This is a genomic window from Arthrobacter sp. zg-Y179, from assembly GCF_020907345.1.
GTDB lineage: Bacteria > Actinomycetota > Actinomycetes > Actinomycetales > Micrococcaceae > Arthrobacter_B > Arthrobacter_B jinronghuae.
In genome coordinates this window covers 283,719-337,883 of sequence record NZ_JAJJOB010000005.1, presented here as the reverse complement: position 1 = coordinate 337,883, position 54,165 = coordinate 283,719, and the positions used below count along the sequence as shown (strand labels likewise).

Here is a 54,165-nt window from a genome sequence, read left to right as displayed (position 1 = left end):
CTGCCAGCGGCCCGATCCACCTCGGAAGGACCATGTCTTAGCCGAATCCAACATGCCGGAAAGCTCGTCCCTGATCTTCTTGGGGTGAATTGTCAGAGGGCTTCGCTCTTGGACCAGAATGCCTAAGTTGTGACTATTCAACTCATTTATCGTCGCGGTTTCGCGGTAGTTTAACCACAACTGGTAAAGAAAAATCGCGATTAGAGAAGTAATAACGCACAAAGCCGAGAGAATATGTGCTTCTAGATAGCTCGAACCGAAAACACCAGCTAGTCCCAAGCCCCCTATAACTATGACGACCACGACCGACGCAATAGTCTCAGGAGGGCCACGGAAGTGTTTTTTTACCCAATCGAAAAAAAGCTTTCGTTTGGCACTAATCTCCACGGACTCCCCCATCGCACTAATAAAATGGGTAGTCTATCATTTCTCGCGATGAAAGGTTTGCGGAGCAACGTGAAGGGTTTGTTGCCGAGCTACATATGCTGGCTAGGGGTGCGAGAGTGGCGTCAGCAAGGCTGCCGGCCGTCGCCGTCGTCGCTGCTGGCCGGAGTCAGTCCCGCTCGTTGAGCTTCTTCAATAGGTCGGTAAGGTTCCGGAGCTCGGTCCGAGTCCAGCTCCCAAGCCGGTCCCGCAGGAGGGCCCGCTTCGCAGAATGTGCATTCTCGAAGCGGACCCGACCTTCCTGGGTAAGGGCCAGCAGCTGGACCCGCCCGTCGGAAGGGTTCGCCCGGCGGACCACCAGACCAAGGGTTTCCAGCTGGGACACCGTCCGGCTGAGCAGGGCCTTGTCCACCTGAAGGGCTTCGGCCACGCTGCCCTGCGGACATTCGCCGCCGCGGTAGAGGGTCATCAGCACCGTGAACCCCAGCGGCTGCAGGCCCGGATGGACCGCCGCGGCGGCGTCCTTGAACGTCCCCCGCGCGGCGGCAAGCATCATCGAAAACTCGTGTTCCACTTCCAGGACGGCGGACTCGAAGGTGATGCTGTCAGCGTCCCCGGCTGCCGACGTCGTCACCCTATGCGTTGTTCTTTCCGGGCGGAACATCCTTTCCGGCCGGAACATCCTTTCCGGGCGTCACATCCGGAGCCTAGCCGGCGCGCAGGACTCCGCCGGGGCAGGCCGTGATCCCGGGCTGCGGCTGAAGGAACTGGCGGAGCGGCTGCGCATTGCCCCCCGCTCGGCCACGGAGGTGGTGGACCAGCTGACCGCCAAGGGGCTGGTGGAGCGCCGGGCGCATCCCTCAGACCGTCGGGCTACCCTGCTCACGCTCACCGAAGCGGGGGAGCGGCTGCGGAAAACCGTGCTGGCGGACCGGAAGCGCGAGGCAGACGAGTTCTTTTCCGTTCTGGAACCGGGGGACCGGGCGGAGTTGGCGCGGATTCTGGGGGAACTCGGCGGTAGCGGGGACGGACTGAAAGGCTAACGATGAGTCTTCGATTTAGAAGCTCACACCGACGCCAACTCCGACACCGCCGCCACCACCACGCACTTTGGCCGGATTCTCGGTGAACCATCCGGCCCACCATGCATCGATACGGTCAATGCGAACCCGAATGGCGTGCACTTCGTAGTGCGACATCCCCGGAGGATGGACCTGTGCCGGGCACAGTGAGATCGTGTCGAGGTCCCGCGAGTTTCTCACTGCCGCCAGGAACGGCTCCAGTGCGATCTGGGACTGTTTCTGCGCTATGGATTCCTTCTCTGCCTGACTGGTCCTCCAATTACCGACGCTCCGCGCGATATCACTCGCATAAGACTGCGTAGTCGCCTCGCTAAACTTCGTGGACGATACAGGTGTTCCCAAATACAGGGTGGAACCGCAGACCAGAACGATGCGTTCCAGTTTGGCGCCTTCTTCTGCGGCCCTGGCAATGGCCCGCAGCTCAAAATCAATAGGTGTCGGTGTCATGGCTGCGACGATAGCAGTGCTCTGGAGTCGGACTAGGTGGGCCAGCTCGCGGAGTTCCTCGTGTCCCAGACTTTCAAAACGGCAGTTCTACGTCGAGACAGATTGCTTGTGAGGACTTCGCTTGGATATCCATGCGGAGAAACTAAGCAGCCTGATTTTCTCCTGTGGCGGTCGTTCTGTTAGATTTCGAACGGGGAATTTCACGCGTTGCTGCGTGCCTTCCTTGGCAGCAATTTGCTGGTGATTGAACAAAGTCTCGATATATAAGGTCTCTACTTCATGTGTAAAACGAGCGGTAAGCCCCTCGCCCGGGCTGGTTTCGCAGCTCCGGCTCGGCCCGCACTCAGTTCCTCGCCGCCCCCGAAAGATCCTGCCCGCGTCTTGTAGGGCATCGGCGCAGGACCGCGAGCGTACACAGCAGCGTGCTGCAGCCGCCCCGCGGGATGCCGGCGGCTTCTTTGATCTCCGCTGAGCCGCGCCGCCCATCAGCAACGTTGGCAGCGGGCTAGTCCGCTGCCAAGCCCTCAGCTCGGCCTCGAATAAACCAACCGAAAGCAGGTGCAGGATGAATGCGCAGGCAGTAATCCAGCGCAACAATATCCGGGTGCTTGGACGTCCAGATGGCCCTGTGCTGCTGCTGGTGCAGGGCTTTGGATGTGACCAGGTGATCTGGGATCGGATCCTGCCGTTCTTTACGGACACCTACAAAGTGGTGCTGTTCGATCATGTAGGAACCGGCGGTGCCGATCCGGAGGCATACAACGCCGCTAAATATGCTGCCCTGGAAGGTTATCTGAAGGATCTGACCGAGATTCTGGAGGTCCTGGAGCTGCAGGACGCCACCGTCGTCGGGCACAGCATCGGCGGCACTATGGCGCTGGCCGCCGCGGCCCGCACCCAGCGGATTACGCGTCTCGTTTTGCTCTGCACCTCGCCCCGCTTCATCAATGACGAAGGGTATATCGGCGGGTTCCGAGCGGAGGATATTGAGGGTGTCCTGAACGCCGTGGAGGCCAACTATCCCCTGTGGGCAAGGGCGATGGCCCCGGAGATCGCGGGCGATGATCCTGACTCCGTGGTCAGTGTGGAGCTGGCGGACAAGATGTGCCGCCTGCACCCCGAGTATGTACGGACCTTCCTGCGGATGTCCTTTGCGGCGGATGTCCGGCAGGTGCTCCCCCACGTGTCTGTCCCGGCCCTGATCCTGCAGTCGAAGGCTGACCCGCTGACCCCGGAACCGGCGTCGCTGTTCCTGCACAACCATCTTCCCGACAGTACCCGCGTGGAACTCGAAGCCCGCGGGAACATGCCGCACCTCAGCGCGCCCCGGGAGACGGCGGCGGCCATTCTCGAGTACCTGTTGGTGACTGCCCGTGCCTAGCTCCGCCGGTAAGGACATGGCTGCCGCCGCCGGGGGCGCCGACTACGAGGAACACTTCCATTCGGCTGCCTCCGGATACCTCGTCCTCACCACGGACGGAACGATCCTGGATGTCAACCAGACTCTGGCCTCATGGACCGGGCGCGCCAGGGAAGGGCTGCTCGGAGGGAACATCATTGACCTGATGCCCGTGGGGGGCCGGGTGCTATTCGCTTCCTATGCAGTTCCTCAGCTGGCCGTGGCGGGATGCTTCAACGAAATGGCAGCGGAGCTGGTGTCCGCGGACGGGGAACTGATTCCGGTTCTCCTCTCCGGCGTGCGCTCGGAGGAAAAAGACGCCCGAGACGGCGCCGGCGTGGACCGGATCGCCGTCTTTAACGCCTCCGAACGCAGGCTCTACGAGCGCGAGCTGGTGGCTGCCCTGCGCAAAGCCGAGGCGGCTGAAGCAGCGCGGGCCGCAGCGGAAGAGGAAACCCGGGAAAAGCAGAAGGCGCTGGAGGAGAAAGACCGCGTCCTGCAGGTGAACCTGGCGGAGAGCAGGGAGCGCGAAGCCTTACTGGAAACGGTGCTGAACACGATCGACGTCGGCCTGCTTGTGGTGGATGCGCAGGGCAGGCCCATGCTGACAAACGCCCACCTCCGGTCCGCCTGGAACAGAGTCCAAGGGGATGTCGCCCCGAGCGGGGAACGGCCGATTTTTGGTCCGGACCGAGTCACGCCCCTGTCCGACGCCGAGAGTCCGGTGAGACGGGCCGTCGCGGGCGAGTCCTTCTCGAACCGGTTGGTATGGTTCGGGTCCTTGGACTGTGGAAACCAGGTGGCCCTCAATGTCTCCGCCCGGCCCATCAGGACGGAAGGCGTGGTTTCCGGCTCGGTGATCGTCTACAGCGATGTCAGCCGGTTGGTCCATGCCGTCGCGGCCCAGGAGGAATTTGTGGCGAGCGTGTCCCACGAACTGCGGACGCCGCTGACTTCGATCATGGGTTACCTTGACCTCGCACTGGACGAGGAGGGGCTGTCCCCGGAGGTGACCTCAGCGCTGAATGTTGCGCTGCGCAACTCGGAACGGCTGTTGGCGCTGGTGTCCGATCTGCTGTCCGTAGCGTCCGGAGCCACCAAAATGGACCGCCGGCCGGTGGACCTGGCCGAAATCGTGCGGGCAGGCGTGGTGTCGGTATCCCCGAAGGCCGCTGCGGGACGGGCGGACCTGGTGTCGGAGATTCCGCCCTCGCTGACTGTTGACGCGGATCCGCAGCGCCTGGCCCAGGTCGTCGATAATCTACTGTCCAACGCCGTGAAGTACTCGCCTGACGGGGGAACAGTGACAATCCGCCTACGGCAGGACGAGCACGCGGTCCGCCTTTCCGTGGCAGACACCGGGATCGGAATGAGCGAGGCCGAACAGGAAAAGGTATTTACCAAGTTCTTCCGGTCCCGCCGTGCCGTCGCCTCGGCTGTGCCCGGGGTCGGCCTGGGCCTGGTGATCACCAAGAACATTGTGGAATCGCACGGGGGGAAGCTGAGCTTCGTCAGCAGTCCGGGGCAGGGAAGCGAGTTCACGGTGTCCCTGCCTCTGGCAGCGGAAACGGCGGCCGGAATCAGTCCCGCTCGTTGAGCTTCTTCAACAGGTCGGTAAGGTTCCGGAGCTCGGCCCGAGTCCAGCTCCCAAGCCGGTCCCGCAGGAGGGCCCGCTTCGCAGAATGTGCATTCTCGAAGCGGACCCGACCTTCCTGGGTAAGGGCCAGCAGCTGGACCCGCCCGTCGGAAGGGTTCGCCCGGCGGACCACCAGACCAAGGGTTTCCAGCTGGGACACCGTCCGGCTGAGCAGGGCCTTGTCCACCTGAAGGGCTTCGGCCACGCTGCCCTGCGGACATTCGCCGCCGCGGTAGAGGGTCATCAGCACCGTGAACCCCAGCGGCTGCAGGCCCGGATGGACCGCCGCGGCGGCGTCCTTGAACGTCCCCCGCGCGGCGGCAAGCATCATCGAAAACTCGCGTTCCACTTCCAGGACGGCGGACTCGAAGGTGATGCTGTCAGCGTCCCCGGCTGCCGACGTCGTCACCCTATGCGTTGTTCTTTCCGGCCGGAACATCCTTTCCGGGCGTCACATCCGGATCCTGCCCGGCGGCCTCTTCGGACACAGCGGCTACCGTCTCTGCCACAGTCGCGGAATCGGTCTCGGACTCCTTCGAGGAATCCTTCCCGGACGCCGCAGCGGCTTCTTCGGCCTGCATCTTCTCGTGCCGGGTCAGGCTGCCCAGCGGCAGGTTCGGCAGGAAAAGCACGGCCAGCAGGGTCAGGACGCCCAGCGGAGCGGCGATCATGAAGATGTGCGCCACCGAGGAGCCGTACACCGATTCCACAATGAGACGCACGGATTCGGGCAGGGAATTCACATCCGGGATGCTGCCCGAGGCCAAGGATGCGGCGACGGCCTTGCCTTCCTCGCCCAGCGCGCCGATGGCGGCCATCAGTTCGCCCTGCTTCTCGGCCAGCCGGTCGGTCACCTGGGTGGCCAGCACCGCGCCCAGCGCGGACACACCGACGGTGCCGCCGATAGTACGGAAGAAGTTGATGCTGGAGCTGGCGACGCCGAGATCCCGGGTGGAAACGTCGTTCTGCACCACGAGCACGAGGTTCTGCATCACCATGCCCACGCCGGCGCCGAGCAGGAACATGTACAGGGAGACGAGCCCGAAGTTCGTGTCATATTCGATGGTGCCCATGAGGACCAGGCCCGCCGTCAGCAGCACGGACCCGACCACCACGTAGGCCTTCCACTTGCCGCTCTTGGTGATCATCCTGCCCACGATCGTGGAGATGATCAGCAGGCCGGCCATCATCGGGATGGTCATCAACCCGGACATGGTCGCAGATGCGCCGCGGGCCAGCTGCATGTACTGGGACAGGAACACGGTGGTGCCGAACATGGCGACGCCGACGGCGAGGGACCCGACCACCGCGAAGGTGAAGGTCCGGTTGCGGAACAGGGTCAACGGGATCAGCGGCTCAGGGGCCTTCAGCTCCACGGCAACGAACGCGGCCAGGCCCAGCAGCGAACCGCCCACCATCCATGCGGTGGCAGCACTGGCCCAGCCGAAGTCGGTGCCGACCAGGGAAACCCAGATGAGCAGGCAGGACACGGACGCCGAAAGCAGCACGATGCCGGCATAGTCGATCTGCACCTTCCGCTTCTTCAGCGCGGGCAGGTGCAGGGTCTTCTGGATCATCACCAGGGCGACGGCGGCCAGCGGCACCGCGACGTAGAAGTTCCAGCGCCAGTTGACGGTGTCCGTGATGACACCGCCGATCAGCGGACCGCCCACCGTGGACAGGGCCATCACGGCGCCGAACAGGCCCATGTACCGGCCGCGTTCCCGCGGCGAGACAATGTCCGCCATGACAATCTGGGTCAGCGCACCGAGGCCGCCGGCGCCGATGCCCTGCACCACGCGCATGGCGATCAGCCAGTCGGTGTTATGCGCGAAACCTGCCGCGGCGCTGGCGACAATGAAGATGATCAGGGCCAGCTGGATCAGGACCTTGCGGTTGAGCAGGTCTGCGAGCTTGCCCCAGATCGGGGTCGAAACCGCGGTGGCCAGCAAGGTGGCGGTGACCACCCAGGTGAAGGCGGCCTGGTCGCCGTCGAGGTCCGAGATGATCACCGGCAGCGAGGTGCTTACCACCGTGTTCGCCAGCATTGAGACGAACATGCCCAGCAGCAGGCCGGTCAGGGCCTGGAGAACGGCGCGGTGCTTGCGCTTAGCTTCAGCCCGCACCTCGGCTCGGGTGGTGGGGACAGCGCCCTGCGGGGCAGGGGAAACGGACATGGGGTACTCCAAAAAGCCGAACGACGGTCAAAGGTTGATTTAAATCAACGGTACGTCCGGGGTTTTTGCCGTCCTGACCATATGCGCCTTCCGGTGACTGATCTCATGGGGAAAGGTGACGAGGTCCTCGTCCAGCTGCGGAATCGGAGCGTGCCACGGCGAACCCGGGCACAATGAAGGGTGGCTAAAATTCCGTTTTCCAAGGGGCACCGATGAGCAATACCGTGCATGGTTCGTCCACTTTTCCGCCGCACCACCCGGTTCCGGAGCCACGCTTCCGGGTGTCCCGGGACGCGCTGCGGGCCTCCCTCTGGTTCTGGCCCACCTGCGCGTCGCTCGCGGCGGTGCTGCTGACCCTGCTGCTGCTGCAGGTCCGCCCGGACGACGACGTCGCGTGGGCACGCTGGATCTGGCCCACCGGTGTCGACGCCGCGAGCAGCCTGCTGCAGACGGTGGCCACCAGCGTGATGACGGCTGCCACCGTGACCTTCTCGCTGACCGTGGTGGCACTGCAGCTGGCCTCGCAGCAGTTTTCGCCCCGGCTGCTGCGCGAGTTTGCCCGGGATGCCCGCACCCAGACTATTTTGGGTGTGCTGATGGGAACCTTCATGGTGTCCATCACCGGCCTGCACGGCATGGATGCGAACCGCCCCGTCCCCGTGCTGGTGGTGGGTCTGGTCTACATTCTGGGGATTGCCAGCGGCGTGGTGCTGCTGCTGTTCATCGGGCACATCACCCGGTCGCTGCGGGTGGACACCATGATGCTCAACGCGCATCAGGGCTGCCTGGCGGTCCTGCGCGAAACCTATCCCGCGTCTGATACCGGCGAGGTGCAGGACTTCCCTCGGCCCGGCGGCGGCACTCCCGTTCCGGTCGGACGCAGCGGCATCGTGCAGGCAGTGCACGCGAAGCCCCTGGTCCAAATGCTGCATGAACACGGTCTGACTATGCGGATGGAGGTGCAGCCGGGCGACCACCTCACCATCGGAACGCCGGTGGCCCGGGTCTGGAGCGACGACGGCGGCCCGGTCCCGCTGGGTGCCGTGCGCGAGTCCCTGGCGGGTGCACTGGAGATCGGCTACGAACGGACACCGGAGCAGGACGCCGCGCTGGGGCTGCGCCAGCTGACCGACATTGCGGTCAAGGCCATTTCCCCGAGCATCAATGATCCGATCACCGCCGCCCACGCGCTGGGCTACTGCGCGGATCTGTTGGTGGATATCTCGCACCGGCGGCTCGGCCCCGAGGGGCAGGAGGATAACGACGGCGTGCTTCGGCTGGTTACCGTGGGCCGCGACTACCGCTACTTCATGGACCTGGTCTGCGGCCCTGTCCGGCGCTTCGCCGATTCCGAACCGATTGTGCTCACCGCCGTGCAGCGTCTACTGCGTGACTGTGCGGCCAATGCCGTCAATGACGAGCAGCGCGGGGAGATCCGCCGGCAGTCCTCGCTGGTGCTCGAGAACACCTCGCGGAACCTTGCGGTGGCAGACGGGCAGGAGGTCCGCGACATGGCCCGCCGGGTGGAGGAAGCCCTCCTGGGCGACCTGGAGTCCGCCTTTGCGGACCGGGCGGGGGAGACCCGGTCGGTCTAGGGCAGCAGTTCCATGGCCAGGACGAAAATGCCCATGGCCAGTACGAAGAACCCGAAGCCCCGGCGCAGTGCGGCCTCCGGAATGCGTCCTACCAGCCGGGAGCCGATCAGTGACCCGACGACGGCCGCGGCGGTGACACTGCCCACCAGGGCCCAGTCCAGGGACACGGTGGTGAGGTAGCCGGCCAGCCCGGCGAAGGACTTCAGGGAAATGACCACCAGCGACGTTCCCACCGCCACGGGCATGGAAAGTCCGCCCAGCAGGGCCAGCGCCGGGACCACGAGGAAGCCGCCGCCGGCTCCCACCAGCCCGGTCACCAGACCCACCGCAAGGCCTTCGACAATGACCTTCCCTACCGGGAGCTCCTTGCTATGGGATTCCAGGGTTCCGCCCCTGCGCCCGCGGATCATCGCCACCGAAGTTGCGATCATCATCAGGGCGAAGGCGACCATCAGCACCGCTCCCGGTATCCGCCCGCCAAGCAGGCCGCCGCCAAACGCCCCTGCCATCCCGGCCGCGCCGAAGAGCAGCCCGGTGCGCCACTTCACCCGGCCCCGGCGGGCGTGCCCGGCGGCGCTGAAGGCCGAGGTCACGCCGACCACGAACAGCGAAGAAGCAATGGCCTCGCGGGGGCTCATGCCGGCCACGTAGGTCAGGATCGGGACGGTGAGGATGGACCCGCCGCCGCCGAGCAGGCCCAACGAGAGCCCGATCAGCACGGAAAGCAGGAGGGTCGCGGCGAGGGTAACGGTCATGGATGGTGTCCTTGGAAGCGGGGGAGCGGTAGTGGGGCAGGCGGGTTAGCGGACCACGGGCAGCTGGCTGATGACGGACTGGGCCGTGGGCTCGGAGGCCGCCTTGTTCCAGGGCATCTTCGACAGGGCCTGGCCCATGGCGCAGGTGTTGGTCGCAGCCGAGAAGGTCAGCCCGGCGCCGATTCCTCCGGCCAGCAGGCGCACCTTAGGGGAAATGAACCGGCCGCCGGCGAGGCCGGCGATCACCAGGGAGCCTGCCGCCATGCGGACCTGGCGTTCCAGCGACCAGCGCTGGGCGCCGCGGACGACGTCGCCGCCGGCCGCCGCGAAAGCGGGCACACCGCCGGTGAGGACCCGTGCGGTGTCGATGCCGGCACCGGCGAGGCGTCCGCGGGCCTGCTCGGCGCGGACGCCGGACTGGCAGACCAGCACCACGCGGTTGCCCAGGCGTTCGGCCAGCTCGGCAGTGTGCTCGGACAGCAGCGGCAGCGGCACGTTGTAGGAGCCCCGGATATGCAGGCTTTCGAACTCGGCGGCGGAACGGACGTCGAGGACCGCGAGGTCTTCGTGCCGGCTCATCCAGTTCTGCAGGGTAGCCGCGTCGAGCTCGGTTGCGGGGGAAGCGGAGGAGGCCATGGGGCCCTCATTTCTGTAGGTAGGTAGTTCTGCGGGAACGCCGGAGCGAAACCCCTGGGGGTATACTTCCGGTAAGAAAATCACCACCGGAGGAGAAGTCCATGCAGCTGGATAACAGCGAACTCGCACCTGTCATCAACCGGCTGAAGCGGGCGCAGGGACAGCTGACCGCAGTCACCCGCATGCTCGAGGAGGGGCGGGACTGCAAGGACATCGTCACGCAGCTGGCAGCTGTGTCGAAGGCACTGGACAAGGCAGGGTTCGCAATTATCGCGGCCGGACTGGAGCAGTGCCTGCTCAATGATGACGGTTCGATGGACAAGAAGGACCTGGAAAAGCTCTTCCTCTCCCTGGCCTAAGCGGCAGGGGCGGCGGTAGCCCGCCGCTCCTGCCATCCGGAAATCAGCTGTTGATGCGGGCCTGCATGCTGGACCAGCCGGCGTAGCTGCCGTCCAGTTCGACGACGTCGTACCCCGCCCGGCGCAGGGCGCTGGCGGCCACGGAATTGCGCACCCCGCTCTGGCAGTACGTCACGATGGTGCCCTCGTCCGGCAGTCGGTCCAGGTTCCAGAGCACCCGGCCGGCGCTGAGCTGCTCCGAGCCGGGAATGTGTCCGGCGGTGTGCTCGGTGCGGTTGCGGACATCAAGGACCAGGGCTGCGTCAAAGCCGGCCAGCTCCTCCGGCTGGATCAGCCGCGGCGTGGTCTGCGGCAGCCCGTCGATGGTGGTGGTGAATCCGGCCACCCGGTCAATGCCGACCCGGACCAGGTGGTCCCGCATTTCCTGCGCGGACTCCTGGCCGGCGGCGAACAGCACCAGCGGGCGGTTGTCGGTTTCGGGGTCCACGGCCCAGGCGCCAAAGCTGGCGGTCTTGGTGCCTGCGGGGATGTTCACTGATCCGGTGACGGTTCCCCCGTGGACCTGTCCGTGTGGACGGGTGTCTACGAAGGTGAGGGTGTCCTGCGCCAGCCCGCGGGCGACGTCGTCGGCCGGGAGTTCCTGCAGCGGGGCGCGTTCGCCCATCACGGCCGGCCCCTGCCGGTTTTCACGCTTCATCCGGCCGAAGTAGGCGTGGGCATCGGGCTGGCCGTCGAGCAGTTCACCCACGAAGCCCTGCTCGTCATTGGCGGCAAGGTACTGGCCCCACCATGCGTAGAGACGTTCGTAGCCCACGGTGGTGGAGGGGAGTGCGCCCAGCGCCTTGCCGCAGGCGCTGCCCGAGCCGTGGCCGGGGTAGACCTGAACGTGGTCAGGCAGGGTCAGGAACTTCTCCTGCAGGCTGCGGAAAATCTGCCGGGCGCCTTCGAAGCGGGTGTCCACGCCGCCGGCGGCTTCGTCCAGCAGGTCGGGCCGGCCCAGGTCTCCGGAGAAGACAAAGTCACCGGAGAGCAGGTAGCCGGGTTCGCTGCTGAAGGCGCCGTCGGTCACCAGGAAGGAAAGGTGTTCCGGCGTGTGGCCCGGGGTGTGCAGGGCCGTGAGGGTGATATTGCCGAGGGGAATGGTGTCGCCGTCGTGCAGGCGGGCTGCCTCGAAGCGGTACTGCCAGTCTGTGCCGCCTTCGCCGGAAACATGCATGTCGGCGCCGGTGGCGGCCGCGAGCTCGCGGGTGCCGGAGAGGTAGTCGGCATGGATGTGCGTCTCGGTCACCGCGACAATGCGCATGCCGTTGGCGGCGGCGAGCTCCAGGTAGGTGTTGATGTCGCGGCGGGCGTCCACCACCACGGCCTCCCCCTGGCGCTGGCAGCCGATGAAGTAGCTTGCCTGGGCCAGGTCCTCGTCATAGATGCGTTCGAGCAGCATGGAATCTCCTTTTCTAGACACCCCCGGGGGTATCCGTTCTGCTTCGACGGTAATACCTAGGGGGGTATGTCCGCAAACGCGAGGGGCGTGCTTTTGCATACCCTAGGGGGTATCTGCCACGATAGTGGAGGGGCGCAGTGTCCCGGAGGAATTCGAGCCAAGGAACAAGCAGAATGTGCCGAGCAGTGACGTGCCGCAAATGCGGCAAGACCACGTGGGCCGGGTGCGGAAACCACGTTGACCAGGTGATGCGCGGGGTGCCGAAGGCGGACCGCTGCAGCTGCGGAGCGGACGCCGGCAAAACGCCGACCGGTGCGCAGTCCGCCGGCGGATGGCTGGGGAAACTGTTCGGCAGGAAGTAAGCAGGGCCGGCCTAACGGCCGTCGGGCTGCATTCCGTGCCTGATGGACAGGACGGCTTCGGGGGTCACGGCCACGCCGGCGAAGTCCTGCAGTGCCAGGCAGGCCTCTCTGCTGCGCCCCCGGCGGGCGGCGAGATCCGCTGCGTCCTTCACGGCTTGGTCCCGCTCGTCGGCACCGTAGCAGTAGGCGGTGTCTTCGACAGGGGAGTTGGCGTTGCAGTGCACGAGGACGGTGGTGCCGCGCTCACCGTCCGCCCCGGAGTCGATGATCTCGTAGTACGGCTCCCCGATCTTCTTCCAGACGGTGCCGGCGATCACGAGGAACTCGTCCGCGGCACTGCGGGCGGCCTCCTCTGCCGCTGACTGGTCCTTCGTCCGGAAGAGTCCGTGGATGTGGGCGGAAAGGTCTATGACCTCCCGGGCGTCCTGGCCCAGGCTGACGAACCAGTTCCCGCCTCGGATGCGGAGCGATTCGCCGGAGTATTCGCTTCCAGGCTCATAAACGCCGGCGACCGGAGCTTCGGAGATGTCCACGGATTCCACGTCCATGCTGGTTTTGAAGACTGTGTCCGGGCGCTGCCAGGGCAGGAGCTTCTTACGCTGAATGCTGGCGCTGAGACTGACGGTGGTCATGCTTCCTCGATTCCGTGCGGGGCAGGTATCCGTACATTGTCTCCGAGGGATCCTCCAGCCGCGCCTTCTGCCACCGCAGGCGAGGCTGTGGCAGTCTGTCGCCATGGAAACCAGCACCGGCATGCCCTCCTGGCCGTCCGTCGACCCGCAGCATGGAGGTGTGCGCCTGCGACCCTTCCGGGATGAAGACATGGCAACGGTCATGGAGATGTCCCGGGACGAATATTTCCCCGCTATCGGCACTCTGGCCGGGAACGCCAGCGCTGCACAGGCGCTGGAGTGGGTGCAGCGGCAGCGGAACCGGTACGCGGAGGGCGCAGGATTTTCCTTTGCGGTGGCCGACGCCGGCACCGACCGTTGCGTGGGACAGCTGGGGTTGTGGGTCCGGGAGCTGGAGAAGGGCCGCGCCCAGGCCGGCTACGGGATTACGCCGTCGGCCCGCGGCCACCGGTTTGCCGCCTCGGCGCTCCTGGCCGCGTTGGAGTTCGCTTGGACTATGCCGGAACTGCACCGCGTAGAGCTGTACATCGAGCCGTGGAATACCGCCTCGATCCGCACCGCCGAAATTGCGGGTTTTGAGCAGGAAGGACTATTGCGCAGCTACATGGAGATTTCCGGACAGCGGCGGGACCTGCTCATCTATGGAGCGGTCAGGGGATGCAAGGGGTAGCCGGTGTCCGGGACGGTGTGTCAGCAATCATCCGCTCCGGTGCACACATGGCTCCCGTCCGTTGACTCCCTGCCCCGCGGAAGCGGACAGTTGAGGCATGCCAGGCATCGCCGCACCCCTCTGGGGTTCTCTGACCGAGACCGTCCAATCGGGCTGGTGTCCGGGACTGGTGGCAGGGGTCCGGATCAACGGGCAGACCGAAATCTTCGCCACCGGGTCGCTGGGACTTGACCAGTCCGAGTCGATGGAAGAGGACACCCCGTTCCGCATCTCCTCACTGAGCAAGCTGATCGGCGGCGCCCTGGCTATGAGCCTGGTGGCCGACGGCACGCTCGGGTTGAATGATGAGGCCGGCCGCTGGCTGCCGGGGCTTGCGAACCTGCGGGTGCTGGCCACCCCTGATGCCCCTCTGACGCTGACCGTCCCGGCCCGCGGCCCCGTCACGGTACGCCATCTGCTGACCTTCACCGCCGGGCTCGGCGTCGACTTAGATCCGACACCCTATGTGGCCGCTACCCAGGATTTCCTCTGGGGACCCAACCCGCCGGACATGACCCCCGAGGAGTATCTGACTCGGCTCGGCAGCCTGCCCCTGGCATATCAGCCGGGGGAGCGCTGGATGTACCACTCCAGCGCGGACGTGCTCTCGGTCCTGCTTCCGGCAGCCACGGTCACGCCCCTGGATCAGCTGGTGCAGGAGCGGATCAGCGAACCGTTCGGGCTGACCGGCACCGGGTTCCCGACGGGCACCGAACATTTCCCGGTGGTGTACGCAGCCAACGACGACGGCGGGTTGTTCGAGGCGGTGTCCTACCGGGATGCACTGGCAGGGCCGCCGAAGTTTGCCTCCCTGGCTGGCGGGATGGTCTCCACCGTGCCGGACTTCCTGCGCTTCCTCAGCGGGCTCGCGGATGACACGGTGCTGCCGGCCGAGCTGCGGCACCAGATGACTGCGGACCAGCTGACCTCCCTGCAGCAGGTCGGCGTGGCTGAACTGGCAGGCCCGGACGAGTCCTGGGGATTCATGACCGCCGTACAGACCGGACTGGGCGCGCCTTGGTCCGAGCCGGGCATGTGGGGTTGGCTCGGCGGATCCGGGACCAGCGCCGCTGTCTATCCCAACGGAGACATCGGCGTCGTGTTCACCCAGCGGTTCCTGAGCGGCCCGCAGGATCATTTCGATTTCTTCTGGAAACCGTTCGGGGAGCTGCGGGGGAGTATTCGGGACACCGCTACATAGCTGGCCGCGGTCAGGTAAGTCTTCCTAGGCGAAGTGGGTTGCTACCTTGGCGGCGGTCACCGATTCGACCAACCGTTCAGCCAGCTCGCGTAGCTTGATGTTCTGGTGGCTGGACGCCCGCCGGAGGATGCCAAAGGCCTCTTCCTGGCTGCAGCGGTTCTGTCCGGCAACGATACCGACGGCTACGTCGATGGCAGTGCGGGATTCCATGGCCTTCCGCAGATCTTCGGTGACGTCCTTGTGGTTCGCGATCTGAACGGCAACCTGCAGCGTGATCGCTGCTTCCGCCGCGTATTCCTCGACTGCACGCACGAAGTCATCGGTGAAGATGTCCGTGCTCTTGCCGTAGAGGTTCAGGGCCGCGCCGCCGTCGTCACCAATGAGCAGGGGTACGGCGAGCATGGAATAACAGCCCAGGCCGTGGATAGCCTCGAAATATTCGATCCAGCGTGAACCGGTGCGGGTATCCGCCACCAGCGTCAGTTCTCCGCTCTCCGCCGCGTATAGGCACGGCCCGTCACCGTACCCGTACTGGAGTTCATCGAGCTTATTGGCCTCGGTACTGCTGCTGGCCACGGTCTGGGCGCGTTTGTCCCGCTTCAGGGTGATGCTGCTGAGCAGTTGGTTTGGGTCGCTGAAAAGTTCGGCCGCCTGCCCGGCGAAGGCTTCAAGAAAAAGCTCCATGCCCGGGTTATCCAGAATGAGTTGCTGGAGCTGCGCCGCAACTGAGGTTCCACGAGTGAGGGCTGTCATTGCACCAGCTTACCGAAAAGGCGTATCCGCGCCCGGTGCAGATCGGGGGGCTTTGGGACGACGGCGCGCGGGCGGCGGCAACGCGGCCTGAGGCCTGGGAGCGTTACGCTCCAGAAGGGACGGAAGAGCCCTAGGATAAGCGCAATCCCGCAGCTCAGCAGAAACGAGGCCCCGTGTCCACGCCCCGCTCCGACCCGCAGAATGACCAGTACCCCTACCCTTCGACAACGGAAGCGGGGGATCAGCCCCCGACGTCGTCGACTCAGTTCCCGCCCTACCCGATGTCTGCCCAGCGGCCCGGCGGGCGTGCAGCGGGGGAGAGTTTCAAGAACCAGTCGCTCTTCTTCGGCGTGTTTGGACTGATTGCTGCTGGCTTCATCCTCGGTCCCATGGCCATCTACTACGCGCAGAAAGCCGAAGCGCTGAATGTCCCGGCAACCGGGGGCAAGGTGCTCGGCTGGGTCAACGTGGTCATCTGCGCCATCACTGTGGCCATGTTCCAAGCGACGATTTATGTCCTCGTGTTCGCTGCATTGACCGATTTCGGGGACCCCTACTTCTAAATGCTTGACCCTGACACAGTGGCAGGCAGGAGAACTGAGGCATGTTATCCATCGGAGCCTTCGCACAGATCGGCCAGGTGACCCACCGCATGCTGCGGCACTGGGACACCGCCGGGCTGCTCGTACCGGCCCACGTGAACGAGTTCAGCGGCTACCGCTCCTACGATCCCTCCCAGCTGGAACGGCTGCACCGGATCGTCGCCCTCCGCCAGCTCGGCTTCGGCCTGGAGGAAGTTGCCTCCATTCTCGATGCCGGAGTCGACGCCGACCGGATCGCCCGGATGCTCCGCATCCGGCGGGCCGAGGTGGAGAGCGAACAGCGGACGGCCGCGGCGAGGCTCCTCGACGTGGAACGGCGGCTCCACCTCATTGAAAAGGAAAATGCCATGTCCCAGATAGAAATTGTGCAGAAGTCCCTGCCCGCGGTCCGGTTGGCCGCCCGCACCGCCGTCGTCTCCGAACAGCACGAGGTGGCCGGCGTCGTCGGGCCGCTGTTCGACGCCGTGGCGGAGGTCCTGGCGCCCACGGGAGCTTCCCTGGATAAGCCGATCGCCCAGTACGAGGTGAGCGAAAACGGCATGCACATCGTCGCCGGGTACGCCGTCGCCTCGGCTGGTCCCGACGGTGTGGAGATGGTGGATCTGCCGTCCGTCCCGACGGCCATCTGCGGTGTCCACCTTGGCACCATGGACCACATAGGCGAAAGCTGGCAGGCGGTGCATACGGAGACCATTGCCCGCGGCTTTGTACTCTCAGGCCCGTGCCGCGAGGTGTATATCCGTGCAGTGTCCGCTAACCAGGCGGACTGGGTCACGGAGCTGCAGCAGCCCGTCCGGCCAGCGTAAGGGGACCGCGGACCGGCAGTCCTTGCCGGTCCGCGGAACACGCGGGTTTAGACGTTGTAGATCTTCCCGGCGGTGATCCCGCCGTCCACCACGAACTCCGCGCCCGTGGAGAAGCTGGACTCGTCGCTGGCCAGGAAAACGACCACACTGGTGACCTCTTCCGGAGCAGCCGGCCGGGTGAGGGTGGTTTCCGAGAAATCGATGGGCTTCTGCCGGCCCATGACGGCGGTCATCGGGGTCTGGATGGATCCCGGGTGCACCGAGTTGACCCGGACGTGGGACGCGGCGAGTTCCAGTGCGGTGGACTTCGTCAGCCCGCGCAGGCCGAACTTCGACGCCGTGTAGCCGTGCATTCCGGCGATGCCCTCCAGCCCGGCGGTGGAGGAAATGTTGATGACCGACGACGGCGCGGATGCCTTGAGCGCCTCGACTGCTGCGGACATGCCGAGGAAGGGGCCGGTCAGATTGATGTCCAGGGCCCGCTGCCAGCGCTCCGCCGGGTATTGGCCGAGGGGTCCGCCGTCGAGGATGCCGGCATTGTTCACCAGAATGTTGAGCTTGCCGAAAGTGTCCAGCGTGGCTGCCACGGCGGCGGCCCAGTCCTCGGCGCTGGTGACGTTCAGATGTACGTAGCGGGCGGCGTCGCCCAGTTCCGCGGCCAGGGCGGCACCGGCGTCGTCGTTGATGTCGGCAATCATCACCTTGGCGCCCTCGCGCACAAAAGCCCGCGCATGGGAGGCGCCCATGCCGCTGGCTGCGCCGGTAATCAGGGCTACTTTGTCTTTGAGTCGTTCGCTCACGGTTGGATCCTCCTGGTTGAATTGCCGGTTTGCACGGCACGTTCCCGCTGGGTGGGGCGGGGCCCATTCCGATCGTACGGCGGCGGAATCGGGCAGAATCCGGCGGAGGGGCCCCGTTGTGGGCAGTGTCATATCCGTAGGAAACCCTTTAGGCTCCTCCTCATGGCATCCCTGATCTCCCACACCTCCTTCGACAGTCTCGACGCCTACGGCCAGTCCGTGTTCTGGGGCCGGATCCTCGGCTTCCGGGAAGACCCGGAGGAGCCGAACCGGCCGGGCGAAGAGGAATGCATGATCTTCTCGGCGGACGGTACGCAGCGGCTGCTGTTCATCGAGGTTCCGGACGCCAAGCAGATCAAGAACCGCGTCCATCTGGACTTGAAGCCCGCCGAAGGTACCCGCGACCAGGAACTCGAGCGCCTTCTGGGGCTTGGGGCCCGCGAAGTCGATGACCGGCGCAATGCGGACGGCACCGGGTGGGTGGTGCTCGCCGATCCCGAGGGCAACGAATTCTGCATCCTGCGCAGCGATGAGGAGCGCAGGGCGTCCGCGGCAGCAGTTTAGGACCGCTGGTCAGAAGCGCCGGTGCCGGAGCGGAACTGCCGGAACATAATGCCGCTGTCCGGTGCCGAGTCCGTGCGGAGGCCCTCCCGCCTGCGGCTCACCGCTTGTACTCTCGAAGGGCCGACGGCGGCCGAATGACCGCAGCATCCCCGCAACCACCCGGGCACCCCGCCGGGCCCGTTCGCCCAGGGAGGCATCATGCAACTGGAACCGCGCAGGCCCAGCACCAAGGGGCCGGCACACATGTTCACCGGCGACGTCTGGTTCGAAGTCATTGCAGCACCCCAGCCGGCACCGTCCCGGATGCGGGTCAACGCTGTGCACTTTGCTCCCGGTGCCCGCACCGCCTGGCACGTCCACGCCGTTGGGCAGACCCTGCACGTCACCGAAGGCTATGGCCTGATCCAGTCCCGCGGCGGGGACGTCCTGACGATGCGGCCCGGCGACACCGTCTACACCCCGCCGGGGGAGTGGCACTGGCACGGCGCCGCCCCGGACAACCTCATGACCCACCTGGCCATGTGGGAGGCCCCGCCCGACGACGGCGCGGAGTCCGACTGGGGAGAGCTCGTCACCGACGAGGAATACGGTGCCCGGCCCTGATCCCGGAAGACGATCGAAAGGAAAGCCGATGGAGAATGTCACCCTGAACAACGGCGTCGAGATGCCGATCCTGGGCTTCGGCGTATACCAGGTTCCGCCGGATGAGACCGAAGAGGCCGTCAGTAACGCGCTGGCCGCTGGATACCGCTCGCTGGACACGGCCGCGGCCTACCAAAACGAAGACGCGGTGGGGCGTGCCGTGCAGAAGAGCGGTTTGGCGCGCAACGAACTGTTCATCACCACCAAGCTCTGGATTCAGGACAACGGCGAGGCCACCACCACGCGCGCCTTCGAGACTTCGCTGCAGAACCTGGGCACGGAGTATGTGGACCTCTACCTGATCCACCAGCCCTTCGGCGACGTCTACGGCGAGTGGCGGGTCATGGAACAGCTTTACAGTGACGGCGCCGCCCGGGCCATCGGGGTCTCGAACTTCATGCCGGACCGGCTGCTGGATCTGATCATGCACAACGACGTGGTTCCCGCGGTGAACCAGATCGAAACCAACCCGTTCTACCAGCGGGCGGTGGAGAACCAGCTGATGACCGAACGCGGCGTCCGGCACGAGTCATGGGCGCCGTTCGCGGAGGGGAAGAACAACCTCTTCTCCGATCCCACGCTCTCGGCCGTCGGCGAGGCCCACGGGAAGTCCATTCCCCAGGTGGTGCTGCGCTGGCTCATTCAGCGCGGGGTGGTGGTGATCCCGAAATCGGTCCGGCCGGACCGGATGGCGGAGAACTTCGATGTGTTCGACTTCGAGCTCAGCCCACAGGAAATGGCGTCCATCGCGGACCTCGATACCGGGAAGTCCCAGTTCTTCGACCATCGGGACCCCAGGGCCGTGGCCCGGCTGAGCGGGGTCACTTTGGACTAGTTTCGGGGGCCCGATGCAGGTCCCGCACGAGGTAGAGCCACGGGAAGGACCGGCTGCCCACCTCCCAGCCGTCCGTTTCGTAGTGGGAGGACGGCCGGGTCCAGATCACGCGGCGGTGTTCCCACTGGGTGTCCGTCTGCAGCATTCGGTGCCGCAGCATGTCGACGCCGATGGTGCGCCAGCCCAGCCGTCCGGCCAGTTCCAGTTCGGGCATTTCATCGAAGGCCGTGACCGGGCCCAGCCAGCGCTCGCGGGAACCGGGAGGCGGCTCCTCCGTCCGCGCACCGAAACGCTGCTGTACCGCCTGCCGGGTCATCCCCAGCTCCCGGCCCAGCGCGGCCCAGCTGACTCCCGCGCTCCGGGCCGCTGCGACGGCCCGGTGCTGCAGCTGCTGGCTTGCCTGCTCGGCGGCCCCTGCCCTGGCCACCAGGGCGAGGTGGTCCGCCTCGGTGAGGGTCCCGGCGTCGTCGTAGTCGCCGAGGATCAGTGCGCCGATCTGCTCCTGCAGATCGGTGACCGGCCCGCGGGTCACGGCTGTTCCCCGGCATCGCGGCTGGGCAGCCAGTACTCCCTGCCGCGGCTGTCCGTGTTTCCCCGCCGGACCAGCGTGACGGCAAGGTACACGCTGCCCACGATCAGGGCGCCGCCAGCGCCCTGGCACAAGCCCTTGGGGAAACCGTGCAGGTCGAGCAGCAGCCAGATGGCAAATAGTGCAACACCAACCAGAAACATAAGTGCGGAGTAAACGGCGGTGAAGATGCGGAAAGTTCTCATGGTGTCAATCAAAGCTTGACACCCTCGAAACGTCAAGTGTTTGTTGACATGTTCTTTTTATGGCTCCCGGTACTCGCGTATTTTGCGTTCGCTGCGGCTACCGTGCAGGGACCGGTGCGCCACGAACGGCACACCGCCAGGAAAAGGAGTGGAACATGGAAACTTCAAGGCTGTCGTTGTGGTCAACCGGGTCGGTGCTGTCCATCGGATCGAAGAATTCGGTGTTGTCGATCGGCAGTGTGGGATCGGCGTGTTCCATCGGTTCGATCGGATCGTTTGGGTCGGTGCTGTCCATCGGGTCCGCACTGTCCGCGGCGGCGGTGATGTCCTGGCTGTCCGTCGGGTCGATAATGTCCGCGCGGTCGAAGGCCGGGGTCATGGCCGCGGGGAAGGCCTAACCGGCAGGAGCCCAGGCGGTGACCGTCAGGAAGCCGGGTTCCGCCAAGTCGATGTCCGCCTCCAGTTCCTGGCGCTGGGTCCCGGAGTAGGGGGCCACCAGCAAGGTGCCTACCCGAACCACGCCCGCGCCGGCGGTACCGCGCCAGCCGATCGAGGCCGTAGCTTCCTCGCCCGGAGCCAGCGTCACCGGCTCCACCGGAGCGTCCTGGGTCATGTGGGAGCCGCCGTGCACCGCGGTGATGCCCATGACCCAGCCGTCGCTGCTTTCAAAGTCGAGGTCAGGGTAGCCCTGCACCGTGCAGGACCGGGTGCCGGTGTTCCGTAGCGTGATCTGCGCTGCCCGATGGCCCGTTGCCGCATCCCATCCACCGATCGACGGCTCTACTTCTTCACCGGTGCACCACAGCGGGTCCGGCTCGGAGAGGGCGGCGCCCACCGGGGCGGCACCGTAAACCGTTGGCTCCGGAGTGGGCGTCGCAACAGGCTCCGGGGACGGCTGCGAGGGATCGCCGCGGGCGGTAAGCGGCAACGCCACCAGCACGGCCGCCGAGAACAGGACGAAGGCGCCCAGGGACCATCCGCGCTGCGGAGCCATTCTGCGCTCCGGCGGGAGGGCGTCGTCGTCGTGAGTGCGCGAGGTCAGCGACACGAGGGCGGGGAGCCATCCCCAAGCGACGCCCCAGTACGCCCCGGTGAGCAGAACCGGAGAGACCGTAGTGAAAACCCATGCCTTGCGTGCCATCGGCCAGTCGGCCAGCACCAGTCCAGTGCCCAGCACCGCCGACCCCGCTACGGCCGCTAGAGCGATGGCCATCCAAGCTGCGAGGAAGGTGGTGTGCCGCGGCGTGGCGCCAGTCCTTCCCGGTGCCGGCAGGAGTGCCAGTGCGGCGGCCGCTACGGCCAGCGCGGTAAGCCCGGCCACCAGTACCCGTCCCGAATTGTCCAGCAGCACCTGGGCGCGGATCGGCAGCGTGTCCGGGAATACCAAAGCGGTGAAGGCGGCCGGTAGCCGGCCGTCATTCACCAGCACCGAGTATCCCAGTCCGGACAGCAGCCAGAGCGCGGCGACGACGGCGGGAAGAAGCAGCGGTTTCAATCCTGCGGCAGTGTTCCCCATGCAGCGAGGGTACCCCGTCATCCTCAAGCCGGATCCGGCCGCGGCAGTTACCGCACCGTTGCGGGTGTGAGTTGCCGCCGCAGCTCCACGCATAGTTCCGCCAGCGCCTGCGGCGCGCTGCGGCACAGCCGCGGGAAGGCCAGATAGCCGTGCGGCATTCCTACATAGGTGGTGACACGGACGGGAACGCCTGCCTTGCGCAGCGCGTCGGCGTAGCGCAGCCCGTCGTCGCGGATGGGATCATGCTCGGCCACCTGGATCAGTGCCGGCGGCAGCCCGGTGTGGTCCAAGGCCAGCAGGGGCGAGGCATAAGGGTTGCTGCGGTCTTCCAGATTGGGGACGTAGAGGCTGCCGTAGCGCAGAACGTCCTCCTTGGTGAGGATGGGCGCGTTGGCGTTTTCCTCGATGGACGGGCTGCCCAAGGTCATGTCGGTGGCGGGGTAGATCAGTCCCTGGAACGCGATGGCGGGACCTGACCGGTCCCGGGACATCAGCGTCAGCACCGCTGCCAGGTTGCCACCGGCACTGTCCCCCACCACGGCGAGCCGGCCGGCGTCGGCCTCCCATTCATCGGCCCGGGCGGCTACCTCGAGCAGTGCGGCATAGCAGTCCTCCGCCGCGGCGGGCCAGGGATGCGTCGGCGCCAACCGGTACTCGAGGGAAACGACGACGGCGCGTGCGTCCCGGGCAATGGTGCTGGCCAGCGAGTCATAGATGTCCAGGTTGCCGACCGTCCAGCCGCCGCCGTGGATCAGGACCACCAGTGGCAACGGACCGACGGCGTCCTTGGGACGGTACACCCGCACTGGGATCCTGCCTTCGGCTCCGGCAGCGGTGTCGTCCTTCAGCTTTACGCCGGAAGCGACGCCGCCCAGCACCCAATCCAGTACCGGGTTGTGCTTGATGGTGCGCTGCTGGTCGGAGAGGATCTGTTCCTCGCTCTTGCGGGCCACGGAGGTCCGCGCCAGCACCCTGCCCACCAGCCGTACCCGAAGATCAAGCTTTGCCATGTTCGTACCCTTCCATCGATCCTGCCGAGCTAGGCCTGAATATAGCCCTCCACAGCCTGCCCCGCTCGGCGGCCGCCGAGCCGGCGCCGTCGTCGTTCCTGTTAGCCGTTGCCGCGCCCGGAGTGACCGGGCAGAATCGGACCGACGGCGGAAGGCACGGGGCAGCGAGTCCCGGGCGCATGGAGCGGGCGCAGTCCCGGGCGGATGGAGCGGCAATGAGCGCGGACACCACAACCAGCACCGGCGCCGGGCAGGCGTCGCACGCGGCAGACAGCCATGATGTGATCCGGGTGCAGGGCGCGCGGGTGAACAACCTGCGGGATATCAGCATCGAGATTCCCAAGCGGCGGCTGACGGTGTTCACCGGGGTGTCCGGCTCCGGCAAGAGCTCGCTGGTGTTCGGCACCGTGGCCGCCGAATCCCAGCGGCTGATCAACGAGACTTACAGTGCCTTTGTGCAGGGCTTTATGCCCTCCCTGGCCCGGCCGGAAGTGGACCTGCTGGAGGGACTTACCACCGCGATCATTGTCGACCAGGAACGGATGGGTTCGAATCCGCGCTCTACGGTAGGCACCGCCACCGACGCCAATGCGATGCTGCGGATCCTGTTCAGCCGGTTGGGGCAGCCGAACATCGGCCCGCCCAACGCGTATTCCTTCAATGTCCCGTCCGTGAAGGCCTCCGGCGCCATCACGGTGGAGCGGGGCGACGGCAAGACCCGGGCGGAAAAGGCGGTGTTCAACCGGCTCGGCGGCATGTGTCCCCGGTGCGAGGGGACGGGAGCCGTCACGGATTTCGACCTCACGGCACTGTTCGACGGCGCGAAGTCACTGTCCGAAGGGGCGATCACGGTGCCGGGCTACAGCATGGAGGGCTGGTTCGGGCGGATCTACGACGGATCCGGTTTCTTTAACATGGACAAGCCGATTGCAAAGTTCAATAAGCGCGAGCTGCATGACCTGCTCTATAAGGAACCCACCAAGATCAAGGTGGAGGGCATCAACCTCACCTATGAGGGACTGATCCCCAAGATCTCCAAATCCATGCTGTCCAAGGATCCCGAAGCCATGCAGCCGCACATCCGTGCCTTCGTGGAACGGGCCATCACCTTCAGCACCTGCCCGGAGTGCGACGGGACCCGGATCAGCCCGGAGGCACGGTCCTCGAAGATCGACGGCCTCAACATCGCCGACGTCTGCGCCATGCAGATCACCGACCTGGCTGGCTGGGTCCGCGGGCTGAAGGAACCCTCGGTGGCGCCGCTGCTGGCCGGCCTGCAGCACCTGCTGGATGCGTTTGCCGAAATCGGGCTGGGCTACCTCTCGCTGGACCGGCCGTCGGGCACCCTCTCCGGCGGCGAATCGCAGCGGACCAAGATGATCCGGCACCTGGGTTCCTCGCTGACCGACGTCACCTACGTGTTCGACGAACCGACCATCGGCCTGCACCCGCATGACATTGCCCGGATGAACCAGCTGCTGCTGCAGCTGCGGGACAAGGGCAACACCGTGCTGGTGGTGGAACATAAACCCGAAACCATCGCGATTGCGGACCATGTGGTGGATCTGGGGCCGGGCGCCGGCACCGCGGGCGGCGCGGTGACCTATGAAGGGCCGCTGGACGGACTGCGGAAGAGCGGCACCCTGACCGGCCGCCACCTTGGGGACCGGGCCCGGCTCAAGGACTCGGTGCGGCCGGCGTCGTCGTCCCTGGCAGTGCGCGGTGCCGCCACCAACAACCTGCGCGACGTCGACGTCGACATTCCGCTGGGTGTGCTGGTGGTCCTCACCGGGGTGGCAGGCTCGGGCAAGAGCTCGCTGATCACCGGGTCGGTGTCCGGGCGGGAGGGCGTGGTGACCGTGGACCAGGGCGCCATCCGCGGCTCCCGGCGCAGCAACCCGGCCACCTACACCGGCCTGCTGGAACCGATCCGCAAGGCGTTCGCGAAGGCCAACGGGGTGAAACCGGCGCTGTTTTCCTCTAACTCCGAGGGAGCCTGCCCGTCCTGCAACGGCGCCGGGGTGATCTACACCGAGCTGGGCGTCATGGCCACGGTGGAATCGGCGTGCGAGGACTGCGCGGGCCGCCGCTTCCAGGCCTCGGTGCTGGAGTATCGGCTGGGCGGGAAGGACATTGCGGAGGTGCTGGCCCTGTCGGTGACCGAGGCGCAGGAGTTCTTCGGCGACGGCGAAGCCCGCACCCCGGCCGCACATAAAATCCTGAGCCAGCTGGCCGACGTCGGGCTCGGCTACCTGCGCCTGGGGCAACCGCTGACCACCCTTTCCGGCGGGGAGCGGCAGCGGCTGAAGCTGGCCACGCACATGGGCGGCAAGGAAGCGGTCTTTGTGCTGGACGAGCCGACCACCGGCCTGCACCTTGCCGACGTCGAGCAGCTGCTGGCCCTGCTGGACCGGCTGGTGGATTCCGGGAAGTCCGTGATTGTGATCGAGCACCACCAGGCGGTGATGGCGCATGCGGACTGGATCATCGACCTGGGTCCGGGCGCCGGGCGCGACGGCGGGAGCATCGTGTTTGAGGGGACACCGGCGGAGCTGGTGGCGGGGAAATCGACGCTGACCGGGGAGCATCTGGCCGCGTACGTGGCGGGGTGATCTGCTGCCGGTCGGGGATTTTCCTGCCGGTTTGGGAAATCCCTCCGCTGCGCAATGGCAGGGATTTCCCAAGCCGGCAGGGTTTTCCCAAAGTGGCAGCATTTCCCAGCGGACCCGGGGGTAGGGAGCCGGGCAGAGGGGGACCGGGGCAGCAAGGCAAGCGGGGCTGCCGCTCCTAGACCCCTTCGACCGCAGGCAGCCGCCCGGAACGTACGGCGTCGGCGAAGGCCTGGTAATCCTGCTCGTTTTGATCTGCGTACCGCTCGCAGAAGTCAGTGATCGACTTATCGAACTTCTCGCTCTTGCCAAGATAGGCGGCGATCGCGACCGGGTCTCCTGATCTGGCGTGGGCCCGGGCCAATGTCCAGCCGCAGGTGCGGGCGTAAAACTCCATCCCGCGGGGCGTCATCGTTTCCACGACCACCGAGCCCTTCATATCCCGCAGCTGGCGCCAGTACAGGTACCGGTTTTCCTGCACTCCCTTGGTCCAGCCCAGGAAAATGTCGCTGGCGGCCTGCATCCTTCGCTGACCCTGCACTACGCGCTGGCCCGGCTGGCGGTATCTGCTTTTGGGCAGGTGGTCCTCAAGGACTGACCGTGTTGCTTCCTTGACCTGCAGGAACAGCGGGTCGTCTGAATCGCGACCCTGAAGCAACGCGATAAAGCCCCGGGTGCCGACGCTGCCCACACCCACCACCTTGCGGGCGATATCGACAAGTTCGAAGCGCTCGAGGAGGTGGCGCCTGTCGTCCTGCAACGTGGCCCGGTAGGACCGGAGCTGTTCGCGGGATTCCTCCCACATCTGGTCAGCGGATAAGCCGAACGAATCACCGAACTCCCTGAGCGGGATGACGATCGGCGGTTGGCTGACGATTCGGTACTTCCCGTCCACGCGCTCAGCCAGCTTGGCGAGTGCCTGCAGGCTGTCCCGGGAGCGCGCCTTCCGGGTAATCTTCTCCGCCGTCTTTCCGATCCGCTTCGCGGCCTTTTTCTCCGCCTTTCCCTTGCCCGTCCCCAGCTGGATCGTTGACAAAACATCCTGCTCCGTCAGACGCGCGTACCAGATGTCCAGCGTTCCCATCTGCGCGAACTCGCGCATCGCTTCGCGGTAAGCCCGAACCGCGGCAAGGGTTGCCGAGCGAGCCTCTTCGTTGGTGAAGGAATTGTTTCTGGCCGCAATGGTGAAACTCGCGGACATCCGCAGCACGTCGTATTCGAATGGTCCCGGAAGTGTTTCGTCGAAGTCATTCAGGTCGAACACCAAGGTCCGCTCGGGTGAGGCGAATACCCCGAAGTTCGACAAATGGGCGTCGCCGCACAGCTGGACGGTCAGCCCGGATCGAGGTGTGTCCTTGAGGTCTGCGGCCATGATCTTGGCTGCACCCCGGTAGAAGGTGAACGGAGAGTCGAGCATCCGGCCGTGACGCACCGGCACGAGGTCCGGCTCGCGGGTGGGATTCTGTGCTTCGAGGAGCGCGACGGGGTCCGGGCGGTCGGGCGCGGGAACCCACTCCTGGTGGGCGGAGACGGGTGTTGCTTGCCGGCAGTCCTTGCCTGCTGCGACGCGGTCCGCAACGGTCGGGTGCTTGACCTCGGTACTGGCCATGATCGGCGACCTTTCTGCAACGGCTTGTTGCGCCACCCGGCAGGTCTTGCGGGGGTCAGCCTCTGAACGGCGGCCGACGCCCACAGAATAGCGGATTGGCCTCCCCGAGGGGATGGGCCCGACGTCCGGGGACGGTCCCGCCTCCCGATTTCACCGCCGTCTTCCCGGGCCAATTTCGCCGGCTCCCGGAATCATTTACGACACCGGACTGCGGGGCGCGAACATGATCACGGCGACCCCTGCCAGACAGATCATCGACCCGAGGATGTCCCAGCGGTCGGGCCGGAAACCGTCGAAGACCATGCCCCAGGCCAGCGAGCCGGCCACGAACACTCCGCCGTAGGCGGCCAGGATCCGGCCGAAGTGTGCGTCCGGCTGCAGCGTGGCCACGAAACCGTAGGCTCCCAGGGCCATCACGCCCAGGCCCGCCCACCACCACGCCCGGTCCTCCCTCACGGACTGCCACACCAGCCAGGCTCCGCCGATTTCGGCGGCAGCGGCCAGCAGGAACAGCAGGATGGTTTTTGCAACGGTCATGGCATCCATCCTGCACGTTGTCCGAATCCCTGCGCTTTGTGACAATCCCTGCGCCGCGCAGTGCAGGGATTGTTACAAAGTGCAGGGGAATCCAACCCGGGCGGCAAATGTCGTCCGGTGCGGCAGGGAAGTATCAGCCAGCGGGTCACTCCGAGTGCGCACCCCGTACCCGGTGCCGGACCTCGCGGTACAGCAGGGCCTCCACGGCAACCAGCCCCGCAATCAGTGCGGTAACGAGGAGAAGCGCCGTCAGGGAGGTCAACGGCGGAGCAGCGGCTATCAGGACCAGCAGCAGCGCAGCCGTACCCAGCCGCCACTTCTTCCAGCCGCTGCCCATCCTCCGCCAGAACGCCGCGCTGGCCAGCAGGTACACCGCCGGTCCGCCGAACAACGCGAAAGCCCCGACCCGGCCCAGAGTCTTCCCCTCCTCCACATGCGCCAGCACGTCCTCTACCCCCAAGGCCGTGAGGACAATGCCGGCCACGAGGGGCAGGTGCAGGTAGGTGTAGGCGACGACGGCGGCCGAAGACCGGACGGACCCGCGCAGGGCGGCGAAGCGGTGTTCGGCAGCGACTGCGGTGACGTCGAAGTAGAGCCACCAGAGCCCGATGGACAGGCAGATTCCCGCCGCCGCACCGGCAAGCACCGGGATGCTGACGGGCACCTCGGAGGCACCCACGCCGATGGAGACGATGGATTCGCCGAGCGCGAGGATGATCACGAGCCCGTACCGCTCGGTCCAGTGCACGGCCGACTGGACCCGCCAGTTCCCGTGCCAGGAGATGAGGAAGGTGATGCCGGTGTCCAGCGCCATGCCGGCGAGCCAGAACCAGGTCTGGGCGGTTCCGCCCAGCAGTGCCCCGGTGATGACCAGTGCCGCTCCCAGGACGGCGGTGACGGTCAGCTTGGCTATCTGGCGCCGCAGCGGCTGATCGTTCCCGGCTGCGTACACGTACAGCCCCAGGTGCAGGATCCGGACCGCGGTGTATGCCAGGGCAAGGACCAGCGGACCATCGAGCCCGCCGTCGAGGTCATTGAAAGCCTCGGGGATGGCCAGTGCGGCAATGAAAATCGACACCATGACCGCGGACAGGCCGAACCGCATGAGTCCTTCATCGGCGTGTGCCTGGTTGGCGAGCCAGGAAAAGGGCGCCCAGGACCACCACAACAGGACCAGAATGACCATCCCCTGCAGCACACCCAGGAATGAATACTCATGCACCATAAAGCCGGTGACCTGGGTGAAGGCGAACACGAACACCAGGTCAAAGAACAGTTCAAAGGTGGTGACCCGGTGCGTTTCGTCCGAAATGCGGGCATGCGGCGGGCGCGGCAGATGCGGCATGGCACAAAGGATAGGAGTCCGCGGCTCCGGCCAGAAGACCGGCCGGCGCCTAGAGTTCCCGGATCGGGGTCCCGGCCAGGAACGCCGAGATATCCTCCACCACCTGCGGAAAGAACGTGCGGTAGTTCCGCTCGGTGACGTACCCGAGATGCGGCGTCGCCAGGACGTTGGGCAGGTCCCGGAACGGGGAATCTGCCGGCAGCGGCTCCTCGGCGAACACGTCCAATCCGGCGCCGGCAATCGCCTGCCGGCGAAGGGCCTCGAGCAGGGCAGCCTGGTCCACGATCCCGGCCCGCGAGGTGTTGATCAGGTAGGCGCCCGGTTTCATCAGCGCCAGCTCCCCGGCCCCGAGCAACCCGCGTGTCCGGTCGCTCAGCACCAGATGGATGGACACGACGTCGGACGCCGCCAGCAGCGCCTCCTTGGTGGGAGCGAGCCGGGCGCCGGCCGCCTCGGCCCGTTCGGCGGTGAGATTCTGGCTCCAGGCGAGAATGTCCATCCCGAACGCCGCGCCTACCCTGGCCACCTGCGCGCCGATTTTCCCCAATCCCAACAGCCCGAGCGTGGCTCCGTGCAGGTCGGTGCCGATGGTCTGCTGCCAGGGTCCGCCGTCCCGCAGGGCATTGGCTTCCGGCACGAGGTGCCGGCCGAGTCCCAGGATCAAAGCCCAGGTGAGCTCGGCGGGCGGCGTCGAATTGCTCGCCGTTCCGCAGACGGTCACACCCTGCGCCCGGGCCGCGACGAGATCGATCGAGGCGTTGCGCGCACCCGTGGTCACCAGCAGCTTCAGGCGGGGCAGCCGGGCGAGGAGGCTCGCCGGAAAAGGGGTGCGCTCGCGCATGATGACGACGACGTCGAACCCGGCCAGGCGCTCAGCGACGTCGTCCTCGTCGGCCAGGTGGTCGGAGAAGACAGTCAGCTCAACCTGATCGTGCAGCGAAGTCCAGTCGGCGAACCGGGTGGCGGCGTGCTGATAGTCGTCGAGCACTGCGCATGTAACAGTCACGGACACTTCCCTGCTGCGATGGACGGACGGGGAACGGCTGGGAACAAAGTACCGCGGCCGGCGGCAAATACAGCTCCCCGGCTCCGGCAGGCCGACCGAAAAGAGGCCGGAAGTCATACCGAACCGTTCCGCTTGTGACCCACGTCATGTCTCCGGTACGGTGACTACACCGCCGGCGGTTCGACTATCGAACGTTCTGTTCAAATAACGAACACGATCGGCGGCACCAAACGGCACAACGAAGTGAGGACCCCGTGCAGTTCCACCACCACGGCTACGTATCCGGTGACCCCCGCATCCAGCCCGCCGCCGGCACCGGCGTCGACCGCCCCGCCGACCTGCCCGACAAAGTGGACGTGCTCATCGTCGGCTCCGGTCCCGCCGGGATGCTCACCGCCGCACAGCTCTCGCAGTTCCCCGGCGTCACCACCCGGATCGTGGAGCGCCGCGACAGCCGCCTCGCCATCGGGCAGGCGGACGGCATCCAGGCCCGCAGCGTGGAAACCTTCCAGGCCTTCGGCTTCGCCGAGGAAATCACCGCCGAGGCCTACCGCATCACGGAGATGTGCTTCTGGCGCCCCGACCCGGAAAACCCGGAAAACATCGTCCGCTCCGGCCGCGCCCTGGATGATCCGGCCGGAATCAGCGAATTCCCGCACCTGATCGTCAACCAGGCCCGCGTGCTGGACTACTTCGCCCGGTTCATGGCCAACTCGCCCACCCGCATGCGGCCCGACTACGGGTTCGAGTTCCGCAGCCTGACGGTCGACGACGACGCCGAGTACCCGGTCACCGTCACCCTCCTGTCCACGGCCGGCCCGGACGAAGGCACCGAGCGCACGGTCAAGGCCAAGTACGTGGTGGGCTCCGACGGCGCCCGCAGCAAGGTCCGCGACTCCATCGGCTGCACCATGGCCGGAGACAAGGCGAACCACGCCTGGGGCGTGATGGACGTGCTGGCCAACACCGACTTCCCCGACATCCGCACCAAGTGCGCCATTCAGTCCTCCAACGGCGGCAGCATCCTGCTCATCCCGCGCGAGGGCGGCCACCTGTTCCGCATGTACGTGGATCTCGGCGTTGTGCCCGAAGGAGACAACGGCGCCGTCCGCAAGACCTCCATTGACCAGATCATCGCCAAGGCCAACGGCATCATGGCCCCCTATACGCTCGACGTCCGCAACGTCGCCTGGCACAGTGTGTACGAAGTGGGCCACCGGCTCACCGACCGGTTCGACGACGTCCGGCCGGAGGATCTCGGCACCCGCACCCCGCGCGTCTTCATCACCGGCGACGCCTGCCACACGCACAGCGCCAAGGCCGGCCAGGGCATGAACGTCTCCATGCAGGACGGCTTCAACCTGGGCTGGAAGCTCGGCCACGTGCTGGACGGCCGCAGCCCGGAAAGCCTGCTCTCCACCTATTCCGCGGAACGCCAGGTGGTCGCGAAGAACCTCATCGACTTCGACAAAGAGTGGTCCACGCTCATGGCGAAGAAGCCCGAAGAGTTCGAGAACCCCTCGGACCTGGAGGACTTCTACGTCCGCACCGCCGAGTTCCCGGCCGGGTTCATGACCGAGTACACCCCCTCCGTGCTCATTGCCGAGCCCCGGCACCAGGAACTGGCCGCCGGCTTCCCGCTCGGCAAGCGCTTCAAGTCCGCACCTGTGCTGCGCGTCTGCGACACCAACCCGGTGCAGCTGGGCCACCAGGCGCGGGCGGACGGCAAGTGGCGGATCTACGTCTTCGCCGACGCCGCGGCCGCCGGCACCCCGTCGCCGGTCACCGAGCTGGCCGAATGGCTGGACACCGCGCCGGATTCCCCGTTGGCAGCCACGCCGGAAGGCGCGGACCGGGATGCCTGGTTCGATGTGAAGGTCATCTACCAGCAGGACCACACGGGCATCGACCTCGGCGCCGTGCCGGCGGTGTTCAAGCCGCAGGTCGGACCGTTCCAGCTCGACGATCTGGCGAAGGTCTACGGCGCGGACCCGACCGCCGACATCTTCGAGCAGCGCGGTATTTCCCGGAACGGCGCAGTGGTGGTGGTCCGCCCGGACCAGTACGTGGCCAACGTGCTGCCGCTGACTGCCACGGCGGAGCTCGCAGAGTTCTTCGCACCCCTGCTTCCGGCCCGCCTGCAGGCGTAACCTGTTCCCACCGTAGGACGACGGCGGCGCCTTAGGTGCCGCCGTCGTCCCGCGTTAACCGCGGCAGGGCTGGCAGACTGGGCCTTATGGACAGCTCCGACCCTTCCGAAATCACGCTCGACTTCGACGCCGCAGCACTCCTTTGGGACGCCTACGCCGCGGCGTTCCCCAATCAGGTCGCGGCGGCCGGGGAATACACCGTGGAAACGTTCGGCGACTCCCCGGCGATGGCCGACGAACTGCTGGCGCTGGTTCTGGACGGCCGCAAGCGGGCCACCTCCTCGCACGTCGCTGACTATGTCCCCGACGGCGAACCGCTCCCGCGCATCGGTACCCACTGGATTGTCTGCGACGGCACCGGTGCGTCGAAAGCGATCCTCCGCACGGTCGAACTGAGGCTCGGAACCTTTGCCGACGCGGATGAGGCTTTCGCCTACGACGAGGGTGAAGATGACAGGAGCCTGGCGTCGTGGCAGCGCGAGCACCGGAAGTTCTGGGAACGCACGGCCGCAGCCCGGGGCGGCAGCTGGTCCGAGGAGGACGAGCTGGTCTTCGAACGCTTCGACGTGGTCTGGCCCGCCGGGGCGCGGTAAACACTTCCTCAGCCCCGCCGGAAACCGCCCTCGGTGCTGATGGTCTGGCCAACGCGGGTTCGCCCTACCAAGGCAGGGGACCGTCCTCATCGCTGAAGGTGCCGGTGGGGCCGTTGGCCGGGATGGCGGCCATGCGAACGGCAGCCCTGGCCCCCTGCTCCGGCGTGCGTGTTCCCCGGAACCCGTTCAGATCCGTGGCAACAAAGCCCGGACAAACCGCATTGACCAGGATGCCCTCCGGCGACAGCCCCTTCGCGTACTGCAGCGTCAGGGAGGTCAGGGCCGTTTTGGAGGGCGCGTATCCGGCTGCGATTGGATCCGTATTGGCTGGATCGGATACTGCGGCCAGGGACCCGGCCACGCTGGAGACGTTGACAATCCGAGGGGTATTGGACAGGCGCAGCAGGGGCAGGAAGGCCGCAGTCACGGAAATGACTCCGAAGAAGTTGGTCTCGAAAACCGAGCGGATTTCGTTCACGTCCGCCGAGCCCGGCTGCTGGGCGGCAAAGCTGACTCCCGGCGTCGCGGCAATCCCGGCGTTGTTCACCAGGGCATCCAGCCGCCCGAAGCGGCGTTTGACCTCGTCCGCAGCGGCCGCCACAGAGGCTGGATCCGTCACATCGAGAACCACGGCGACGGCGTCTCCACCCTCCGTGCGCAGCTCCGCGGCGGCCCGCTCGCCGGCGTCGGCGCTCCGTGCGGCGACCACCACCGTGTGGGGGGACGTTGCCGGCACTCCGCCTCGCGCGTACCTGAACGACTGGCGCATGCTCGTGGCGCAGCGGGAACTGCGTTCCGGGGATACCCGGATCCGGTCCCTGGCGCTGGAGCTGGGGTTTTCCTCCGAAAGCGCGTTCAGTACGGCCTTCAAACGCAGCGTCGGCGAGTCCCCCCTGCATTACCGGTCCCGGGTGCGCACGCTGCAGCCGGCGGACTAGCGGGGCGGACCGGTCGCACCTGCTCTCCGGACAGGCGTCGGCGGACGACGACGGCGGCGGCGGGAGGAGCGCGCGCGACGGCGGGAGGAGCGTGCGCGGCGGCGGGAGCGGGCATAAATCCGAGCCCGGTCGCTGGACAGGGCAAGGATCAGCAGGACGTCAAAGGCGTAGCCGAACAGGTTGGTCCGCAGCGCGGTCTCGGGACCGGCGGACGCGGCTGCTACCTGCACGGCAATGGCGACCGAACTCAGGGACATCGCAGTAATCCGGGCAGAGTTGCTGCCGCGCAGAATAAGCACGGCCAGCACCGCCTCCACCCCGGCGAACACGGTCAGGGAGACGCTGGTGGGAGCATAGGCGCTGCCCAGCTCGGCGAGGCCGCGGCTCTGCGTACCCAGCAGGTTGATCACCAGGGAGACGTCGGTCAAATGCACCAGAAAGGGTGCCGCCACCGCCAGGGCAGCAAGTCCGCGCAGCAACACCAGGACCGTGCCGAAAATAACGGGTGCCGGCGGCCGCCCCCGTCGGGCGGCTGCCGCCCCCGTCGGCACGGCCGGGCCGGTCTCCGGCAGATCGCGCAGGTTAGCCACCGGCAGATCCCCGTCGGTGACAATCGAATCCCCGCCGCCGTTGCGGGAGTGGTATCCGGTGGAGAAGTTCTTGATGACCTCCACGGACACTGCGGGGGAGGAGTCTCGAACCGATTCGATCAGGTAGTCCCGTTCGGCGTCGATATTCTCTCCGACCCGGTGCGTCACCTGCAGGGTGAACAGGGACAATCCCACGGCACGGTCAAAGGACGCGGCGCCCAGCCAGTCCGCGGCAATGCCGCCGGGAAGCATCCAGCCCTCGGGGCAGCGCCAGAACCGGACATGATGGCGCTGCCGCGGATTGCCGTGCACTTCCTGCTCGTAGGCGAAATCCTGCTGCCGGTCGAACAGAAGCAGAGGGCTCACCGGGGCCTGGACGTAGCTGCGGTGCAGCAGGGTTGAGGAGACAATGCGCCAACTGCTGGACAGGGTCACCGGGTCCGCCCGGTTCCAGCCGGCCCGCTCAAGTGCGCCCCGCAGCTGTCCCTCGCTGCCCAGGAAGGCCAGGTTGACGGCGTCGCCGAACAGGCCGGCACTGGTGCGGGTGCGGCCCATGAAGTAGTTAGGGATGAAAATCTGGGTCAGGACCCGGTCCAGGCGCGGCAGCACCAAATACGCCAGCGCAGCCCAGAACACCACCAGGAACCAGACGTGCCGCTGCTGCAGGCTTTCCTCCAGCAGGAACACGGCAAACCAAGCCGCCCCGATGGCGCTGAACGTGAAGAAAGCCCAGTCGACGGCGGTTGCCGCCGGTCCGCCGTCGGACTCCTCCACGGGGCCCGGCCGGGTCATCCGGAGGTCAGAGCCCCGGCATTTCGCCGTTGGACCTGGCCTCGATCCAGTCCACGGCGGCATCCGGCAGGTAGTAGGACCCGCTGCCGTCGGAAGCCATGCCTCGGCTGCGGGAGATGTCCTCCACCACCCACGCCTCCACCGCGTCGCCGTTATTGGCGGTCAGCCACTCGCGGGACTCGGTGGTGAGCATCGGCCACCAGAGGGCAATGCCCAGGTCATCGCGCTCAAACTGTTCATCAGTCATGGCTAAAACTCTGGCACTATCGGGCCGGTGGGTCGACGGTCTGCGCCTACTAACTAATCACGACCCGGGGATTCCCGGGTCGGCGAGGTGCTGAGCCAGTATCGGCACACCCGGCCGTCGCCGTCGGACTGTTCGAGGACGCCTCCCGCCGCCTCGAGGGTCCGGATCGAGCCGAGGTTGTCCGCCTCGCAGACCGCGAGAATCCGCGGGATTTGGAGCATATATGCCTCGCTGAGCATGACTTCCACCGCCCATTACTTCTACCAAGGGGGCCGGGGATCGAGTCTGCAGCACTTACCGTTTTTCGGCCGGGAAACGGTAAATCTTGCAGACTCGATGCGGGAAACGGTAAATCTTGCAGACTCGATGCGGCGGCACCACGGCCCGCACACCGGTTCACCCGCCGCGAAGCCAGGTTGCCCTCAGGTTGCCCCGGAAAACCGGACGTGCGACCGTGGAAGGGAGGCCGCGACACGGTCTCCCGGACGAGGGGTGCCGTACCCGGTGTGCGACAAGACGGCCCGAGGGAGACTCTCATGTCATGGATTGTTCTGGTGCTGTCCGGCGTCCTGGAAGCAGTGTGGGCCACCGCCCTGGACAAATCCCAGGGGTTCAGCCGGTTCTGGCCCTCGGCCATCTTCGTTACCGCCCTGCTCGCGAGCATGGCCGGGCTCGCGTACGCCATGCGGGAACTGCCGCTGGGCACCTCGTACGCCGTCTGGGTGGGAATCGGCGCGACGCTGACCGTCATCTACGCCATGGCTACCGGCGCGGAATCCGTGTCCCTGCTGAAGATCCTGTTCCTCGCCATGATCGTCGGCGGCGTCATCGGGCTGAAGACGCTCCACTAAAAAGGCGCCCACGCCCGCTAGATTGGACGGCATGACTGCTGCGGGGGCCGTGCTCGAGATTTCCAACCTACTGGTGGGCTATGCCGGGGCGCCCGTGTGCGGCGCCATCACGGCTTCCGCGGACGCCGGCGAGATCCTCGGCGTCGTGGGCTTCAACGGCGCCGGCAAATCCACCGCCGCCCGCACCATCGCCGGAAAACAGCTGATGCTCGACGGCGAGGTGCGCGTACACGGGCTGCCTGCCAACGAGGACGCCATCCCGTTCCGCCGGCAGGTGGCCGCACTCTTCGACGAGGACGCGTTCTTCCCTTCCCTGTCATTGCGGGAACATCTGCAGCTGGTCGCCCGCGGGCACGGAGTCGCTGACCCGGACGCCGCCGTCGACGCGGAACTGGACTTCTTCGGCCTGCAGGACCGCGCCGACGCCGTCCCGGAGTCCGTCTCCTCCGGCCAGCGACGGCGGCTGCTGCTCGCCTCGGCCCTGGTCCGGCCGTCCTCGCTGCTGATCCTCGACGAACCGGAGCAGCGCCTGGACCCGGTGATGCGTGAGCGGGTGGGTAAGCGGATCCGCCGGTACGCCGACGACGGCGGGACGGTGCTGCTCGTGACCCACGACCCCGCGCTGCTGCTGGCGACGGCCGGACGCTGCCTGCTGATCGATGACGAGGTGCAGGAGATCGAACCGGCCCTCGCCGCGGCCGAGATCGCGGGCCGGTAACCCGTGACGCTCAGTGAAGCCGCTCCGTTGCCGACGGAGTTCAACCCCGCCCGCTACACCCGTGTCGCCTCGCGGGAACACCGCCGCGGCAGTGTCCGTGTCCGGGATGTGCTGCTGGATGCCTATGCCACCTTGTTGGGTGTCGGAACCATCCTCGCGCTGGCCGGGGGACTGGTGCTGGCGATGCGGAACGAGGTCGCGAAGGCTCTGGGGCCCGGAACCGGCGGCCGCCGCACCATTGTGGCTGCGGACTGGGGCGCCCTGCCCGACGGCGCGGCGGTGACCGTGCTGCTGTTCGCGGTCCTGGCTGCGGTGATGGCCGGGGCGCGGAAGCTCGGGCCGGTGGCCGTGGCCTCGGCCGAGGGGTACTGGTGGCTGAGCCTGCCCGTGGACCGTCGCCCCTTCCTGGCCGGACCGCTGCTTCGCCGGGTGGGCCTGGTCTGGGCAGGAGGTGCGGTCCTGTACCTGCCGGTCGGCTTCATCACCGACCTGCAGGCCACCTTGGAAGGCCAGTTCCTCGGCGCCGCCGTCTTCGGACTGGCTGCGGTCTGCGCGGTGCTGCTTGCGGCCCTGCGCCAGTCGGCCGGGAACGGGTTTCCCGCCGGTGCACCGGGTGCGGCCGGCGGGCTGGTGCTGTTGGCCCTGCTGAGTTTCGTTACCCGGCTGGCCGCCGCCGGGGGACTCTGGCCGGCCGCCGCAGCGCTGGCCGCCGTCGTCGGACTGTGGGTGCTGGTGCTCGCGCGGATGGGTGCGGTCCCGGGCCGCGAGCTGATCCGCGGCGGCGGGGTGTCCGGGCACGCCGGTGCCGCGCTGTATCTGATGGACACCAATGAACTCGGCCGTGCGTTCGCCGGCACTCCGCGCGGCCGGACGACCTCCCGTGCCCGCCGCTGGTACGCCAGGGGAGCGCGCACCCCGTTCGGCGCGCTGCTGCGGGCCGATGCCACCGCGTTCCTGCGCACGCCCGGGACCTGGGGGCGTCCCGTGCTGCTGCTCCTGCTGTGCGTCACGGTTCTGCTGTCCGCCGGGCAGCAGCCGGCGCCGCTGCAGCTGGTCATCATCTTGCTCACCATCTGCGCGGTGGTTCCGGCGCTGGGTGCCCTGGCCAGGCAGACCGCGGTCACGCCGGGGCTGGATGCGCTGCTGCCGTTGTCCCCGGCACTGGTGCGGCTGAGCCGGACGGCCCTGCCCGCCGCCGCACTGGTGCTCTGGTCCGCCGTGTTCTGTGCCGTCCTGGTACTGCTGGGTGCGGGCAGTCCGGCGTTGATCGGGCTCGGTGCGCTCGCCGGGGTCGGGCTCGGCGCTGCGGCGGTGCGGGGTGCCTACCGTCCGCTGCCGGACTGGACCGCTCCGCCGGTGGAGACCGTGTTCGGCCCGGTGCCGTCCGCGCAGACCGGATCCCTGGCCCAGGGGCTGGACGCGATCCTGCTGGCCGCGGTGCCGCTGCTGCTCGGCCTGTTCCTTGGCTACGTTCCAGGAGTGCTGCTCCTGGCGCAGGCGGGATTTTCCGCGGTCTGCGTCCTGCTGGTGATGTACTCGCGCCCGAAGTAGCGGCCATCCAGGCGGGTCCCCCTGGATGGTCCGGGGCCGGATCGAGTCTGCAGGATTTACCGTTTTTCGGCCCGAAATCGGTAAATTGTGCAGACTCGATGGCGAAGCAGGAGTCCGGAGGGTTGAGTAGCGGGATGGGATCCCTTACCTACTCCATGAACTGCTCACTGGACGGTTACAGCGCCGACGCTGACGGTAACTTCGCCTGGCTGGAGCCGACCGAAGATTTTCTTGCCTCCCATGCCGAGGACCTGGAGGACGCGGCCGCTGTGCTCTACGGGCGGCGGATGTACGAAACCATGGCCGTGTGGGAAACCGACCCAGCCCTGGCCGTGGGGCCGCCGGGGTCGGACCGGTTCGCGGCGGCCTGGACGGCGGTGTCCAAGGTGGTGTTTTCCTCCACGCTGCAGGATGTCTCCACCGGCCGGACGACTTTGGAACGCGCCCTGACCCCGGAAGCCGTGGAACGGGCCAAGGCCGCGGGAAACGTCATGATCGGCGGACCGGAACTGGCCAAGAGCGCCATGCGGATGGGACTGGTCGACATTGTGTCGCTGGTGATCTGTCCGGTAATTGCCGGCGGCGGCATGCGGGCCCTGCCCGACGGGTTGCCGCTGAACCTTCGCCTCCTGCGGGAACAACGCCTCGACAACGGGGGAGTCCGGGTGACCTACGCCGTGGGCTAAGTCGGGCCCTGCGCGGCGGCCGCAACCAGCCGCCGCGCACCCTGCATCCGGCTACCGCCTAGAAGAGGCGTTCGGCAACGTTCACCCGGGTGGCCGACGCCAGCGCGGCGTCAACCTTCTCCTTGGGCGTTGTGCCCGGAACCGAGCTCATCAGCTGGTCGTCGGGGATGCCGGCATCCGCAAGGTAAAGACGGGTGTAGCCGGCGGAGTCCGGCTCAAACTTCCAGCTCTCGGCGAGTGTGCCGGCGTCGACGACGTCGAAGCCCAACGCGTCGATGAGTGCGGCCGCCTCGGCCTTGGCCGAACCGTCGTCGGAGGCGATGGGCAGCGCGGAGCGGTCAGCGGACCCGGCGGGGCGGGCCAGAAGCGGAATGTGATGGGCCAGGATGTTATTGAAGGCCTTGACGTACTGCGCTCCGGGAAGCCGGCTCTGCACCAGTTCGCTGGTGGTCACCGTGCTGTCATCAAGCTCGGCGATGCGCCCGTCCCGTGACGGGTAGTAATTGCTGGTGTCCAGGACGATCTTGCCGGCCAGCAGTCCGTCCGGAAGGGCGGAAACAGCGTTCAGTGGAATGGAAAGCACGACGGCGTCGCCGAGTTTCGCGGCGTCTTCCACCGTTCCGGTCTGGGCCAGCGGCCCGAGCTCGGCCACCAGTTCCGTGAGCGTAACAGGTCCCCTCGAGTTGGAAATCACGACGTTCATGCCCGCCGCAACCGCGAGACGCGCGACCGCCGATCCGATGTTTCCGCTTCCAATGATGCCCAATGTCGGCATTGCGTATCCCTTCGATGATGTTCGGTCGGACTGGCGCGGGTGCGCTCCGGCAGTCCCTAAAGGAGGCAACTGCCCCTGCTGTGAAGGAATTCCCCCGGACGACGGCGTCCCTGACGGCGGATTCCGGGCGGCGGACGCGCTAGGCGAACCGTGCCCCGGTGGACAGCGCGAGGTTACGGGCTCCGATGAAATGCTCGGCCGTGGCGACACGGTTCAGCAGCCGTGCCGCCCGGACCATGAGGTTTCCCCGCCGTCGCCGGCCGGCGTCGTAGCGCTGCAGGCCGGCGGCCACATCGGGAGCCGCGGTGAGTGCGTCGATCAGGGCAACCGCGTCCAGAAGTGCCTCGCAGGCGCCGCGGCCAAGGTTCGGTGCCATGCCGTGCGCAGCGTCGCCCAGCAGTGCCAAGTTGCCGGAAATGTAGGACGGGAGCGGCGGAACGTCGAACAGTTCCCGGTAATCTACTGGGCTTCCGTCCAGTTTTCCCAGGACCCGGGCGACGTCCGGATGCCACCCGCGGTAGAGGCTGCGCAGCAGTTCTGCCCCCTGGGCGCTGATAGCCTCCGGGGAACCCAGCGGAGGAAGGTCTGTGGATCGGAGGCAGGCAAACCAGTTAGTGCTGCCGGCATCCAGCGGCGTAATGCCGAACAGGCGGCCGCGCCCCCACGTCTCGCTGACTCCGCCGGCCGGGCCGGGTACAACGCCGCGAAAGGCCACTGTTCCAAGCGACCGGGGCGATATTCCGCTGCAGGCGGTGCGCAGGCGGCTGAAGATTCCGTCGGCGGCCACAACAACATCGGCAGAGGGCAGGGTTGAGGGCCCTGCAACCGGTGAATTCCATTGGATGACCCCGGCGGGCAAGTCCCCGGATAACGCCTCCAGCAGGACGGTGCGCGGCACCAGGCGGGCTGTCTGGCTGCGGCCCATGGCGGCGATCTGGCTGCCGTCCGGTTTCAGGATCCGCACGCCCTGCTCTACCACCGAACCGGCGCGGACTGCGTCACCGGCGCCCAACGCGTCGAGGGCCCGCATCGCCTCGGGCCACATGGCCAGCGCCGTTCCGCTGCCGGGCAGGTTTGCGCCGCGTTCGAGCACCTGGACCGACCATCCTGTGCGGAGCAGCCCCCGCGCAACGGCGGTTCCTGCGATACCCGCTCCGACGATCAGTGCTGAACCGCGCATGACCTCTCCTCATCAATGGTCCGGTTCCGGCCGGCTCGGGGGCGGCCCCTGCCTGCCGGCGATTCCGCTCCTGCCGGAATCTACGCCGCCTGCTGCCTGCTGTCGACGTCGGCCGCCAGGTCCGCTCCGCTGTCCCGCGGCCGGCGGAAGCCTACGACCGTCAGGTAAATCCCCAGCGACGCCTCCCAGATGATCTCCGGAAGGGTGGCCAGCGCGGACGGAACCGAGGACTGTTCATAGGCGCCGAAAAGCACGGCAATACCGGACAGCGACATCAGCGGGCCGCCGATCAGGCCGAACAGCGCCATCGGCCGCGGCACCAGGTGCGAGCGGTACATCAGGAACCCCAGCAGCAGCCCGTTGCCGATGCCCACCACGAACCCCGGGCCGAGCAGGAACGTCCAGTCATGCACCGCCACCAGTGCCCGGGCCACGGGCCGGTACTCCCCTGCGTCGGCCCCGGCGGTCTGCCGCAGCGTCACTACGGTGAGCACGCTGAGGATTCCGACGGCAATCAGAGCGCACTCCATGATCCGCGCAGCAACATAGCCGACCGCTGCGGTCTCGCTGTAGCGCCGGAGGATGGGAAACAGCACGACGGCGGTGCCGATGTTCGCGACGATCAGCACCAGTTCGCAGACCGCCCCGAGCAGGATCCGGGTGTCCGTGCCGGCTCCGGCGAGGTAGTCCGGGTCGGTCAGCAGGGGTGCGTACAGTGCGGCCCCGGTGATGGCGGAGGCAAAGGTGAGGAGGAAGAGGATCCCGGCGGTCCGGGCGGTCCGGTTGGAGGCGTGCATGGTGCTCCTGTCGGCCAAAGGTGTACTACGTACACCCGATGCGACGAACCTAGGTGTATGTCGTACACTCTGTCAAGCATCGATTTCCCGGAAGGCGGCTCTGTGGGACAGGTACCGAAGGCTGGGCAGCAGGAATCGTCCGTGCGTCGCCCGCGCCTGAACCGGGACGCCGTGCTGCGCGCCGGCGTCGTGCTGGCCGACCAGGTGGGCATCGACGGTTTCACCATGCGCACGCTTTCCCAGGAACTCGGCGTGGTGCCCATGGCGCTGTACAAGCATGTGTCGAACAAGCAGGAACTGCTCGAGGGCATGGTGGACCTGGTCTGGGCGGAGGTCACGGAGCCGGACAGCGGGCACGGCTGGAAGCAGGCCATGCGTGATCGTGCCGTCTCCCTCCGTGCCGCACTGGTCACGCACCGGTGGGCGGTGGGGCTGATGGAGGCGGCGGGCCGGCCGGGTCCGGAGAACCTGCGCCAGCACAACGCGTTGCTGGGCTGCCTGCGGCAGAGCGGTTTTTCCTTCCGCAGCACCGTCCACGTCACGAGTCTGCTCGATGCCTACGTGTACGGCTTCGCCCTGCAGCAGAAGACCCTGTCCTTCGAGACCCCGGAGGAATCGGCCGAGGCTGCGGCCGCCACCCGCGCTGCGGAATCGGCGGAGGCCGCGGCCCGGTATCCGTACTTGCTCGAAGTGGTGGGGGAGCTGGCGAAGGAGGGCTACGACTACGACGCCGAGTTCGCCGTCGGGCTGGACGTGCTGCTGGACGGCATCGAGGTTCTCCGGGGTTCCTGGCGCGACGGCTAGGTCCGCCAGGTTCGGCGACCCGAGGACGACGACGGCGGGACGGCGCGGCATTCGCCCCGCCGATCCGGGAGCTGTTGCCACCCGGCCGCACCGGTGCAACGGTAGGACGGGAAGGTCAACCGACAAGGACTCCCATGGACCTCGAGGAACTGCTCGCGGCGCTGAACGCAGGCGAAACCATTACCGCCGGATCGCCGCTTCACGAAGCCATGCATTACGCCAGCCAGGCCGCCCTGCGGATCACCGGCGAGCTGAACGGCGGCTACCACGAACCGGCACGGGTGCGGGAGCTGCTCTCCCTGTTGACCGGGAAACCGGTGGACGAGACCGTTGCCCTGTTCCCGCCGTTCTCCTCCGACTTCGGCCGGAACATCAGCCTGGGGAAACGGGTGTTCATCAATGCCGGCTGCCGGTTCCAGGACCAGGGCGGAATCCGCATCGGCGATGACTGCCTGATCGGCCACAACGCCGTCCTGGCCACGCTCAACCATGATCTGTCCCCGGCCCGCCGGGCGGACATGCATCCGGCGCCGGTCGCCCTCGGCCGGAACGTCTGGCTCGGCTCCAACGTCACCGTGCTGCCGGGCGTGACTATCGGCGACGATTCCGTGGTGGCCGCCGGCGCCGTCGTCACCAAGGACGTTCCGGCGCGGTCCCTCGCCGTCGGGTCACCGGCACGGGTTATCCGTTCGCTCGCGGATTAGACCGGCGGGTGGCAGGCGTGCGGCGTGCGCAACCCTTTAGTTGCCGCGGACGCCGGTGTTAGCTAGAGGCACGGATTGAATCGATGTGCGGGAACACCCGTACGGGAAGGAGATCGCCATGACCGAGCATCTCCACAAATTCGCTGACCTCTACCGGAAACAAGGACCCTGGTGCGCCGCCTATGTCGATGCCGGGGCCGGAACCGTGGAAGGCCGCGAAGCCGCTGAAGTCCGCCCGGGCAACGTCCGGACGGCGCTGGCGGAAAAGGGGGCCTCGCCGGCGGACCTTGAGGCCATGGAAGCCGCGGTGGCTCCTGCTTACGGAGTACCCGCCCCGGTGTCTCGCTTCGTCCTCGTCCGGCAGGGAACGGTGGAACTGAACGAACTCCTGCCCGGCCCGCTGATGGGCCCGAAGCACCTTTCCGCGGGAATAGTTCCGGACCTGCTGCCGCTGCTCAAGCACCGCCCCGAAGAATTCCCGTACATCGTTGCGGAAGTGTCGCGGGAAGGCGCCGAGATCCGGCTGGCATACGTGGGCCGCCCCGGGCCCGCCAGCGTCCAGGATGTTGAAGGCTCCAGCGAAGATATCCGCAAACTCTCCGTCGGCGACGGCTGGGCGCAGGACAAGCAGCAGCGCAGGACCGAAGATATCTGGCGCCGGAACGCGGACGAGGTGGCCGGACAGATCGACAGCATCGTGGATAGCAGCGGTGCCCGGCTGATCGTGCTCGCGGGTGATGTCCGTGCCCGCGGACTGGTGCAGGACCAGCTCGCCGAAGCGCACCGGAATCTGGTCCGCATGCTCGATTCGCATACCCGTACCGGCGGCGCCCATCATGAGGGTTTTGGGGACCGCGTCCAGGAACTGATTGCCCTGCAGTGGGCGGACGAGCAGGAACAGATCATGGACCGCCTTGCCCTGCAGCAAGGGCAGGCCAACCCCGAGTCGACCACCGGCATCGGTGCTGTTGTCCAGGCGCTCCAACAGGCTCAGGTGGACGTGCTGATCCTGAATGACACCGCGCTCGCCGACCACCCGCTGCTGGCACTCGGTGCCGAGCCGTGGGTGGCCACTGCGGAGGAACAAGCGCTGGGCTCAGACGTGCTGGGCAAGGTTTCCGCTCCCGTGGCCCTGCTGCGGGCGGCCGCCCTGACCGATGCGCGACTCCTTCTGGTGCCCGACGGCGTCCTGCCCGGCGGAGCCGGCGTCGCCGCGCTGCTGCGCTGGCCCACCGGTCCGGAAGCACCCGGAAGGAACGCGGCCTAGGGGGCAGTCCCGGATTAGCGCTGGCGGACGGCCTGGACGACGACGTCGCGCAGGGTGACCTGACTGCCGTCCGGGGCGGTCATGGAGCGCGGATGTTCCTCGGCGACGGTGATGCTCCATGTCGCCGGATCCAGCAGTGCTTGGATGTCCCGGGCCGTTACCGTCGTTTCGGCCGGCGGGTGATGCCCGTGCGCTGTGGTGGCCTCGTCGTCGTGCGCGTGCCCGACAATCAGGAGGGTGCCGCCCGGAGCCACCCACTCCGCGACCTTGGTATAGAACGCCAGCTGCGGCATCGCCGGGTGGGCGTAGTTGGTGGTGACCAGGTCAAAGCGGCGTTCCGGTTCCCAGGACACCAGGTCCGCCTCGATCCAGTTCACGCTGCCGGACAGGGTCTGCGCTTCGGCACGCCGGGACGCTGCGGCGAGGGCAGATGCGGATACGTCCGCACCCACTACCGTCCAGCCGTGCGCGGCCAGTTCCAGGGCTTCCGCGCCCGTTCCGCAGCCGGCGTCGAGCGCGCTGCCTGCCGGGAGCTCCGCCGCGAGGCGTGCCACGTAGGGGTTCGCGGGCGGCTGATGTCCGGCGGCCGGGTCGGTGTCCGGGGCCTCGTGCCAGTGCTGCTCCCAGTAGTCCTTGTCGAAGCTGTGTGTCATTGTTCCAGCGTAGTCCGGGGCCCCGCCGGAGCTAGCTGGAGGTGAACTCCCCGGCCAAGTACCGGTTCCGCCGAAGCCGGTGTGGTGCAGTGCGCGTCGCTGGTTCACAAAACCCATAGTCGGTCACCGTGCGCAGGAAAAGAGTCCCTGACACAAATGGAAAATTTCTTAGAACCCGTATGGACATTCACATGTTGGCAACACACTGTTGCGAACGCACTGTTGGGCACACACCTTCCGAAGTCAAGACGATCATTTTGGGGATGATATGAGCCGCGTAATGCAATCGAACACTGGTCATCGAGAGGCAGCTGCCCGTCCTGTGCAGCACGACAGCACGGCTGTGTGGTCCATGTTGACTGTAGAGCCGGAGCGCAGGGATGCAGGTGATGAAATAGTCCGCCGTATTGTTGCTCCGCTGATGTCCGGAACGAGGACCGGGGGAGAGCGCTGGTTTGGCTTTTCCCGCAGGCTGGAATCCGCCCATCCGGCCGTGCACCTGCATGTGCGTGCCGCCGACGACGTCGTTAAGCGGCTTTGGAAGTTTGTGTACGCGTTGGCAGACGAAAGCGCTGCCTCACTGGGTCCCGTGAAGATCTCCCGGTGGCCGGACATCACTTATCCACCCCGATCAGGCGAACCGGTGCACGAAGTAATGGAAGCGGCATTTGCCCGGTTCGGTGGACCGAAGGGCTTGGAACTGGTTTCTGAGGTTGCCGACTTGTCCTCGGACCTGGCTTTGTGGGCAGTCAACCGCTTTCCCCGTCTCAACATGCGCTCGATGCTGGCCGCCCTGCTTCTCTTCGACACCGGCCACGCCATGATGCGCGGACCGCGGTCGGCTGTGTGGCCCGACCGCAGAACCACTAGCTGGGACTACTACTGGAACGCCCATCTGCACGCCTGCACAGGTTCTTTTGGTTCGCACTCCGGGCAGGCACGCACGGCAATGATGGCCCAGATGGCACCCCGGGTTATGCCTGCGCATAGGGTGATGGCCGCCCTTGCCTCGGAGTCGGCAGTGGATATCTGGCGGAAGCGCTGGGCAAGGGCCATCGATGAGTATTTGTACCGGGCAGACAAGCAACGCATCAGTCGCAGTGCGCAGCAGCTGGCTATGGGGGCTAGCGGGCTGGCACTCAACCGGCTGGGCTTTCCACCCCGGGAACAGGGGGCCCTTGGGATATACGCGCGTGCCTGGAGCAAGGATATTGAAGCGCAGTATTCGGGTCAGGAGCGCTCGCCGCAGCCGTCGAAGCCGGGTAGGAAATGACGGCGTAGGCGGCCCACGCCAGGGGCCACCGCCTATGTTCCGGACGACGTTTTCCTAGAACTGGATTCCCCGGGAGAGGCCACCGTCCGCGAGGACGTTCGCTCCGGTCATCCGGGAGGCGCACGGACTGGAGACGAAAACAACGACGTCGGCCACCTCCTGCGCGCTGCCCATCCGTCCGGTGGGATTCAGCGCCAGGGACGAGGCAAACATCTCCGGACTGTTCCGTTCCATGCTCTGCCAGACGCCGCCGTCGTGATAGGTGTTACCCGGCGACACCGTGTTGGCGCGGATCCCGGTCCCGGCCAGCTGGAAGGCCAGCCCGGCCATATAGGCGATCAGCGCGGACTTGACCGTGCCGTACGGCCCGGACGCGAAATCAACCTCCCGGCCGGAGACGCTGGAAATGGCCACCAGCGACGGCGACTCGCTGCGCCCAACATGCGGGATCGCCGCCTGCATCAGGCGCACGGTTCCCATCAGGTCTACCCGCAGGCACGCCTCCCACGACTCGGCACTGTCATCGATGGCCAGGGCGCTGACGTTGCTGACCACCGCGTCCAAACCACCGAAGCGTCCGGCGACGGCATCCACCCAGGCGGCCACCGCGTCGCCGTCGCCCACGTCCAGAACGGTGCCTTCCACCTTCGCGCCACTGCCGGCCAACGCCGTTTCGGTGGCACTGATTTCCGCCGCGTCCCGGGCGCAGAAGGCAACGTTGGCCCCCTCCGCGGCGAACGCTTCCACGATGGCCCGCCCGATTCCCCGGGTTCCGCCGGTGACCAGTGCCGTCTTGCCGTTCAACTGCAGATCCATGGTTTCCTCCGGGGCAGGTTGTCGGGTTTAGAGAAGTTCTTCACTGCGCCGGCGCAGGTCGGCGTGCAGCCCGCCGTAGGCTGCGGCCTGCGGGAACAGGGACTTGCGTGCCTTGACCACCACGGAGTAGTTGGCGTCCACGGCGTTGGCGATCGGTGCCTGCGCTGTCTGGGTGAGCAACTGGTAGGCGTCCATCTGGTGCAGGCCGAAAAGCTCGCCGAACCAGCGCACCATCTCCACCTGACCGATGCGCCAGGAATCCTCCATGGGCCGGGACGAACCGACGGCCATCCACTCGGCGTCGGTCTCCAGCCGAGGCCAGGCCGGGGCGCCGCCTTTGATCAGTTCCACCAGGATCGTGGAATGCATGGCTCCTTCGACGGCGGTGCCGCAGGCTTCACCTTCGCCCTGGCGGTAGTGCCCGTCGCCGATGGAGAACAGCGCGCCCGGCTGGTTCACCCCGAGGTACACGGTGGTTCCGGCCTTCACCTCCGGGGCGTCCATGTTTCCGCCGAAGCGTTCGGGGACCAGGGAGGAGCGGACCTCCCCGCCGGGAGGAGCCACCCCGACCGTTCCCAGCATGGGTTCCAGCGGCAGGGCCACCTCAAAGTCCCCGAACCGGGCGGAGAAACCGACGGTGGAGCGGGCGGAGTCCACGTGGTAAATCCAGGTGGTGTCCGGCAACGGATCCTGCAGGAAAGCGGTGCGGTCGGTGCTGGTGAGCCCGCCGAAGAACGGGATGGTGGCGGAGGCGCCGTAGCTCCGCGCCGGGGTCAGTTCCACGATGTGCAGGGCGAGCGTGTCGCCGGGTTCGGCGCCTTCAACGTAGAACGGTCCGGTCTGCGGGTTCACGAAGTTGAGGTCGACCTTCTCACTGGAGAGGTCCTCGACCGTGGTCAGCGCGTTGTTGAACGCGTCCTCCGACCAGAGCTTCAAGGCGGTTCCCGGTCGAACCTTCATCACTGGCTCGGCCCCGCCGAAGGTGTAGACCAGCTGGTCCGGACGCGGGCGGTACTCAAGGATTTCCATGGGGCCGGATGCTATCGAAGGTTTCCGGTTCTGGATATACGCGGCGGGCGGCGTTGCTCTAGGTGAAGCGCCGGCACCGGCCCTGAAACCATGTCGTCGGCCCGGCTCCCGGCCCGGTTTCCACCGAAACCGGGCCGGGAGCCGGAGCGCCGGGCGTCCTACGCTCCGCGGACGTCGTCTCTTACGCCCTTGAGGGAAGACGATCCTTCAACCGGCGGTACCGGCGGCGGATGAGGCTAATGAGGCTTGCGTCGCTGACCGCGGCTTCCAGAAGCCGCGCCCGTTCCTCCGCCCGCTCTGCTTGGGCCTTCAGCTCGTGCAGGAGGCTCTCGGAATAGTTGAGCCGCTGGTGCAGGTGGTGGAAGTGTTCCTCGATTGACCCCTCCAGATGCAGCAGCGGGGCGATGCCCTGGTTGCCCGCATATTCCCGGAGGTAACGGTCGCGGACCACCCGGTCGTAGAGCCTGTGCGCTTCGTTGCCCGCGAGGACACTGTTCGCGGTCTCGTCTGTGGCCTCCAAACGTTGGCGCCAGAAGGCGAGCGGCTCGCCGTCGATGAACCCCACGGGGTGCGCCTGCATGACCCGAAGCAGGAATTCCCAGTCCCCGACGGCGGTCAGCTTCTCATCGAAGCCGCCAACCTCTTCATGGAGTGAGCGCCGGTACAGCAGGGAAATGGGGACGCAGCGGTTGTAGCGCAGGATTTCGCCCAGCAAAAGCGCCGGCACTGCGGGGCCGAACGGTGCACGTCCGGTTTCCGTGATGGTTTCCCCGTCCAGGCGCTCGTAGACGATTTCCGTCCGCACCCCTACCGCGGCGTCGGTGCTGCTGTCCAGGTATTCGACGGTCCGGGCGAGGAAATCCGCGTGCCAGGTGTCGTCGTCGTCGTGGATTACCAGATACTGCGACGACGACGCCGCGATCCCGGCGTTCGAAGCGGCTTCCATTCCACGGCTGGTGGCGTGGTGGATAACCGTCACACGGTCCTCGAGTTTGTCCCTGAAGCCCTTCACGAGTTCAGCGACCACGTCCGCCCGACCGCCGTCATTGACGATGACGAGATGCCAGTTCTGGAATTTCTGGTCGAGCACATCTCCGATTGCACGCTTCAGCAGAACCGGACGGTTCTTGGTGCGCATGATGATTGCGACGTCGGCGGTACGCAGCATTGGTGCCTCTTTCTTGGAAACAGTTGGCGGGGAGCGGCTATCCTTCTCGCCATTCTTACCCATTTCCGGCGGAGGGCCGAACGCGGCAAACAGGGTGTGCGTTGCTACGCGAGGTTGTGTAGTGCAGTTCGTAAACATGCCTACACCCGAACTGCCGCCGTCCGCACCGCCCCGGCGGAACGGTCAGGGCGCGAGCAACCGCAGCAGTCGGGCGACTTCGCCGGCCACCGCGTTCCGGGCAGGAGTGATGTACTTGCGGGGATCAACGAGTGCGGCATCGGCATTGAGCGCCTGCCTGGCCGCGGCGGTGAAGAGCCCGTTGAGATGGGTGGAGATGTTGATCTTGGTCATCCCGGCACGAACGGCACCGATTAACTCCTCATCGCTCAGCCCGGAGGAGCCGTGCAGTACAAGGGGGACACCGGCACAGGCAGCCAGTTCTCCTATGAGCTCCCGATCAACGGTCGCAACCCGGGAGGTCATGGCGTGCGAGGTTCCGACGGCGACGGCGAGGGCATCCACCCCGGTGGCGGCCACAAAGGCAGCCACCTCGTCCGGCCGGCTTCGGGCGCCGGGGGCGTGCACGCCGTCCTTTCCACCGACCTCACCCAGCTCGGCTTCCACGAAGACCCCATGATCGTGGCAGAACTCAACGACCTTGCGGGTGGTTGCCACGTTCTCCTCATAATCGAGGGTAGAACCGTCGAACATCACGCTCTGTACCCCGAATTCGACGGCGGCGTACACAAGCTGAAGGTCTTCGGCATGGTCGAGGTGCACGATTGCCGGCACGCTTGCGGCGCCCGCAATGGCCAGGCTTGCCGCCATGATGGGTTCAAAGGACCCGTGGTAACTGGCCGTGTTTTGGCTGATCTGAAGAATCACCGGCCGGCCCGCCCGCTCAGCTCCGGCCACGATGGCCTCCGCATGTTCAAGCAGCACCACGTTGAAGGCGCCGATTCCCTGCCGGGCCGCGCTGGCGTTGGCCACAAGGTCGAGTTCAGTGGACGTGTTCATGAATACCCCAGGTGTCGATAGTGGGCGGGAGGCGGATGGCATGGCGCCTAGCGGTGCGCCTCAAGGCGTTCGCTGAGCCGGGTGAGGTGGGCGGGATCAATCGCTCCCGCTGTCGGAGAGAGCACTGCGGCCGCGCCGACGACGGCGGCCTGCCGAAGCGCCTCCGGCAGGGTCGCGCCGCCCACAAGTGCCGCCACGAGGCCGGCGGTGGCGGCGTCTCCGGCCCCGGTCGGATTGCCCGAAACCCCAGGCACGCCGGGCTGGGATTCGCGGGTTCCGTCGCTGCAGGCGAGGACAAGGCCTGCCGCCCCCCTCGAGGCGATAACGCTCCCGGCGCCCTGCTCCAGCAACCGGGCAATGCCGGATTGGAGGTCTGCCGATCCCGTGGCCTCGAGCAGCTCTGCCTCGTTGGGCTTCACCAGATGGGCCCCGGCGCCGGCCGCGGCGACCAAAGCCGGTCCCCGGGCATCGACAATGACGAATGCTCCCGCCGTCCGGCCCGCTGCCACCAGCGAGGCGACCTGGCGGGGCGTGGTGCCGGGCGGGAAGGATCCGGCGATGACGAGAAAGCCGCCGGGTTCGCAGTTCTCCGCGGCCGCGGCCAGAAGAAGGTCCCAGCCCCGGGGGCCGAGGGGGCCGCCGGGCTCGGCATAGAGCGTCGGATGCGCCAGGTCGTCAACAACTGCAACCGTCGTGCGGGTCTCATGGGAGGCGTCGATGTTTACGGCCGTCACTCCGTCATCGGCGAGCTGCCTGCGGATCGACTCCCCGGCAGCTCCGCCGAGCGGCTGCACGGCCAACGCATCCACCCCCAACTGCCGGAGCACCTGCACCACGTTGATGCCCTTGCCGCCGGCACGACGCCGCACGCGCAGGACACGAACGGTCTCGCCGAGCACCTGCCGTGCCACGTTGTAGGTGACATCCACCGCCGGGTGCGGCGTGATCACGACTACGCGCGCCACGGCCCGGCCCTCAGCGCGGACACAACCCCGGACTTCCGTGCACCGAAGCCGCCGGCTGCCCCGCCGCGCAGGCTGCTTCCCGCCGCGGTCATGTCAGGACAACGGAGCGGGTCAGCGAGCGGGGATGGTCGGGGTCAAGGCCGCGGGACTTTGCCAGGCCCACGGCGAAGCGTTGCGCCACCACCAGCCCGGCCTGCGGGTCCAGATCGTGGTACAGGAATCTGGCACCCGTCGCGGCAACCTCTTCGGCCAGCCCGGCGGGGGGCTCGCCGAGGCTCCAGACCAGCCGGCCGGGCTCGGCAATCGAGATCGGCCCGTGCCGGTAATCCATGGCCGGATAGGACTCCGCCCAGAACTGCGCGGACTCGCGGGTCTTCAGGGCAGCCTCATACGTGAGGCCGACCGCGAAGCCGCGGCCGACGAACGTGCATTGGCCCGCGGTGAGCAGGTCATCAACTGGAATGCCCAGCGCGGTCTGCACGTCGGTGAGCAGGGGCTCGATATCTTCGCCGAGATGGACGCGCAGCAGAGTCAGAACCGAGGTGGCGAATCGGGTCTGCACAACGGACTGCTCGTCGGCGAAAGGCAGGGCGATAACGGCATCCGCCGCGGCCCCGGCGGGGGAATCGGCCACGGCCGTGATCAGCGTGGTGGGGGTCGACCCCAGTGATTTCAGCAGATCAACGATCTCCGTGGTGGTGCCTGAGCGGGAGATGGCGATTACCCGGTCGTAGTCCCGGCCGGCGGGGTATTCACTTCCGGCATAGGCGTCAGTCACGCCGTGTCCTGCCTTCTCCCGCAGCACGGCGTAGGACATGGCCATGAACCAGCTGGTCCCGCATCCGATGACGGCAACCCGCTCGCCGCTGCGGGGAAGCCTCCCAGCGATCTCTGGCACCAACTGGGCAGCGAGCCTCCAGGTGTCGGGTTGGGAGGCAATCTCTGCTTCTACGAAGGTGGCAGGCATGGGCTTCTTTCGGTCACATGGGGTGCTGAACAAATGGAGATTGGTTTTGATTGATACACCGTAAGTTGAGCAGAATCAATCAGGGTTAGCAAGGTTTTGTGTGAGAAAATGATCAGATAACGAAAGGTTGGCCGTCAGATGACCCAGCAGCAGCGCCTGAATGTCGTACTTGATCTCGTGAGCGAACGGGGAAGCGTCTCGATCGCTGAGGTGAGCGAGGCGCTCGGGGTCTCCACTGCCACCGTGCGGCGCGACCTCAATACGCTCGCCGATCAACGCCTCGTGACGCGGACCCATGGCGGTGCGGCAGCCCTTGGGTCGGGCTACGAATTGCCCCTGCAGTACAAGATTGCCCGCCAGGCGGACGCCAAGGTCGCGATCGCCAAGGCCGTTGCCGAGCTCATACACCCCGGCGAATCGGTGGGCCTCAACGGCGGCACCACAACCAGCGAGGTGGCCCGGATGCTCGGGCGCAGTGCGCAGTTACATTCGGTGGGAGATGCTCCGGGCGTCACGATTGTGACCAACGCGCTCAACATCGCCTACGAAATGTCGGTGCGCGAGCACATCAAGATTGTCGTCACGGGCGGGGTGCCGCGGCGCCAGTCCTATGAACTCATCGGGCCCCTCGTGGCCGCCTCATTGCGGGACTTCAGTATCGATACGGCGGTTCTCGGCGTCGACGGGCTCAGCGCCGACTTCGGGGCGACAACCCTGCATGAGGGCGAGGCGGAGGCAAGCCGGGAAATCGCTGCGGTCTCGCGGAGGGTCGTCATCGCCGCCGACTCGACCAAGCTGGGGCGCAGCACCTTTGCCCGCATCTGCCCGCTCGCGAGCATCGACGTCCTGGTCACCGACCAGCCCGTCGCCCCGGACCTTGCTGCGGAGCTTGCGGCGGCCGGGGTGGACGTCATCGTGGCAGCAGCAGCTCGGTAGCGCCGGTACCCTCCCGGGCTCCCGCGGACTCTCCACTCCGGCACGCGGCGGGCGGAAAGCGCCAACAGGCCGGTCGGCGTACCTGGAGGTTGTAGCCTCGGGGTGAACTGACCAGCCGCCTGTGCTCATATTTGTCACAAGATGATCACTTTGGATTAGTTAGTGACAAATTCGTGCACGTACTGCAGGATGGCGTCATGCACAATGATCCGGAATCCCAGAGCGCCGCCGCCCCAGCCGCAGATGCGGCTCCGCTTCGGGTGGCCGTGATCGGTTTCGGTGCCCGCGCTGCCATTGCCGGGAACGTGTCCCTGGCCCGCCCGGGTGCCCGTGTCGTCGCCGTCGTTGAACCCAATGAAGCCGGCCGTGACCGCGCCAGGCGGACCTACCCCGATGCCGTGCTCCACGTCGAGCTTGACGCCCTGATTCGGGCAGGCGGCATCGATGCCGCGATCGTGACCTCCCCGGACCACAC

At 66.7% G+C, this 54,165-nt stretch carries 61 protein-coding genes and 1 riboswitch (2 of these 62 running past the window's edge); of the genes, 27 read left to right on the top strand and 34 right to left on the bottom strand.

All coding sequences use genetic code 11. From position 1 onward, the window contains the following. Together LOC56_RS04770 and LOC56_RS16080 are read right to left on the bottom strand one after the other, a co-directional pair. Positions 1-387: the 5' end (the start) of a hypothetical protein gene (locus tag LOC56_RS04770; protein WP_229950976.1), read on the bottom strand. Its footprint begins 588 nt before the window's first position; 387 of the gene's 975 nt are visible here — the first part of the coding sequence; its start codon is at positions 385-387; its stop codon lies off the left edge, out of view. Between the two features lie 166 nt (positions 388-553). Next, a complete protein-coding gene (locus tag LOC56_RS16080; RefSeq protein WP_229950974.1) occupies positions 554-1,018 on the bottom strand; it encodes a MarR family winged helix-turn-helix transcriptional regulator in 465 nt (154 codons plus the stop codon). Here LOC56_RS16080 and LOC56_RS04760 point away from each other — a divergent pair. Further along, positions 984-1,427, top strand: a complete 444-nt coding sequence (locus tag LOC56_RS04760) for a MarR family winged helix-turn-helix transcriptional regulator (protein WP_229950972.1) — start codon at positions 984-986, stop codon at positions 1,425-1,427. The two genes, LOC56_RS16080 and LOC56_RS04760, sit on opposite strands and share 35 nt — an antisense overlap. A gap of 15 nt (positions 1,428-1,442) precedes the next feature. On the opposite strand, the gene LOC56_RS04755 is transcribed toward LOC56_RS04760, so the two are convergent. Continuing rightward, entirely contained in the window at positions 1,443-1,913 is a 471-nt protein-coding gene (locus LOC56_RS04755; protein ID WP_229950970.1) for a hypothetical protein, read from the bottom strand. Between the two features lie 565 nt (positions 1,914-2,478). On the opposite strand from LOC56_RS04755, the gene LOC56_RS04750 reads away from it, so the two are divergent. Then, positions 2,479-3,294: an alpha/beta fold hydrolase gene (locus LOC56_RS04750; protein WP_229950966.1), complete on the top strand. Its 816-nt coding sequence runs from the start codon at positions 2,479-2,481 to the stop codon at positions 3,292-3,294. Continuing rightward, on the top strand, positions 3,287-4,909 hold the full coding sequence (locus tag LOC56_RS04745) for an ATP-binding protein (protein ID WP_229950965.1): 1,623 nt from the start codon (positions 3,287-3,289) through the stop codon (positions 4,907-4,909). The genes LOC56_RS04750 and LOC56_RS04745 overlap by 8 nt, the downstream gene beginning before the upstream one ends. Here the strand turns inward: LOC56_RS04745 and LOC56_RS16075 are convergent. Both LOC56_RS16075 and LOC56_RS04735 read right to left on the bottom strand, forming a co-directional pair. After that, positions 4,893-5,357, bottom strand: a complete 465-nt coding sequence (locus LOC56_RS16075; RefSeq protein WP_229950964.1) for a MarR family winged helix-turn-helix transcriptional regulator — start codon at positions 5,355-5,357, stop codon at positions 4,893-4,895. The two genes, LOC56_RS04745 and LOC56_RS16075, sit on opposite strands and share 17 nt — an antisense overlap. Before the next feature lies 1 nt (position 5,358). After that, the gene (locus tag LOC56_RS04735; RefSeq protein WP_229950963.1) at positions 5,359-7,125 is read right to left on the bottom strand and encodes an MDR family MFS transporter; all 1,767 of its coding nucleotides are present in this window, start codon (positions 7,123-7,125) and stop codon (positions 5,359-5,361) included. Between the two features lie 212 nt (positions 7,126-7,337). On the opposite strand from LOC56_RS04735, the gene LOC56_RS04730 reads away from it, so the two are divergent. After that, the gene (locus LOC56_RS04730; RefSeq protein ID WP_229950962.1) at positions 7,338-8,720 is read left to right on the top strand and encodes a DUF2254 domain-containing protein; all 1,383 of its coding nucleotides are present in this window, start codon (positions 7,338-7,340) and stop codon (positions 8,718-8,720) included. Here the strand turns inward: LOC56_RS04730 and LOC56_RS04725 are convergent. Together LOC56_RS04725 and LOC56_RS04720 are read right to left on the bottom strand one after the other, a co-directional pair. Beyond that, positions 8,717-9,475: a sulfite exporter TauE/SafE family protein gene (locus LOC56_RS04725; RefSeq protein WP_229950961.1), complete on the bottom strand. Its 759-nt coding sequence runs from the start codon at positions 9,473-9,475 to the stop codon at positions 8,717-8,719. The genes LOC56_RS04730 and LOC56_RS04725 overlap by 4 nt on opposite strands. 45 nt (positions 9,476-9,520) lie before the next feature. Further along, positions 9,521-10,111, bottom strand: coding sequence for a rhodanese-like domain-containing protein (locus tag LOC56_RS04720; RefSeq protein ID WP_229950960.1), 591 nt, complete (start codon positions 10,109-10,111; stop codon positions 9,521-9,523). A gap of 101 nt (positions 10,112-10,212) precedes the next feature. On the opposite strand from LOC56_RS04720, the gene LOC56_RS04715 reads away from it, so the two are divergent. Then, positions 10,213-10,470 (top strand): metal-sensitive transcriptional regulator, encoded by a 258-nt coding sequence (locus tag LOC56_RS04715; protein ID WP_229950959.1) that lies wholly within the window; start codon positions 10,213-10,215, stop codon positions 10,468-10,470. Positions 10,471-10,513: 43 nt separating this feature from the next. Here LOC56_RS04715 and LOC56_RS04710 read toward each other — a convergent pair whose 3' ends face one another. Then, the gene (locus LOC56_RS04710; RefSeq protein WP_229950958.1) at positions 10,514-11,911 is read right to left on the bottom strand and encodes an MBL fold metallo-hydrolase; all 1,398 of its coding nucleotides are present in this window, start codon (positions 11,909-11,911) and stop codon (positions 10,514-10,516) included. A 173-nt stretch (positions 11,912-12,084) separates the two neighbouring features. Here LOC56_RS04710 and LOC56_RS04705 point away from each other — a divergent pair, with 173 nt between their 5' ends. Further along, positions 12,085-12,273 (top strand): hypothetical protein, encoded by a 189-nt coding sequence (locus tag LOC56_RS04705; protein WP_229950956.1) that lies wholly within the window; start codon positions 12,085-12,087, stop codon positions 12,271-12,273. A gap of 11 nt (positions 12,274-12,284) precedes the next feature. On the opposite strand, the gene LOC56_RS04700 is transcribed toward LOC56_RS04705, so the two are convergent. After that, complete coding sequence (locus tag LOC56_RS04700) at positions 12,285-12,905, bottom strand: hypothetical protein (protein ID WP_229950955.1); 621 nt, start codon at positions 12,903-12,905, stop codon at positions 12,285-12,287. A 103-nt stretch (positions 12,906-13,008) separates the two neighbouring features. Between LOC56_RS04700 and LOC56_RS04695 the strand changes: the two genes are divergently transcribed. Beyond that, positions 13,009-13,575 (top strand): GNAT family N-acetyltransferase, encoded by a 567-nt coding sequence (locus tag LOC56_RS04695; RefSeq protein ID WP_229950953.1) that lies wholly within the window; start codon positions 13,009-13,011, stop codon positions 13,573-13,575. A gap of 97 nt (positions 13,576-13,672) precedes the next feature. Then, a complete protein-coding gene (locus LOC56_RS04690; RefSeq protein WP_229950951.1) occupies positions 13,673-14,815 on the top strand; it encodes a serine hydrolase domain-containing protein in 1,143 nt (380 codons plus the stop codon). A 24-nt stretch (positions 14,816-14,839) separates the two neighbouring features. Here the strand turns inward: LOC56_RS04690 and LOC56_RS04685 are convergent, their stop codons facing one another. Beyond that, positions 14,840-15,568, bottom strand: coding sequence for a GAF and ANTAR domain-containing protein (locus tag LOC56_RS04685; protein WP_229950949.1), 729 nt, complete (start codon positions 15,566-15,568; stop codon positions 14,840-14,842). A gap of 173 nt (positions 15,569-15,741) precedes the next feature. Between LOC56_RS04685 and LOC56_RS04680 the strand changes: the two genes are divergently transcribed. Further along, positions 15,742-16,131: a hypothetical protein gene (locus LOC56_RS04680; RefSeq protein ID WP_229950947.1), complete on the top strand. Its 390-nt coding sequence runs from the start codon at positions 15,742-15,744 to the stop codon at positions 16,129-16,131. 41 nt (positions 16,132-16,172) lie between these two features. Next, a complete protein-coding gene (locus LOC56_RS04675; RefSeq protein WP_229950945.1) occupies positions 16,173-16,976 on the top strand; it encodes a MerR family transcriptional regulator in 804 nt (267 codons plus the stop codon). Positions 16,977-17,023: 47 nt separating this feature from the next. Here the strand turns inward: LOC56_RS04675 and LOC56_RS04670 are convergent, their stop codons facing one another. Beyond that, positions 17,024-17,776: a glucose 1-dehydrogenase gene (locus tag LOC56_RS04670; RefSeq protein ID WP_229950943.1), complete on the bottom strand. Its 753-nt coding sequence runs from the start codon at positions 17,774-17,776 to the stop codon at positions 17,024-17,026. Between the two features lie 162 nt (positions 17,777-17,938). Between LOC56_RS04670 and LOC56_RS04665 the strand changes: the two genes are divergently transcribed. The 3 genes from LOC56_RS04665 (at position 17,939) to LOC56_RS04655 (ending at position 19,817) form a co-directional block, all read left to right on the top strand. After that, a complete protein-coding gene (locus tag LOC56_RS04665; protein WP_229950941.1) occupies positions 17,939-18,340 on the top strand; it encodes a VOC family protein in 402 nt (133 codons plus the stop codon). A gap of 198 nt (positions 18,341-18,538) precedes the next feature. Continuing rightward, positions 18,539-18,943, top strand: coding sequence for a (R)-mandelonitrile lyase (locus tag LOC56_RS04660; protein WP_229950939.1), 405 nt, complete (start codon positions 18,539-18,541; stop codon positions 18,941-18,943). 28 nt (positions 18,944-18,971) lie between these two features. Beyond that, entirely contained in the window at positions 18,972-19,817 is an 846-nt protein-coding gene (locus LOC56_RS04655) for an aldo/keto reductase (protein WP_229950937.1), read from the top strand. On the opposite strand, the gene LOC56_RS04650 is transcribed toward LOC56_RS04655, so the two are convergent. From LOC56_RS04650 to LOC56_RS04630, 5 genes are all read right to left on the bottom strand, one after another. Continuing rightward, positions 19,804-20,349, bottom strand: coding sequence for a hypothetical protein (locus LOC56_RS04650; protein WP_229950936.1), 546 nt, complete (start codon positions 20,347-20,349; stop codon positions 19,804-19,806). The two genes, LOC56_RS04655 and LOC56_RS04650, sit on opposite strands and share 14 nt — an antisense overlap. Beyond that, positions 20,346-20,591 carry a hypothetical protein gene (locus tag LOC56_RS04645; RefSeq protein WP_229950935.1) on the bottom strand — a complete coding sequence of 82 codons (246 nt, stop codon included), beginning with the start codon at positions 20,589-20,591 and terminating at the stop codon, positions 20,346-20,348. The genes LOC56_RS04650 and LOC56_RS04645 overlap by 4 nt, the downstream gene beginning before the upstream one ends. A 97-nt stretch (positions 20,592-20,688) precedes the next feature. Further along, on the bottom strand, positions 20,689-20,970 hold the full coding sequence (locus LOC56_RS04640; RefSeq protein ID WP_229950933.1) for a hypothetical protein: 282 nt from the start codon (positions 20,968-20,970) through the stop codon (positions 20,689-20,691). 15 nt (positions 20,971-20,985) lie between these two features. Beyond that, positions 20,986-22,107, bottom strand: coding sequence for a DUF4232 domain-containing protein (locus LOC56_RS04635; protein ID WP_229950931.1), 1,122 nt, complete (start codon positions 22,105-22,107; stop codon positions 20,986-20,988). 47 nt (positions 22,108-22,154) lie between these two features. Continuing rightward, entirely contained in the window at positions 22,155-23,117 is a 963-nt protein-coding gene (locus LOC56_RS04630; RefSeq protein WP_229950929.1) for an alpha/beta hydrolase, read from the bottom strand. A 215-nt stretch (positions 23,118-23,332) separates the two neighbouring features. Here LOC56_RS04630 and LOC56_RS04625 point away from each other — a divergent pair, with 215 nt between their 5' ends. Continuing rightward, complete coding sequence (locus LOC56_RS04625; protein WP_229950927.1) at positions 23,333-25,729, top strand: ATP-binding cassette domain-containing protein; 2,397 nt, start codon at positions 23,333-23,335, stop codon at positions 25,727-25,729. A 175-nt stretch (positions 25,730-25,904) separates the two neighbouring features. On the opposite strand, the gene LOC56_RS04620 is transcribed toward LOC56_RS04625, so the two are convergent. The 4 genes from LOC56_RS04620 to LOC56_RS04605 all read right to left on the bottom strand — a co-directional run bounded on the left by LOC56_RS04620 (position 25,905) and on the right by LOC56_RS04605 (position 30,223). After that, positions 25,905-27,335: a DUF2252 domain-containing protein gene (locus tag LOC56_RS04620; protein WP_229950925.1), complete on the bottom strand. Its 1,431-nt coding sequence runs from the start codon at positions 27,333-27,335 to the stop codon at positions 25,905-25,907. Between the two features lie 195 nt (positions 27,336-27,530). Continuing rightward, the gene (locus tag LOC56_RS04615) at positions 27,531-27,872 is read right to left on the bottom strand and encodes a YnfA family protein (RefSeq protein ID WP_229950924.1); all 342 of its coding nucleotides are present in this window, start codon (positions 27,870-27,872) and stop codon (positions 27,531-27,533) included. Between the two features lie 145 nt (positions 27,873-28,017). After that, positions 28,018-29,217, bottom strand: coding sequence for a low temperature requirement protein A (locus tag LOC56_RS04610; RefSeq protein WP_229950921.1), 1,200 nt, complete (start codon positions 29,215-29,217; stop codon positions 28,018-28,020). Positions 29,218-29,266: 49 nt separating this feature from the next. Further along, positions 29,267-30,223 (bottom strand): D-2-hydroxyacid dehydrogenase family protein, encoded by a 957-nt coding sequence (locus LOC56_RS04605; RefSeq protein ID WP_229950919.1) that lies wholly within the window; start codon positions 30,221-30,223, stop codon positions 29,267-29,269. A 254-nt stretch (positions 30,224-30,477) separates the two neighbouring features. Here LOC56_RS04605 and LOC56_RS04600 point away from each other — a divergent pair, with 254 nt between their 5' ends. Beyond that, a complete protein-coding gene (locus LOC56_RS04600; protein ID WP_229950916.1) occupies positions 30,478-32,373 on the top strand; it encodes an FAD-binding monooxygenase in 1,896 nt (631 codons plus the stop codon). 86 nt (positions 32,374-32,459) lie between these two features. Continuing rightward, positions 32,460-32,966, top strand: a complete 507-nt coding sequence (locus LOC56_RS04595) for an ASCH domain-containing protein (protein WP_229950914.1) — start codon at positions 32,460-32,462, stop codon at positions 32,964-32,966. Between the two features lie 64 nt (positions 32,967-33,030). Here LOC56_RS04595 and LOC56_RS04590 read toward each other — a convergent pair whose 3' ends face one another. Next, complete coding sequence (locus LOC56_RS04590; RefSeq protein WP_229950912.1) at positions 33,031-33,702, bottom strand: SDR family NAD(P)-dependent oxidoreductase; 672 nt, start codon at positions 33,700-33,702, stop codon at positions 33,031-33,033. 31 nt (positions 33,703-33,733) lie between these two features. Here LOC56_RS04590 and LOC56_RS04585 point away from each other — a divergent pair, with 31 nt between their 5' ends. After that, entirely contained in the window at positions 33,734-33,904 is a 171-nt protein-coding gene (locus LOC56_RS04585; RefSeq protein ID WP_229950911.1) for a helix-turn-helix domain-containing protein, read from the top strand. Here the strand turns inward: LOC56_RS04585 and LOC56_RS04580 are convergent. Genes LOC56_RS04580 through LOC56_RS04570 form a run of 3 tightly spaced genes read right to left on the bottom strand, consistent with a single transcriptional unit; the run spans position 33,901 to position 35,781 of the window. Further along, positions 33,901-35,286, bottom strand: a complete 1,386-nt coding sequence (locus LOC56_RS04580) for an LssY C-terminal domain-containing protein (RefSeq protein ID WP_229950909.1) — start codon at positions 35,284-35,286, stop codon at positions 33,901-33,903. The two genes, LOC56_RS04585 and LOC56_RS04580, sit on opposite strands and share 4 nt — an antisense overlap. A 7-nt stretch (positions 35,287-35,293) precedes the next feature. After that, entirely contained in the window at positions 35,294-35,533 is a 240-nt protein-coding gene (locus LOC56_RS04575) for a hypothetical protein (RefSeq protein WP_229950907.1), read from the bottom strand. A 53-nt stretch (positions 35,534-35,586) separates the two neighbouring features. Further along, on the bottom strand, positions 35,587-35,781 hold the full coding sequence (locus LOC56_RS04570) for a hypothetical protein (RefSeq protein WP_229950905.1): 195 nt from the start codon (positions 35,779-35,781) through the stop codon (positions 35,587-35,589). A gap of 211 nt (positions 35,782-35,992) precedes the next feature. After that, positions 35,993-36,059, top strand: a riboswitch (guanidine-III (ykkC-III) riboswitch). Positions 36,060-36,069: 10 nt separating this feature from the next. Between LOC56_RS04570 and LOC56_RS04565 the strand changes: the two genes are divergently transcribed. The 4 genes from LOC56_RS04565 to LOC56_RS04550 all read left to right on the top strand — a co-directional run bounded on the left by LOC56_RS04565 (position 36,070) and on the right by LOC56_RS04550 (position 39,339). Next, positions 36,070-36,384: a DMT family transporter gene (locus tag LOC56_RS04565; protein ID WP_229946320.1), complete on the top strand. Its 315-nt coding sequence runs from the start codon at positions 36,070-36,072 to the stop codon at positions 36,382-36,384. Positions 36,385-36,415: 31 nt separating this feature from the next. After that, the gene (locus LOC56_RS04560) at positions 36,416-37,102 is read left to right on the top strand and encodes an ABC transporter ATP-binding protein (RefSeq protein WP_229950903.1); all 687 of its coding nucleotides are present in this window, start codon (positions 36,416-36,418) and stop codon (positions 37,100-37,102) included. A 3-nt stretch (positions 37,103-37,105) separates the two neighbouring features. Then, entirely contained in the window at positions 37,106-38,653 is a 1,548-nt protein-coding gene (locus tag LOC56_RS04555; RefSeq protein WP_229950901.1) for a DUF6297 family protein, read from the top strand. 134 nt (positions 38,654-38,787) lie between these two features. Further along, positions 38,788-39,339 carry a dihydrofolate reductase family protein gene (locus LOC56_RS04550; protein ID WP_229950900.1) on the top strand — a complete coding sequence of 184 codons (552 nt, stop codon included), beginning with the start codon at positions 38,788-38,790 and terminating at the stop codon, positions 39,337-39,339. Between the two features lie 58 nt (positions 39,340-39,397). Here LOC56_RS04550 and LOC56_RS04545 read toward each other — a convergent pair whose 3' ends face one another. The 3 genes from LOC56_RS04545 to LOC56_RS04535 form a co-directional block, all read right to left on the bottom strand. Next, a complete protein-coding gene (locus tag LOC56_RS04545; protein ID WP_331460911.1) occupies positions 39,398-40,324 on the bottom strand; it encodes an NADPH-dependent F420 reductase in 927 nt (308 codons plus the stop codon). Next, positions 40,254-41,294 (bottom strand): FAD-dependent monooxygenase, encoded by a 1,041-nt coding sequence (locus tag LOC56_RS04540; RefSeq protein WP_229950896.1) that lies wholly within the window; start codon positions 41,292-41,294, stop codon positions 40,254-40,256. The genes LOC56_RS04545 and LOC56_RS04540 overlap by 71 nt, the downstream gene beginning before the upstream one ends. A gap of 80 nt (positions 41,295-41,374) precedes the next feature. Then, positions 41,375-42,091, bottom strand: coding sequence for a DUF4386 domain-containing protein (locus LOC56_RS04535; protein WP_229950894.1), 717 nt, complete (start codon positions 42,089-42,091; stop codon positions 41,375-41,377). Between the two features lie 57 nt (positions 42,092-42,148). On the opposite strand from LOC56_RS04535, the gene LOC56_RS04530 reads away from it, so the two are divergent. The 3 genes from LOC56_RS04530 (at position 42,149) to LOC56_RS04520 (ending at position 44,866) form a co-directional block, all read left to right on the top strand. After that, positions 42,149-42,895 (top strand): TetR/AcrR family transcriptional regulator C-terminal domain-containing protein, encoded by a 747-nt coding sequence (locus LOC56_RS04530; protein WP_229950891.1) that lies wholly within the window; start codon positions 42,149-42,151, stop codon positions 42,893-42,895. A gap of 134 nt (positions 42,896-43,029) precedes the next feature. Continuing rightward, a complete protein-coding gene (locus tag LOC56_RS04525; protein WP_229950886.1) occupies positions 43,030-43,599 on the top strand; it encodes a DapH/DapD/GlmU-related protein in 570 nt (189 codons plus the stop codon). A 118-nt stretch (positions 43,600-43,717) separates the two neighbouring features. Next, on the top strand, positions 43,718-44,866 hold the full coding sequence (locus LOC56_RS04520; protein WP_229950884.1) for a baeRF2 domain-containing protein: 1,149 nt from the start codon (positions 43,718-43,720) through the stop codon (positions 44,864-44,866). 14 nt (positions 44,867-44,880) lie between these two features. Here the strand turns inward: LOC56_RS04520 and LOC56_RS04515 are convergent, their stop codons facing one another. After that, positions 44,881-45,519, bottom strand: a complete 639-nt coding sequence (locus tag LOC56_RS04515; RefSeq protein ID WP_229950882.1) for a class I SAM-dependent methyltransferase — start codon at positions 45,517-45,519, stop codon at positions 44,881-44,883. Between the two features lie 352 nt (positions 45,520-45,871). On the opposite strand from LOC56_RS04515, the gene LOC56_RS04510 reads away from it, so the two are divergent. Further along, the gene (locus LOC56_RS04510; protein WP_229950881.1) at positions 45,872-46,792 is read left to right on the top strand and encodes a lantibiotic dehydratase C-terminal domain-containing protein; all 921 of its coding nucleotides are present in this window, start codon (positions 45,872-45,874) and stop codon (positions 46,790-46,792) included. A 54-nt stretch (positions 46,793-46,846) separates the two neighbouring features. On the opposite strand, the gene LOC56_RS04505 is transcribed toward LOC56_RS04510, so the two are convergent. The 6 genes from LOC56_RS04505 to LOC56_RS04480 form a co-directional block, all read right to left on the bottom strand. After that, positions 46,847-47,608 (bottom strand): SDR family NAD(P)-dependent oxidoreductase, encoded by a 762-nt coding sequence (locus LOC56_RS04505; RefSeq protein ID WP_229950879.1) that lies wholly within the window; start codon positions 47,606-47,608, stop codon positions 46,847-46,849. A 27-nt stretch (positions 47,609-47,635) separates the two neighbouring features. Continuing rightward, positions 47,636-48,637, bottom strand: coding sequence for an acetamidase/formamidase family protein (locus tag LOC56_RS04500; protein ID WP_229950877.1), 1,002 nt, complete (start codon positions 48,635-48,637; stop codon positions 47,636-47,638). A 181-nt stretch (positions 48,638-48,818) separates the two neighbouring features. Continuing rightward, a complete protein-coding gene (locus LOC56_RS04495; protein ID WP_229950876.1) occupies positions 48,819-49,805 on the bottom strand; it encodes a glycosyltransferase in 987 nt (328 codons plus the stop codon). A gap of 183 nt (positions 49,806-49,988) precedes the next feature. Further along, entirely contained in the window at positions 49,989-50,822 is an 834-nt protein-coding gene (locus LOC56_RS04490) for a class II fructose-bisphosphate aldolase (protein WP_229950874.1), read from the bottom strand. 47 nt (positions 50,823-50,869) lie between these two features. Beyond that, on the bottom strand, positions 50,870-51,787 hold the full coding sequence (locus LOC56_RS04485; protein ID WP_229950872.1) for a 1-phosphofructokinase family hexose kinase: 918 nt from the start codon (positions 51,785-51,787) through the stop codon (positions 50,870-50,872). Between the two features lie 88 nt (positions 51,788-51,875). After that, the gene (locus LOC56_RS04480) at positions 51,876-52,754 is read right to left on the bottom strand and encodes an SIS domain-containing protein (protein WP_229950870.1); all 879 of its coding nucleotides are present in this window, start codon (positions 52,752-52,754) and stop codon (positions 51,876-51,878) included. Between the two features lie 138 nt (positions 52,755-52,892). Between LOC56_RS04480 and LOC56_RS04475 the strand changes: the two genes are divergently transcribed. Together LOC56_RS04475 and LOC56_RS04470 are read left to right on the top strand one after the other, a co-directional pair. Then, positions 52,893-53,690: a DeoR/GlpR family DNA-binding transcription regulator gene (locus LOC56_RS04475; protein WP_231703500.1), complete on the top strand. Its 798-nt coding sequence runs from the start codon at positions 52,893-52,895 to the stop codon at positions 53,688-53,690. 197 nt (positions 53,691-53,887) lie between these two features. After that, positions 53,888-54,165, top strand: the beginning of a protein-coding gene (locus LOC56_RS04470) for a Gfo/Idh/MocA family protein (RefSeq protein ID WP_229950866.1). It continues 1,003 nt past the right edge of the window; the window shows 278 of its 1,281 coding nt (coding positions 1-278); the start codon lies at positions 53,888-53,890; the stop codon falls past the right edge of the window.

Coding starts and splice junctions, on each gene's coding strand:
- LOC56_RS04595 (WP_229950914.1), top strand. CDS start 32,460: ATGGACAGCTCCGACCCTTCCGAAATCACGCTCGACTTCGACGCCGCA.
- LOC56_RS04615 (WP_229950924.1), bottom strand. CDS start 27,872: ATGACCGTTGCAAAAACCATCCTGCTGTTCCTGCTGGCCGCTGCCGCC.
- LOC56_RS04530 (WP_229950891.1), top strand. CDS start 42,149: ATGTCGTACACTCTGTCAAGCATCGATTTCCCGGAAGGCGGCTCTGTG.
- LOC56_RS04700 (WP_229950955.1), bottom strand. CDS start 12,905: ATGACCACCGTCAGTCTCAGCGCCAGCATTCAGCGTAAGAAGCTCCTG.
- LOC56_RS04750 (WP_229950966.1), top strand. CDS start 2,479: ATGAATGCGCAGGCAGTAATCCAGCGCAACAATATCCGGGTGCTTGGA.
- LOC56_RS04705 (WP_229950956.1), top strand. CDS start 12,085: ATGTGCCGAGCAGTGACGTGCCGCAAATGCGGCAAGACCACGTGGGCC.
- LOC56_RS04695 (WP_229950953.1), top strand. CDS start 13,009: ATGGAAACCAGCACCGGCATGCCCTCCTGGCCGTCCGTCGACCCGCAG.
- LOC56_RS04550 (WP_229950900.1), top strand. CDS start 38,788: ATGGGATCCCTTACCTACTCCATGAACTGCTCACTGGACGGTTACAGC.
- LOC56_RS04540 (WP_229950896.1), bottom strand. CDS start 41,294: ATGCGCGGTTCAGCACTGATCGTCGGAGCGGGTATCGCAGGAACCGCC.
- LOC56_RS04560 (WP_229950903.1), top strand. CDS start 36,416: ATGACTGCTGCGGGGGCCGTGCTCGAGATTTCCAACCTACTGGTGGGC.
- LOC56_RS04575 (WP_229950907.1), bottom strand. CDS start 35,533: ATGACTGATGAACAGTTTGAGCGCGATGACCTGGGCATTGCCCTCTGG.
- LOC56_RS04760 (WP_229950972.1), top strand. CDS start 984: ATGCTGTCAGCGTCCCCGGCTGCCGACGTCGTCACCCTATGCGTTGTT.
- LOC56_RS04475 (WP_231703500.1), top strand. CDS start 52,893: ATGACCCAGCAGCAGCGCCTGAATGTCGTACTTGATCTCGTGAGCGAA.
- LOC56_RS04520 (WP_229950884.1), top strand. CDS start 43,718: ATGACCGAGCATCTCCACAAATTCGCTGACCTCTACCGGAAACAAGGA.
- LOC56_RS04500 (WP_229950877.1), bottom strand. CDS start 48,637: ATGGAAATCCTTGAGTACCGCCCGCGTCCGGACCAGCTGGTCTACACC.
- LOC56_RS04655 (WP_229950937.1), top strand. CDS start 18,972: ATGGAGAATGTCACCCTGAACAACGGCGTCGAGATGCCGATCCTGGGC.
- LOC56_RS04610 (WP_229950921.1), bottom strand. CDS start 29,217: ATGCCGCATCTGCCGCGCCCGCCGCATGCCCGCATTTCGGACGAAACG.
- LOC56_RS04735 (WP_229950963.1), bottom strand. CDS start 7,125: ATGTCCGTTTCCCCTGCCCCGCAGGGCGCTGTCCCCACCACCCGAGCC.
- LOC56_RS04480 (WP_229950870.1), bottom strand. CDS start 52,754: ATGCCTGCCACCTTCGTAGAAGCAGAGATTGCCTCCCAACCCGACACC.
- LOC56_RS04665 (WP_229950941.1), top strand. CDS start 17,939: ATGGCATCCCTGATCTCCCACACCTCCTTCGACAGTCTCGACGCCTAC.
- LOC56_RS04690 (WP_229950951.1), top strand. CDS start 13,673: ATGCCAGGCATCGCCGCACCCCTCTGGGGTTCTCTGACCGAGACCGTC.
- LOC56_RS04635 (WP_229950931.1), bottom strand. CDS start 22,107: ATGGGGAACACTGCCGCAGGATTGAAACCGCTGCTTCTTCCCGCCGTC.
- LOC56_RS04490 (WP_229950874.1), bottom strand. CDS start 50,822: ATGAACACGTCCACTGAACTCGACCTTGTGGCCAACGCCAGCGCGGCC.
- LOC56_RS04535 (WP_229950894.1), bottom strand. CDS start 42,091: ATGCACGCCTCCAACCGGACCGCCCGGACCGCCGGGATCCTCTTCCTC.
- LOC56_RS04640 (WP_229950933.1), bottom strand. CDS start 20,970: ATGACCCCGGCCTTCGACCGCGCGGACATTATCGACCCGACGGACAGC.
- LOC56_RS04720 (WP_229950960.1), bottom strand. CDS start 10,111: ATGGCCTCCTCCGCTTCCCCCGCAACCGAGCTCGACGCGGCTACCCTG.
- LOC56_RS04755 (WP_229950970.1), bottom strand. CDS start 1,913: ATGACACCGACACCTATTGATTTTGAGCTGCGGGCCATTGCCAGGGCC.
- LOC56_RS04565 (WP_229946320.1), top strand. CDS start 36,070: ATGTCATGGATTGTTCTGGTGCTGTCCGGCGTCCTGGAAGCAGTGTGG.
- LOC56_RS04630 (WP_229950929.1), bottom strand. CDS start 23,117: ATGGCAAAGCTTGATCTTCGGGTACGGCTGGTGGGCAGGGTGCTGGCG.
- LOC56_RS04710 (WP_229950958.1), bottom strand. CDS start 11,911: ATGCTGCTCGAACGCATCTATGACGAGGACCTGGCCCAGGCAAGCTAC.
- LOC56_RS04675 (WP_229950945.1), top strand. CDS start 16,173: ATGTTATCCATCGGAGCCTTCGCACAGATCGGCCAGGTGACCCACCGC.
- LOC56_RS04515 (WP_229950882.1), bottom strand. CDS start 45,519: ATGACACACAGCTTCGACAAGGACTACTGGGAGCAGCACTGGCACGAG.
- LOC56_RS04645 (WP_229950935.1), bottom strand. CDS start 20,591: ATGAGAACTTTCCGCATCTTCACCGCCGTTTACTCCGCACTTATGTTT.
- LOC56_RS04510 (WP_229950881.1), top strand. CDS start 45,872: ATGTTGACTGTAGAGCCGGAGCGCAGGGATGCAGGTGATGAAATAGTC.
- LOC56_RS04585 (WP_229950911.1), top strand. CDS start 33,734: ATGCTCGTGGCGCAGCGGGAACTGCGTTCCGGGGATACCCGGATCCGG.
- LOC56_RS04625 (WP_229950927.1), top strand. CDS start 23,333: ATGAGCGCGGACACCACAACCAGCACCGGCGCCGGGCAGGCGTCGCAC.
- LOC56_RS04685 (WP_229950949.1), bottom strand. CDS start 15,568: ATGACAGCCCTCACTCGTGGAACCTCAGTTGCGGCGCAGCTCCAGCAA.
- LOC56_RS04620 (WP_229950925.1), bottom strand. CDS start 27,335: ATGGCCAGTACCGAGGTCAAGCACCCGACCGTTGCGGACCGCGTCGCA.
- LOC56_RS04505 (WP_229950879.1), bottom strand. CDS start 47,608: ATGGATCTGCAGTTGAACGGCAAGACGGCACTGGTCACCGGCGGAACC.
- LOC56_RS04715 (WP_229950959.1), top strand. CDS start 10,213: ATGCAGCTGGATAACAGCGAACTCGCACCTGTCATCAACCGGCTGAAG.
- LOC56_RS04580 (WP_229950909.1), bottom strand. CDS start 35,286: ATGACCCGGCCGGGCCCCGTGGAGGAGTCCGACGGCGGACCGGCGGCA.
- LOC56_RS04730 (WP_229950962.1), top strand. CDS start 7,338: ATGAGCAATACCGTGCATGGTTCGTCCACTTTTCCGCCGCACCACCCG.
- LOC56_RS04495 (WP_229950876.1), bottom strand. CDS start 49,805: ATGCTGCGTACCGCCGACGTCGCAATCATCATGCGCACCAAGAACCGT.
- LOC56_RS04660 (WP_229950939.1), top strand. CDS start 18,539: ATGCAACTGGAACCGCGCAGGCCCAGCACCAAGGGGCCGGCACACATG.
- LOC56_RS04725 (WP_229950961.1), bottom strand. CDS start 9,475: ATGACCGTTACCCTCGCCGCGACCCTCCTGCTTTCCGTGCTGATCGGG.
- LOC56_RS04525 (WP_229950886.1), top strand. CDS start 43,030: ATGGACCTCGAGGAACTGCTCGCGGCGCTGAACGCAGGCGAAACCATT.